At 60.0% G+C, this 56,993-nt stretch carries 52 protein-coding genes (2 of these 52 only partly in view); 30 read left to right on the top strand and 22 right to left on the bottom strand.

The window, feature by feature from the left end; genetic code table 11:
• From ABZS45_RS07375 to gabT (ABZS45_RS07360), 4 genes are all read right to left on the bottom strand, one after another.
• A protein-coding gene (locus ABZS45_RS07375; protein WP_412099267.1) for a hypothetical protein crosses the window boundary here: on the bottom strand, positions 1–443 show its 5' portion. 868 nt of this gene lie to the left of the window's left edge; only the first 443 of its 1,311 coding nucleotides appear in the window; its start codon is at positions 441–443; the stop codon falls past the left edge of the window.
• A gap of 98 nt (positions 444–541) precedes the next feature.
• Positions 542–1,522, bottom strand: coding sequence for an alpha/beta hydrolase (locus ABZS45_RS07370; protein ID WP_412099266.1), 981 nt, complete (start codon positions 1,520–1,522; stop codon positions 542–544).
• 13 nt (positions 1,523–1,535) lie between these two features.
• On the bottom strand, positions 1,536–2,984 hold the full coding sequence (locus ABZS45_RS07365) for a flavin-containing monooxygenase (protein ID WP_412099265.1): 1,449 nt from the start codon (positions 2,982–2,984) through the stop codon (positions 1,536–1,538).
• Between the two features lie 38 nt (positions 2,985–3,022).
• Entirely contained in the window at positions 3,023–4,348 is a 1,326-nt protein-coding gene (gene gabT / locus ABZS45_RS07360) for a 4-aminobutyrate--2-oxoglutarate transaminase (protein ID WP_412099264.1), read from the bottom strand.
• A 228-nt stretch (positions 4,349–4,576) separates the two neighbouring features.
• Between gabT (ABZS45_RS07360) and ABZS45_RS07355 the strand changes: the two genes are divergently transcribed.
• Positions 4,577–5,986, top strand: coding sequence for a PucR family transcriptional regulator ligand-binding domain-containing protein (locus ABZS45_RS07355; RefSeq protein ID WP_412099263.1), 1,410 nt, complete (start codon positions 4,577–4,579; stop codon positions 5,984–5,986).
• A gap of 15 nt (positions 5,987–6,001) precedes the next feature.
• Here the strand turns inward: ABZS45_RS07355 and ABZS45_RS07350 are convergent, their stop codons facing one another.
• A complete protein-coding gene (locus ABZS45_RS07350) occupies positions 6,002–7,447 on the bottom strand; it encodes a PucR family transcriptional regulator (protein ID WP_412099262.1) in 1,446 nt (481 codons plus the stop codon).
• Between the two features lie 116 nt (positions 7,448–7,563).
• Here ABZS45_RS07350 and gabT (ABZS45_RS07345) point away from each other — a divergent pair, with 116 nt between their 5' ends.
• Positions 7,564–8,892: a 4-aminobutyrate--2-oxoglutarate transaminase gene (gene gabT, locus ABZS45_RS07345; RefSeq protein WP_412099261.1), complete on the top strand. Its 1,329-nt coding sequence runs from the start codon at positions 7,564–7,566 to the stop codon at positions 8,890–8,892.
• Between the two features lie 73 nt (positions 8,893–8,965).
• Complete coding sequence (locus ABZS45_RS07340; RefSeq protein ID WP_412099259.1) at positions 8,966–10,195, top strand: aromatic amino acid transport family protein; 1,230 nt, start codon at positions 8,966–8,968, stop codon at positions 10,193–10,195.
• Between the two features lie 194 nt (positions 10,196–10,389).
• Here the strand turns inward: ABZS45_RS07340 and ABZS45_RS07335 are convergent, their stop codons facing one another.
• The 6 genes from ABZS45_RS07335 to ABZS45_RS07310 form a co-directional block, all read right to left on the bottom strand.
• The gene (locus ABZS45_RS07335; protein ID WP_070446229.1) at positions 10,390–11,895 is read right to left on the bottom strand and encodes an APC family permease; all 1,506 of its coding nucleotides are present in this window, start codon (positions 11,893–11,895) and stop codon (positions 10,390–10,392) included.
• Entirely contained in the window at positions 11,892–13,076 is a 1,185-nt protein-coding gene (locus tag ABZS45_RS07330) for a class II histone deacetylase (protein WP_070446227.1), read from the bottom strand. The genes ABZS45_RS07335 and ABZS45_RS07330 overlap by 4 nt, the downstream gene beginning before the upstream one ends.
• A 555-nt stretch (positions 13,077–13,631) precedes the next feature.
• Positions 13,632–15,008, bottom strand: coding sequence for an NAD-dependent succinate-semialdehyde dehydrogenase (locus ABZS45_RS07325; RefSeq protein WP_412099258.1), 1,377 nt, complete (start codon positions 15,006–15,008; stop codon positions 13,632–13,634).
• A 25-nt stretch (positions 15,009–15,033) separates the two neighbouring features.
• Positions 15,034–16,587 carry an APC family permease gene (locus tag ABZS45_RS07320; protein ID WP_412099257.1) on the bottom strand — a complete coding sequence of 518 codons (1,554 nt, stop codon included), beginning with the start codon at positions 16,585–16,587 and terminating at the stop codon, positions 15,034–15,036.
• Positions 16,584–17,528, bottom strand: coding sequence for a universal stress protein (locus tag ABZS45_RS07315; protein WP_412099256.1), 945 nt, complete (start codon positions 17,526–17,528; stop codon positions 16,584–16,586). The genes ABZS45_RS07320 and ABZS45_RS07315 overlap by 4 nt, the downstream gene beginning before the upstream one ends.
• A 2-nt stretch (positions 17,529–17,530) precedes the next feature.
• Entirely contained in the window at positions 17,531–19,042 is a 1,512-nt protein-coding gene (locus ABZS45_RS07310) for a flavin monoamine oxidase family protein (RefSeq protein ID WP_412099255.1), read from the bottom strand.
• Between the two features lie 48 nt (positions 19,043–19,090).
• On the opposite strand from ABZS45_RS07310, the gene ABZS45_RS07305 reads away from it, so the two are divergent.
• Positions 19,091–19,858, top strand: coding sequence for a TetR/AcrR family transcriptional regulator (locus ABZS45_RS07305; protein WP_412099254.1), 768 nt, complete (start codon positions 19,091–19,093; stop codon positions 19,856–19,858).
• On the opposite strand, the gene ABZS45_RS07300 is transcribed toward ABZS45_RS07305, so the two are convergent.
• Genes ABZS45_RS07300 through ABZS45_RS07290 form a run of 3 tightly spaced genes read right to left on the bottom strand, consistent with a single transcriptional unit; the run spans position 19,855 to position 23,905 of the window.
• On the bottom strand, positions 19,855–20,895 hold the full coding sequence (locus ABZS45_RS07300) for a histidinol-phosphate transaminase (RefSeq protein ID WP_412099253.1): 1,041 nt from the start codon (positions 20,893–20,895) through the stop codon (positions 19,855–19,857). The two genes, ABZS45_RS07305 and ABZS45_RS07300, sit on opposite strands and share 4 nt — an antisense overlap.
• A 13-nt stretch (positions 20,896–20,908) precedes the next feature.
• Positions 20,909–22,246 carry an aromatic amino acid transport family protein gene (locus tag ABZS45_RS07295; RefSeq protein ID WP_412099252.1) on the bottom strand — a complete coding sequence of 446 codons (1,338 nt, stop codon included), beginning with the start codon at positions 22,244–22,246 and terminating at the stop codon, positions 20,909–20,911.
• Positions 22,247–22,258: 12 nt separating this feature from the next.
• Positions 22,259–23,905 carry a thiamine pyrophosphate-dependent enzyme gene (locus ABZS45_RS07290; protein ID WP_412099251.1) on the bottom strand — a complete coding sequence of 549 codons (1,647 nt, stop codon included), beginning with the start codon at positions 23,903–23,905 and terminating at the stop codon, positions 22,259–22,261.
• A gap of 129 nt (positions 23,906–24,034) precedes the next feature.
• Here ABZS45_RS07290 and ABZS45_RS07285 point away from each other — a divergent pair, with 129 nt between their 5' ends.
• Both ABZS45_RS07285 and ABZS45_RS07280 read left to right on the top strand, forming a co-directional pair.
• Positions 24,035–24,916 (top strand): LysR family transcriptional regulator, encoded by an 882-nt coding sequence (locus tag ABZS45_RS07285; protein WP_412099249.1) that lies wholly within the window; start codon positions 24,035–24,037, stop codon positions 24,914–24,916.
• 182 nt (positions 24,917–25,098) lie between these two features.
• Complete coding sequence (locus ABZS45_RS07280; protein ID WP_412099248.1) at positions 25,099–26,040, top strand: DUF559 domain-containing protein; 942 nt, start codon at positions 25,099–25,101, stop codon at positions 26,038–26,040.
• Between the two features lie 94 nt (positions 26,041–26,134).
• Here ABZS45_RS07280 and ABZS45_RS07275 read toward each other — a convergent pair whose 3' ends face one another.
• The 3 genes from ABZS45_RS07275 to ABZS45_RS07265 all read right to left on the bottom strand — a co-directional run bounded on the left by ABZS45_RS07275 (position 26,135) and on the right by ABZS45_RS07265 (position 29,323).
• The gene (locus ABZS45_RS07275; RefSeq protein WP_412099247.1) at positions 26,135–26,857 is read right to left on the bottom strand and encodes a sulfite exporter TauE/SafE family protein; all 723 of its coding nucleotides are present in this window, start codon (positions 26,855–26,857) and stop codon (positions 26,135–26,137) included.
• Between the two features lie 23 nt (positions 26,858–26,880).
• The gene (locus tag ABZS45_RS07270) at positions 26,881–27,579 is read right to left on the bottom strand and encodes a TIGR03089 family protein (protein ID WP_412099245.1); all 699 of its coding nucleotides are present in this window, start codon (positions 27,577–27,579) and stop codon (positions 26,881–26,883) included.
• Positions 27,580–27,670: 91 nt separating this feature from the next.
• Positions 27,671–29,323, bottom strand: a complete 1,653-nt coding sequence (locus tag ABZS45_RS07265; protein ID WP_412099244.1) for an LCP family protein — start codon at positions 29,321–29,323, stop codon at positions 27,671–27,673.
• 89 nt (positions 29,324–29,412) lie between these two features.
• Here ABZS45_RS07265 and ABZS45_RS07260 point away from each other — a divergent pair, with 89 nt between their 5' ends.
• From ABZS45_RS07260 to ABZS45_RS07250, 3 genes are all read left to right on the top strand, one after another.
• Positions 29,413–30,288, top strand: a complete 876-nt coding sequence (locus tag ABZS45_RS07260) for a glycosyltransferase family 2 protein (RefSeq protein WP_412099243.1) — start codon at positions 29,413–29,415, stop codon at positions 30,286–30,288.
• A gap of 56 nt (positions 30,289–30,344) precedes the next feature.
• Positions 30,345–31,439: a sugar phosphate nucleotidyltransferase gene (locus ABZS45_RS07255; RefSeq protein WP_070446197.1), complete on the top strand. Its 1,095-nt coding sequence runs from the start codon at positions 30,345–30,347 to the stop codon at positions 31,437–31,439.
• A 533-nt stretch (positions 31,440–31,972) separates the two neighbouring features.
• Positions 31,973–32,221 (top strand): WhiB family transcriptional regulator, encoded by a 249-nt coding sequence (locus ABZS45_RS07250; protein ID WP_005528147.1) that lies wholly within the window; start codon positions 31,973–31,975, stop codon positions 32,219–32,221.
• 83 nt (positions 32,222–32,304) lie between these two features.
• Here the strand turns inward: ABZS45_RS07250 and ABZS45_RS07245 are convergent, their stop codons facing one another.
• The gene (locus tag ABZS45_RS07245) at positions 32,305–32,775 is read right to left on the bottom strand and encodes a metallopeptidase family protein (protein ID WP_412099242.1); all 471 of its coding nucleotides are present in this window, start codon (positions 32,773–32,775) and stop codon (positions 32,305–32,307) included.
• Between the two features lie 93 nt (positions 32,776–32,868).
• Between ABZS45_RS07245 and ABZS45_RS07240 the strand changes: the two genes are divergently transcribed.
• Both ABZS45_RS07240 and ABZS45_RS07235 read left to right on the top strand, forming a co-directional pair.
• Entirely contained in the window at positions 32,869–33,312 is a 444-nt protein-coding gene (locus ABZS45_RS07240) for a DUF3499 domain-containing protein (RefSeq protein ID WP_012714896.1), read from the top strand.
• Positions 33,313–33,379: 67 nt separating this feature from the next.
• A complete protein-coding gene (locus tag ABZS45_RS07235) occupies positions 33,380–34,747 on the top strand; it encodes a phosphomannomutase/phosphoglucomutase (RefSeq protein WP_070644141.1) in 1,368 nt (455 codons plus the stop codon).
• A 139-nt stretch (positions 34,748–34,886) separates the two neighbouring features.
• Here ABZS45_RS07235 and ABZS45_RS07230 read toward each other — a convergent pair whose 3' ends face one another.
• Positions 34,887–36,239 carry an FAD-dependent oxidoreductase gene (locus tag ABZS45_RS07230; protein ID WP_412099241.1) on the bottom strand — a complete coding sequence of 451 codons (1,353 nt, stop codon included), beginning with the start codon at positions 36,237–36,239 and terminating at the stop codon, positions 34,887–34,889.
• 229 nt (positions 36,240–36,468) lie between these two features.
• Between ABZS45_RS07230 and ABZS45_RS07225 the strand changes: the two genes are divergently transcribed.
• From ABZS45_RS07225 to ABZS45_RS07210, 4 genes are read left to right on the top strand one after another with little or no spacing between them, the layout of a single operon-like run.
• Positions 36,469–38,139, top strand: coding sequence for a nitrite/sulfite reductase (locus tag ABZS45_RS07225; protein ID WP_412099240.1), 1,671 nt, complete (start codon positions 36,469–36,471; stop codon positions 38,137–38,139).
• The gene (locus tag ABZS45_RS07220; RefSeq protein ID WP_412099239.1) at positions 38,136–38,390 is read left to right on the top strand and encodes a hypothetical protein; all 255 of its coding nucleotides are present in this window, start codon (positions 38,136–38,138) and stop codon (positions 38,388–38,390) included. The genes ABZS45_RS07225 and ABZS45_RS07220 overlap by 4 nt, the downstream gene beginning before the upstream one ends.
• An 11-nt stretch (positions 38,391–38,401) precedes the next feature.
• Positions 38,402–39,094 carry a sirohydrochlorin chelatase gene (locus ABZS45_RS07215; protein WP_070711168.1) on the top strand — a complete coding sequence of 231 codons (693 nt, stop codon included), beginning with the start codon at positions 38,402–38,404 and terminating at the stop codon, positions 39,092–39,094.
• The gene (locus ABZS45_RS07210; RefSeq protein WP_412099237.1) at positions 39,087–40,082 is read left to right on the top strand and encodes a sulfite exporter TauE/SafE family protein; all 996 of its coding nucleotides are present in this window, start codon (positions 39,087–39,089) and stop codon (positions 40,080–40,082) included. The genes ABZS45_RS07215 and ABZS45_RS07210 overlap by 8 nt, the downstream gene beginning before the upstream one ends.
• A gap of 9 nt (positions 40,083–40,091) precedes the next feature.
• On the opposite strand, the gene cobA is transcribed toward ABZS45_RS07210, so the two are convergent.
• The gene (gene cobA, locus ABZS45_RS07205; protein ID WP_412099236.1) at positions 40,092–40,820 is read right to left on the bottom strand and encodes a uroporphyrinogen-III C-methyltransferase; all 729 of its coding nucleotides are present in this window, start codon (positions 40,818–40,820) and stop codon (positions 40,092–40,094) included.
• A gap of 29 nt (positions 40,821–40,849) precedes the next feature.
• On the opposite strand from cobA, the gene ABZS45_RS07200 reads away from it, so the two are divergent.
• Entirely contained in the window at positions 40,850–41,803 is a 954-nt protein-coding gene (locus tag ABZS45_RS07200) for an exopolyphosphatase (RefSeq protein WP_412099235.1), read from the top strand.
• Between the two features lie 9 nt (positions 41,804–41,812).
• A complete protein-coding gene (manA, locus tag ABZS45_RS07195) occupies positions 41,813–43,042 on the top strand; it encodes a mannose-6-phosphate isomerase, class I (RefSeq protein WP_070446176.1) in 1,230 nt (409 codons plus the stop codon).
• A 92-nt stretch (positions 43,043–43,134) separates the two neighbouring features.
• On the opposite strand, the gene ABZS45_RS07190 is transcribed toward manA, so the two are convergent.
• Positions 43,135–44,049: a DNA-directed RNA polymerase II gene (locus ABZS45_RS07190; RefSeq protein WP_412099234.1), complete on the bottom strand. Its 915-nt coding sequence runs from the start codon at positions 44,047–44,049 to the stop codon at positions 43,135–43,137.
• 372 nt (positions 44,050–44,421) lie between these two features.
• Here ABZS45_RS07190 and ABZS45_RS07185 point away from each other — a divergent pair, with 372 nt between their 5' ends.
• From ABZS45_RS07185 to ABZS45_RS07145, 9 genes are all read left to right on the top strand, one after another.
• Complete coding sequence (locus ABZS45_RS07185) at positions 44,422–44,775, top strand: DUF4259 domain-containing protein (RefSeq protein ID WP_070446169.1); 354 nt, start codon at positions 44,422–44,424, stop codon at positions 44,773–44,775.
• 44 nt (positions 44,776–44,819) lie between these two features.
• The gene (locus ABZS45_RS07180) at positions 44,820–45,440 is read left to right on the top strand and encodes a dTMP kinase (protein ID WP_070644122.1); all 621 of its coding nucleotides are present in this window, start codon (positions 44,820–44,822) and stop codon (positions 45,438–45,440) included.
• A gap of 1 nt (position 45,441) precedes the next feature.
• Positions 45,442–46,128 carry an MtrAB system response regulator MtrA gene (mtrA, locus tag ABZS45_RS07175; RefSeq protein ID WP_070446165.1) on the top strand — a complete coding sequence of 229 codons (687 nt, stop codon included), beginning with the start codon at positions 45,442–45,444 and terminating at the stop codon, positions 46,126–46,128.
• A 69-nt stretch (positions 46,129–46,197) separates the two neighbouring features.
• On the top strand, positions 46,198–47,871 hold the full coding sequence (gene mtrB, locus ABZS45_RS07170) for an MtrAB system histidine kinase MtrB (RefSeq protein WP_412101153.1): 1,674 nt from the start codon (positions 46,198–46,200) through the stop codon (positions 47,869–47,871).
• Positions 47,868–49,577 (top strand): MtrAB system accessory lipoprotein LpqB, encoded by a 1,710-nt coding sequence (lpqB, locus tag ABZS45_RS07165; protein WP_412099233.1) that lies wholly within the window; start codon positions 47,868–47,870, stop codon positions 49,575–49,577. Before mtrB ends, lpqB begins: the two co-directional genes overlap by 4 nt.
• Positions 49,578–49,610: 33 nt before the next feature.
• The gene (locus ABZS45_RS07160) at positions 49,611–50,291 is read left to right on the top strand and encodes a ComF family protein (protein ID WP_412099232.1); all 681 of its coding nucleotides are present in this window, start codon (positions 49,611–49,613) and stop codon (positions 50,289–50,291) included.
• Positions 50,292–50,461: 170 nt separating this feature from the next.
• Positions 50,462–51,106: a ribosome hibernation-promoting factor, HPF/YfiA family gene (hpf, locus tag ABZS45_RS07155; RefSeq protein ID WP_010189188.1), complete on the top strand. Its 645-nt coding sequence runs from the start codon at positions 50,462–50,464 to the stop codon at positions 51,104–51,106.
• Positions 51,107–51,377: 271 nt separating this feature from the next.
• Entirely contained in the window at positions 51,378–53,930 is a 2,553-nt protein-coding gene (secA, locus tag ABZS45_RS07150; RefSeq protein WP_412099231.1) for a preprotein translocase subunit SecA, read from the top strand.
• Between the two features lie 133 nt (positions 53,931–54,063).
• Positions 54,064–54,423, top strand: a complete 360-nt coding sequence (locus tag ABZS45_RS07145; RefSeq protein WP_412099230.1) for a hypothetical protein — start codon at positions 54,064–54,066, stop codon at positions 54,421–54,423.
• Between the two features lie 82 nt (positions 54,424–54,505).
• Here ABZS45_RS07145 and ABZS45_RS07140 read toward each other — a convergent pair whose 3' ends face one another.
• Complete coding sequence (locus ABZS45_RS07140; protein ID WP_412099229.1) at positions 54,506–54,910, bottom strand: hypothetical protein; 405 nt, start codon at positions 54,908–54,910, stop codon at positions 54,506–54,508.
• Positions 54,911–55,131: 221 nt separating this feature from the next.
• Between ABZS45_RS07140 and ABZS45_RS07135 the strand changes: the two genes are divergently transcribed.
• The 4 genes from ABZS45_RS07135 to ABZS45_RS07120 form a co-directional block, all read left to right on the top strand.
• Positions 55,132–55,542, top strand: coding sequence for an HAD-IA family hydrolase (locus ABZS45_RS07135; RefSeq protein ID WP_010189184.1), 411 nt, complete (start codon positions 55,132–55,134; stop codon positions 55,540–55,542).
• Positions 55,543–55,554: 12 nt separating this feature from the next.
• The gene (locus ABZS45_RS07130) at positions 55,555–56,061 is read left to right on the top strand and encodes a DUF6912 family protein (RefSeq protein WP_412101152.1); all 507 of its coding nucleotides are present in this window, start codon (positions 55,555–55,557) and stop codon (positions 56,059–56,061) included.
• Between the two features lie 85 nt (positions 56,062–56,146).
• Positions 56,147–56,452, top strand: coding sequence for a hypothetical protein (locus tag ABZS45_RS07125; protein WP_412099228.1), 306 nt, complete (start codon positions 56,147–56,149; stop codon positions 56,450–56,452).
• A 53-nt stretch (positions 56,453–56,505) separates the two neighbouring features.
• Positions 56,506–56,993, top strand: partial view of a hypothetical protein gene (locus ABZS45_RS07120; protein ID WP_412099227.1) — the 5' portion only. The gene runs 118 nt beyond the window's last position; the window shows 488 of its 606 coding nt (coding positions 1–488); the start codon lies at positions 56,506–56,508; the stop codon falls past the right edge of the window.

Below are 56,993 nucleotides of genomic sequence, written 5' to 3'. Positions count from 1 at the left end.
ATGAACGGGGTGATGACTCCAATGGCGATGGTCACCTTGTCCACATCGAGCAGGCCGGTTAGCAGGGTGAGCACGAGCATGAGGACCGCGCCGATCCATACCGGCCAGCCCCACTGCTGGTTAAGGTTGGCGCCGGCACCGGCAAACATGGCGAAGCCGATGCAGAAGAGACAGGTCAGCGTGGCGAAGTCGAGGATCTTCGACACGATGGGGGTGGACACCGCGTTGAACACGGAAGTGTGCTCCTTGGCACGGTGATAAGAACCTAGTTGGAGAATAGTGATACCGGAGATGGTCATGGCCAGTGCAGTAACGATGGCGCCGACGATGCCCATGTTTCCGAAGGCAACGAAGTATTGGAGGGCCTCGCGGCCGGACGCGAAGGAGGCACCCGCGAGCACGCCGATGAAGGCCATCGCGATGCCGAATGAGCGTTTAAGCATGGTGAACCTAACTTTAGGTGGATAGAAATCTCTACTTATGCAAACGGGGCAGGCTGCCTTTGAAGGTGCCTGCCCCGTGCGTGATGGAGCGGAAGCTTCTAGTTCGCTGCCGCCTTGATGAACTCGGCGATGCCAGCGAGCTCCTCCTCGCCACGGTCAATGACCGCAGCTGAGGTAAACAGCCCGTGGTGGTAGCCCAGAAGGTGCTTGTGCGTGACGTCGACGCCCGCCTTCGCCAGCTTGCCGGCGTACTCGATGCCCTCGTCCGCCAGCGGATCGTTATCCACCGTGATGACGAGCGACGGGGGCAGACCCTCCGGGAGCTCTTCTAGCAACAGCGGGGAGAGATCCGTCGCCGTGCGCTGCGATTCCTCCGTGACGAAGGTATCGATGAACCAGCGCATGGTGTCCGAAGCCAGCGGGAAGCCCTCCTCCAAGCGCTTGTAGGAGTCGCCGTTCTCGGTGCGCTCGCGGGAGCAATCCGTGATCGGGTAGAGCAGGATCTGGGAGCTGAGCTTGGCGACGTCTTCTTCGCCCACAAACTCGTTCGCCAGGGTGGCGGCGAGCTGGCCGCCGGCCGAGTCACCCGCTACCGCGATGGAGGTCACGGTCAGGCCGTGCTCGGCCTCAGAGCTGGACAGCCAGCGGTAGGCGGCGCGGCAATCGTCGATAGCCGCCGGGTAGGTGTGCTCCGGGGCAAGGCGGTAGTCCACCGCAACGACCGGGAGGCCGGTCAGCACAGCGATACGGCGTACCGAGGAGTGGTGGGTCTCCAGGTTGCCCATGAGCCATCCACCGCCGTGCATGTAGAGCACCGCTGGGGTCTCCTGGCCGCGCTCCGCCTCCGGGCGGGGGTCGTAGAGGCGAACTTGGAACTGGTCGACCTGGAAATCCGTGGTCGCGGGTTCCTTCTCCTCATGGAGCGGGTTGGCGTGGGCCGAGGCTACGTAGTTCTCACGCACCTGCGGGATGGGGAAGTTATGGAAGGACTTCGCCCCACCATCGCGGAAAGGTTTCAGCGCCTTCCACGCATCCTCAGCGACGGGACGCCCGGAAAATTCGTCGTGCAGAGTGTGCATTGTGAACTACCTCCTAGACCAGTTCGTAGTCGTTGAGCTCGAGCTTGTCAGTGAGCTCGTAGTACTCAGCAACGTTGCCGGACCAGTTGTTGATGACGCGGCCTTCCTCGTTCTTGTACCAGGAGGAGCAGTCAGCGGAGAAGGCGGAAGCCTCGAGCTCCTTCTGGATCTTGGTGTTGAACTCGTCGATGACGTCCTTCTTCACGTCGAGGGCTGCCTCTGGGTTCTCGCGCAGATAAGCAACGGCCTGGGAGATGTAGCGGTCCTGTGCCTCGAGCATGGCCACCACGGAGTGGTGGTTGAGGTTGGTGTTCGGGCCATAGAGCATGAAGAAGTTCGGGAAGCCGTCCACGGTCATGCCCAGGTAAGCCTCCGGGGAGTTACCCCAGCGCTCGCGCAGGTCGATGCCATCGCGGCCGGCAATCGGCAGATCACCCTGGAACTCCTGGGAGTGGAAGCCGGTGGCGTAGATGACCACGTCGAAGTCGTGCTCTGCTCCGTCATCGGTGCGGATGCCGGTCTCGGTGAACTTCTCGATACCAGCGGTGATGAGCTCTACGTTGTCACGGTTGAAGGTGGGGTAGAAGTCATCGGAGCGCAGAATGCGCTTGCAGCCGAAGGCGAAGGTCGGGGTGAGCTTCTCCACCAGCTCCGGGTCGTTGACCTGGGAGCGCAGGTGCTCCATGGCCTGCTCGACACCCTCGGCAGCGGAATCGGTGCCCTTGCGGGTGCGGTCGAAGCCCTCCTCGCGGACCTCGTGGATCTCCTGGCGGATGGCGCGGTAGGAATCCGGGTTCTCCTGGAACTCCTTAAGCTCCTCGTCGGTGAAGATGACCTGGTTGCGCGGCAGGATGTAGTTAGCGGAGCGCTGGAACACGGAGAGCTTCTCCGCCACCTTTGCTACCTCCGGAACCAGCTGAACAGCGGAAGCTGCGTTTCCGATGACGGCGACCTTCTTGCCAGCCAGGTCAACGTCGTGGTTCCACTCAGCGGAGTGGAACTGCACGCCCTGGAATGCCTCGCGGTTCGGGAAGTTCGGAACCTTCGGCTTGGAGAGCTGGCCCCACGCACCGACGAAGACGCGGCCGTAGTAGGTCTCACCGTTGGCCTCGATCTCCCATGCCTTGAGGTCTTCCTTCCACTCGGCGTTGGTGATGCGGTGGTTGAACTTGATGTGGTCGTAGAGGTTGAATTCCTCGGCAAGAGCCTTGAGGTAGCCCTGCATCTCGTCCTGACCGGCGAACATGCGGGAGACGCCGAGGTTGAGGAAGTAGGAGTAGCAGTAGATCAGAGCCTGGGTATCGCAGGCAGCGCCCGGGTAGGTGTTGTCGCGCCAGACACCGCCGACCTCGTCGGCGGCTTCGAGGATGAGGAAGTCCTTCTGCTCGTCGCGGACCAGCTGGGCGCCCATGCCCAGTCCGCCATAGCCGGTGCCGAGGATGATGCAATCGTAAATCTTCATAGTCTTGTGTCTCCTTTTTAAGACGTTGGTGGTTTGGATTAGTTCGCGCGGATGGCTTCTGCCAGGACCTGGAGGCCGTCGCGCAGGGTGGACTCGTTGATGACCAGTGGCGGCAGCAGGCGGATGACGTTGCCGTCGAGGCCGCAGGTGAGGATGAGCACGCCCTGCTCGCGGCAGGTCTTGGCCACCTTGGCGGTGAGGTCAGCGTTCGGCTCGTTGTTGTCGTCGACCAGCTCGATGGCGATCATGGCGCCGCGGCCGCGGACCTCGGCGACGGTAGTGAGCTCGAGCAGCGGCTCCAGCTCCTCGCGGATGATGGCCTCGATGTCGCGGGCGCGGGAAGCCAGATCCAGCTCCTCCATCTCCTCGAAAGCTGCCAGGGAAGCAGCACAGGCCACCGGGTTGCCGGCGTAGGTGCCGCCCAGGGAGCCCGGGTCCGGGGCATCCATAATCTCGGCGCGGCCGGTCACAGCGGACAGCGGCATGCCGCCACCCACGCCCTTGGCGGTGGTGATGAGGTCCGGAATGATGCCCTCATCGTCGCAGGCGAACCAGGAGCCGGTGCGGCAGATGCCGGCCTGAATTTCATCGGCGATGAAGACGACGCCGTTGTCGGTGCACCATTCCTGCAGTGCCGGGAGGAAGCCCTTGGCAGGCTCGACGAAGCCACCCTCGCCCTGGACCGGCTCGATGATGACGGCAGCCAGCTCCTCGGTGCCGACGTACTGCTCGATGTAGCGCAGGGTGCGCGCTGCTGCTTGCTTGCCGTCGAGGCCGTCACGCAGCGGGTAGGACATCGGCGCGCGGTAGATATCAGCGGCCAGGGTGCCAAAGCCCTGCTTGTACGGCTTGTTCTTGGCGGTCATGGTCATGGTCAGGTTGGTGCGGCCATGGAAAGCGCCGTCGAAGACCACAACGCGGTTCTTGCCGGTGTAGCGGCGGGAAATCTTAATGGCGTTCTCCACTGCCTCCGCGCCGGTGGAGAAGAGGCAGGTCTTCTTCTCGTGGGTACCCGGGGTCAGCTCGTTGAGCTTCTTGCAGACATCAACGAAGCCCTGGTACGGAGCGTTCAGGAAGCAGGTGTGGGTGAGGTGGCTGGCCGCCTCGGCGACAGCCTTGGCAACGCGCTGGTTGGAGGCGCCCACGGAAGTCACGGCGATACCGGAAGCGAAGTCGACGATGGTGTTGCCGTCGACGTCGACAAGCACGCCACCGTCACCGTCGGTGATATAGGAGGGGTAGCCCGGGATGACGCCAGCGGCGACGTCGGCTTCACGGGCGGCATTCAGCTCCTGGCTGCGGGGGCCAGGGATTGCGGTGGAGACATTCCGCTCCTGGGGGAGGCGGTGCTTGAGATCCTGCATGCTGTCTGCTCCTTAATACTCGGGATTTTTTATGACGTAGGTCATTCTGGCGGCTAAACTTCATAAGGGCCATAGACAACTGGGTGAAAGAATGGTGAGAATTTGTCCACATTGGATACGGGGGTAGCGGTCGGGCTGGAAGAGGGAAGCGTTTCCCTGAGATGGTTGGCTAATCAGCCTGATTTGGGGATAGAAATTCTGCACGATTGTGGGCGTACTTTTTCCGTGATGCACCCGTGTGAGCTGCGCGATCCCCGTGAGTTTGTGGGCTCTGGGGTGGTCATCTTGCTCACGGGCATGGCCTTTGAAGGAAAGCCGGAAGAGCTGACGGAGTACATCCACAGGGTGGCCGAGGGTGGGGTAACGGGGGTGGGCTTCGGCGTTGGCCTTGCCTTTGCTGAGGTTCCGCCCGCCATGGTGGAGGCCGCCCGGGAGTGCGATATTTCGCTCTTCACTGTGGCGCGGCGCGTTCCCTTCGTCTCGGTGCTCGCGCGTCTTCACGACGAGCTACAGCGTCAACGTGAGGAAGGGCTGGAGCTGTTCATTGCGCAGCAGGGTGCGCTTAACGACGCCGCTATCGCCGGCCTCGATGCCCTCGTGGATAAGACCGGACGCTTGCTAGGGGCGCACTGCTGCCTCGTGGATAGGGACGGACGGGTTTTCGCGCAGTCGAGTCACCCCGGCCTGCCCCCAGTGGAGTGGGGCCCGGTAATTGCCGATACTCGCGCTCAGAATTTCTACGCGGCACGCCGCGTGGGCGGCTGGAATGTCTTGGCCCAGCGCTTGGCCGATCACGGCGCGCGCTCCTTCGGGCTGCTGGCGGTGGCGCGTGAGAGCTTTGGTGTGAACGAGCGCGCGCTGCTCAAACAGGCCGCAGGTCTAGCGGAACTCACGGTGAAGCGCCCGCAGGAGCTGCGGCGCACCCAAAACGAACTCAATTCCATGGCCATGGCTATTCAGTTGGGTATGGACCAGCCGGAAGATCCCATGCGCCGCATCTTCCATATGGTGGGTGACGCACAGGGCCGGGTGCGTCCTGTGCTGGTGAAATCTGAGGGGGAGCGCGCCCACCAGCGCTTCATTCAGGCGTTGGATGCCCGGCTGCAGGAACACGGGCGCTTGCTTTTCGAGTACGCGCTGGATAAATCCTCCAGCCTCCTGCTCTTTAGGGGAAGCCGTTCGATGAAGAACTTGCAGGACTTGTTGCGTGATATTCGGGGAAGCAAGCGCATCGTCGTGGGGCAACCCATGCCAAGGGGCGAGCTGGGAGTGGGAGTTGTCCGTGAATTGGAATCCTTCGCCTTTGGGTTGCAGCCAGGAATGTTGGCGGGACCAGAATCGCGCACGCTGAGCTGGACCAGGGATCCTCGGGTCAAGGGTGCGGTGCACAATCGCGCCGAAGAAACCTGGGGCAAGGTGCGCGCCTTTGATGCGGAGCACGGCACCGAACTGGCGGAAACACTCGAGGTCTACCTGCGTGCGGGCGGGCATGTGAGCCGCACTGCTGAGGAGCTGCAGTCGCATCGGCATACCGTGCGCAAGCGCATCGCGGATTTGGAAGATCTCCTGGAAGTCGATCTCAAGGATCCCCTCGTGGCGGCGGAGCTGCTCATCCTCGGGGTCAGCGTTCCGGATTGAGGCCTTAAAAGTCAGCTAAGAGTCAATACTGAGTAAGAGAAGCTCCGCCCGGGTTACAGGGTTGGCCAAGTCCACGCCACAAAGTTGCTCCACTTTATCCAACCGAGCGCGCACGGTATGCCGGTGAACCCCAAGCTCCGCGGCAGCAGTGGCCAGGTTGGCGTTGCCCACGAGGAAGGCGCGCAAAGTAGCGAGCAACTCCGTGTTGTGCTGAACATCGTGTTCAGCCAGGCGGCTGACTGTCGCCGCGCGCCGGACAGCGAGGGCCTCGGGAACGCCCGGTTCTGACAGCCAGGTAGGGGCAGCCGAATCGAAGGTCGCTACAGCGCCGAGCGGCAGGCTGCGCGCGTGGCTCTGGAGAGCGGACAAGAGCGCCGGTGTCAACGCCTGCCATTGGATGCGCTGCAGGATCGATGTGCGAAGGTAGCGAGTGTGTTTGCCGCTTAAACCAGGGTGTGCGGTGCCCGGGGGAAGCGCGACAAGCGCCGCATCGTGTTCCGGACGGATGAGGTTGAGAGGCTCGGCTTTTCCGATCTCGCTCAAAGCCCACGCGAGGCGGGAGGGGGAAGCTGCCGTGAGAAACAGGACATCGACGAGGTCATGGCTATCGACCATATGAAAAGCCGCCTGCAGGGCGGGGGAGTCAACGCCGGCCAGTTGGGCATCAAGCGCCAACGCTCCGAGGATCGTGTGCGCAGTGGTGTCGGGATGATCTAAGAGCAGGCTGGCCAGGCCCGCGAGGTGCCGGATGAGCGCGCGGGAGTAGGAATCGAACTTCTCTGCGCGCGTTACCGCGATGGCCCAGCGCCGCCCCGCCGAGCCGAAGATGCTGGTGATGGTGGCGCCTGTGCTTGTCGACGTCCCCGTTCCCCGCCCCGTCTGCTCCGCGGCCTCCACCGCGGCGTCGGCCGCACTGATCCGGCCGCGATCGCTGCGGCTGACCACCGCTCCGGAGGAGCTGGCCACTGCTACCGCGGCGCCGAGTTCCTTGCCTGCCTGTGCGATGAGTGCGCCGATGCTCGTGGCCGCCGCCTGGTTGAGGCGCTCCTGCTGGCGGTGGAGTGCAAAGTGCGCGTTGTTGTCCAAGCGGGCCTGTTCTTGAGCCACGGCCGTGGTGATGGATACGAAGCGGGTGGAGCGTGGGACCTCAAAGAGGGTGAGGTTGTGCTGGGAGCAGGCGCGGATAAGTTCTGTGGGGACCTCGCCGAAGGCAAGCCCGGTGCCGAAACCAATGCCGTGTACCCCGGCTGCGGCGAGGGCGGCGGCATAGTGCTCGAAGCCTTCCGGGTCGTCGCGGAAAACGAGCCCCAGGGTGAGCATGAGCGCGCCGGGGGAGGTGAACTCGCTGGGGTCCGCGAGCTCGGAGGCGTGGATGGTGTTGAACGTAGCGCTACCGGTGACGATGTTTCGCAGGTTCAAAGAGCGCTGGTTGAGAAGCCAGCGAAAGGTTATCTCACGCATGGTGGACAGAGTACACAGCTATATACAGAAAATTTATACACCCTGTCCATAGTGGTGTCAGGGTGGTAGGGGCCACACTAAGTGGCAACCTATTCATCCGAACACAAAGGAAGACCATGCAGGAACTTCAGTACCACATTGAGCAGTCCCGTCACCTGGGCCAGCAGGTCCCGGGCCCGAAGAGCGCCGCTTTGGATGAGCGTCGCAAGAACGCCCTCCCCGCGGGCATGGCGCCCTCGCTTCCGGGCTACGTGGTGGATGCGGATGGCGGCATTCTTGCCGACGCCGACGGCAACCGCTTCATCGACCTTGCCTCCGGCATCGCCGTGACTTCTGCCGGCGCTTCTAACCCAGCCGTCGTCGCTGCGGTGCAGGAGGCCGTTGCGCACTTCACCCACACCTCCTTCACTATTTCCCCGTACGAGTCCTACGTGGCCGTGGCGGAAAAGCTCAACGAGGTCACCCCGGGTGATCACCCGAAGAAGACCGCGCTGTTTAACTCTGGTGCTGAAGCCGTCGAGAACGCAGTGAAGATTGCCCGCAACTACACCGGTAAGCGCGGAGTTGTGGTCATGGACCGTGCCTTCCACGGCCGCACCAACCTGACCATGGCGATGACCGCCAAGCAGTCGCCTTATAAGAACGGTTTCGGTCCCTTTGCACCGGAAATCTACCGCGCGCCGATGTCCTACCCGCTGCGCGATGGCCTGAGCGGCGCCGAGGCTGCCCAGAAGACCATCACCATGATTGAGCAGGAAGTTGGTGCAGCCAACCTGGCCTGCGTTGTTGCTGAGCCGATTCAGGGCGAGGGCGGCTTCGTTGTCCCTGCCGAGGGCTACCTCGCAGCAATCCAGAAATGGTGCAACGAGAACGATGTGGTCTTCATTATCGACGAGATCCAGGCAGGCATGATGCGCACCGGTACGTGGTTCGCCTCTGACCATGAGGGAATCGTGCCGGACATGGTGACCATTGCGAAGGGCATTGCTTCCGGCATGCCGCTGTCTGCGGTAACTGGCCGTGCAGAAATTATGGATGCCCCGCAGCCAGGTGGCCTGGGCGGCACCTACACCGGTAACCCGGTGGCCTGCGCGGCTGCGCTGGCAACCTTCAAGGAATTTGAGGAGAAGGACTTCGGCGCGCGCGCCCAGAACCTAGAAAAGATTGCCCGCGAGGAGCTGGAGCCGATCCTGGGTGATGAGCGCGTGGCCGAGTTCCGCGGCCGTGGCGCCATGCTTGCCCTCGAATTCGTCACCGCTGAGGGTGAGCCGGACTCCGAGCTGGTGCACAAGATTGCCGACGCCGCCAAGGCCGAGGGAGTCCTGCTGCTGACCTGCGGCCTCGACCACAACGTCATCCGTTTCCTACCTTCCCTGGCTATTCCGGAAGATCTGTGGCGTGAAGCGCTGCAGGTCGTCGTGAAGCAGTTCAACGAATACAAGTAGTTCATTTTGTCGCTCACCCGGATCTTTCCGGGTGAGCTCCTGTTTTATTAGTCCTTAGTCATCGGAGAAGTCTTTGTCCAACAACATTTCTGTGCCGCAGAAGGATGAATCCACGAAGGAATTCAAGCCCGCGCTGTCCTTCGTGCAGGGCATCGCCCTCATCTTCGGCACCAACATCGGCGCGGGAGTTCTCTCCATTCCTTATGCCGCTCGCAACGGTGGATTCCTCGCGCTCGTCATCGCCCTGCTCGTGGCTGGCACGCTCACGACCATTTCCATGCTGTATGTGGCGGAGTCAGCCATGCGCACCAAGGCGCCGCTGCAGGTGTCCGGATTGGCGGAGCATTACCTGGGGCAGTGGGGCCGCTGGTTGGTTTTCGTGGCCATCATCGTCAACGGCATCGGCGCGCTGATTGCCTACGCTGCCGGTTCCGGCGACCTGATCAATAATATCTTCGGTCTGCCACCGCTTCTTGGCACGCTGATCTTCTTTGGGTTCGGTTCCTGGGTGATGTACCGCGGGCTGCACACCACGGGTAAGACTGAAGGGGCCATCACCGCAGGCATGGCCATCATTATCGCTGTCCTCTGTGGGTGGACGATTTTGGGTCCAGGCATCAAGGTGGAAAACCTTGTGGTTCTTCATCCCTTCTTCATTGTTCCGATTCTGAACCTGGCGGTGTTTTCTTTCTTGGCGCAGTATGTGGTTCCGGAGCTGGTGCAAGGCATGGACCCGGCTAAGCCGCAGCAGACCGCCCGGGCAATCGTTATGGGCATGGTCATCACGGGCTTTACCTTGGCGTTGGTTCCTTTTGCTGCCCTTGGTCTGCTCGGCATGGAGGTCACCGAAGTGGTGACCATTGCCTGGGGTGAGGCCCTTGGCCCGGCGGCCTACTACATGGCCAATATCTTTGCGCTGGCGGCCATGCTGACTTCGTTCTTGGCGATTGGTTTTACCACCATGCGCAACGTCTTGGATATCTTCCACTGGGAAGGCGTGAAGGGGCAGCGCATCGTGGCAGTAGTACTGACGGTTGTTCCGCCACTGGTGATTTCCATTGCTGGTCTCGGTGGCTTCGTTGCGGCGTTGTCCTATGCCGGTGGTTTCGCAGGCGCCATCATGTCCGTCATTCCGGTGATGCTGCTGCACGCCTCCCGTAAGAAGGGCGACCGCGACCCAGGCTGGAACGTGGGCGGACTCGCGCACCCGGTCATTCAGGGCACGATCATTGTGGTCTACGTTCTGGCCTTCATCTATTCGATCATTTCGATTCTCGGTTTAGTGCCGGCGGGTTGGGCTTAGAGCGAGCGACGAGCGTTGAGCTAACGAACTGGAACCGAGACGGGGCTAGAAATCCTAGTGGGCGGTGATGACGATACTGTACGAATCGTCATCACCGCCTTCGTCGTCCCTGTCGAACCATTGCTGCGGACTGTGTGCATTTGTGACGTAATTGCCTTGCAGGATGTGTGCCGCACACGAGCCTCACTAGTGGCCTAGTCGTTTGCTGTTGCAGGCACGGGAGTGGTCCGCGAAGGAGAGGTTTCCTTGCCCTGTGCCGTATGTTCAGTGGGCGAGTGGCCTGAACCGATGTTGCTGTAAATCTGGGGGTGAGACCGCTTGAGCAGCTCGCCCCGGACAAAACCAGCTACACCACACAAGAGGATGATGGTTGGAATAACAAAGACCAAGTACCATAATTCGGCATCTCCAATGAGATTCTCGAAATTGGCCAAGATTAGGACGAACATTGTTCCGAATCCGATAATGGCAATGGTCGGAGCAATCTTTGTGACGAAGACGGGGTACAGGCCAGTGTGCTTTCTGAAATAGAAGTAGACCGATACTGAAGTGATCAAGAGCAAGAAAACGAGTCCGAAACCGCCAGCATTGCTCATCCAAGAGAACACGATTGCTGATGGGAAACTGTCGTCATAGCCCGAAAGTATCTGTGCGACTAGGGCTGCGGACAGAGCGATAAAACCGAAGCACGATTGGAAAAGGGACGCCGTAACAGGGGCGCCATTTTCGCTGACAGCGCCGAGATTCTTCCAAATAACCCATTCTCGTCCTAGAGCCATGAGGTAACGGGATATCGAATTATGGAAGGCAGTAACTGCTGCGAAGAGGGACGTAACCAAGAGAAGCTGAATTAGTGGAACGATGGATTGGTATCCTTGGCTCGCAATAAAATTGAAGAATAGGTCTGATCCTGATTCTTGCGCTGCCCTGACTACCTGAGACTCTCCAGTGCTTTGGGCGATTGACCATGATGAAAATCCATAGAAGGCAGAGATAACCAGGATCGATATGAGGGTTGCCTTTGGAATTGTTTTCTCTGGATTGACCGCTTCTTCGGCATACATAGCGCTGCTCTCAATGCCCATGAACCCAGCAATGGTGAAAGCAAGTAGCGTGCCTGTTCCAGCACCAATCAGTGCTGTTGGGGAGAGCGTGTCAACTGAAAGGCCGTCCACAGGGTTGCGAATTGCGAGAACGCAGAAGAATGCTATAGCGCAAGACTCTAGAAGAAGAAGAACTCCGAGAATCCTCGATGTCGCATCGGCAGATTTAATGCCTAGAAATGCCACCAGAGCTAATGCAATGAAGGACCATACTGCCCAGTGAATAGAGATGCCGAAAAGTGAATCTATAAGGCTGGATGCTGTGTATCCAAGAAGACAGTATAGAGCGATTTGCATGGCAGTGTACGAGACGACGGCCAGCGACGATGCTGCTAAACCGTGACTTTTCCCAAGGCCAGCTGATACATAGGAGAAGAACGCAGCTGTATTGGGAATTTGCTTAGCCATAGCGCAGAAGCCAACCGAAAAGAAAGCAACGAGTGCTCCGCACAGCAGATAGCCCAGTGGAACTCCTGCCATCCCTGACGTAGCGTAAGCCGCTGTCACGCCGGCGGACACAACGGTTAAAGGCGCGGCGGCAGCGATTACAAGGAAGACGATGTTGTGTGTCTTAAGTGTACGGATTTGGTCGCTCATACGGCACCATCGTTAGTTGTTGCAACGAGAGCGTTTAAAGCCGGGCTGCTGTCGTTAAAGTGCGATGTATAGGCCTTCTGAAGATAGGCGATTTGTTCCTGAGTGAAGGTCTTTCGGATTTGGCCATCCACAATGTCGGCATACTCATCCTTAAAACCAGAGCTTTCACCAGTTAGGCTTTCCAGGACGGCTAGACCACAGAAGGGAACGTAGTATTGGCAGTATCCTCCTTCTTGAACCACGACAAGGTTTCCTTCAGAAAGAGTGTCTGCCGTGGCTGCGAGCGCCTTTGTCATGTTGTAGTACCCAGAGGTTGTCACCATCATGCGGCCCAGCGGGTCCATCAGCGCAGCGTCGTAGCCGGTGCTTAGGATGATCAATTCTGGTTTGAAATCCTCAAGTGCTGGAATGACAATCTCAGCTAGCGCAGTTTCGTACACGAGATCTCCGCTTCCCGGAGGCAGAGGAATATTTAGGTTGAAATTCTCACCCTTTCCGGCGCCTTTTTCTTCGACGAAGCCACTGTCGACTGGGAAGTTTCTATCTTGGTGAATAGACACTGTAAGAACGCGGTTGTCTTCCCACCAGATGTCTTGGGTTCCATTGCCGTGGTGAACGTCCCAATCTACGATTGCAACTCGTTCAAGTCCGCGCTCTTCAAGCGCATACGAGGCTGCTGCTGAAGCGTTGTTGAAAAGGCAGAAACCTAAACCGCGATTCCTCTCGGCATGGTGACCTGGAGGATTGATGAGTGCATATCCGCGGTCGACTTCACCATCAAGTACAGCCCGTGTCATTTCAATTGCGCCGCCAGCTGACAGCATCGCAATGTCGGCGCCTCCTTGGCCGAACGGCGAGCCCCCGTCACCGCAGTCACCACCTTTAGGTAGCTGAGATTGCTCAAGCATGGAATCGATGTGCTGGCTGGAGTGAATGCGCTCGAGTTGTTCTCGCAAAGCGGGCTTCGCAGAAAGGGTGGTGAGGTGATTGCGGAGTTGGGAGACTTGCACCAACTCATGCAGACGCCGCTTAGGCTCTGGCGAGGAGAAATGGCGGTTTACCGGTTGCAGACCGAGGGCTGGGTTGGCTGGTGTATTTCCTCCCGTGCCGGTGTCATGCCACCCGTAGAGCGTATCCCAGAGGTACCCCACAGAGGTTTTATTGTGCTTTTTAGCGCTCATTTGCGATCCTTTCTTTCAGGCTGGTGTTGAAGGAAACAGTACCTGAAAAAATGTGATTTAGGAGACGTTTCTGAGTGCTATTACAGTAATAGGTAGCCTTCTTTCTGAAGATATATTTTGCATGTTTTGGAAAGTGAATGTTTTTTCGATCCGACCTGTGTCTAGAGGGTTTAATTACCGGTACGATAGACTTTGTCAATTGGTTGAAAATGGATGTGGCACCCCTTTTATTGGGTGTTTTGTCGCGGCGTGACAATATTTTGTTGAACGATATAATCGTGTGTTGCTTGAGGTGGCAGGGTCGACATGTTGCGATCGGATATTGTTTTTACATGCAAATACTATGATGGTCGATGTTGTGGGAATGGCTTTATGTGATGTCCGTTTCGTCTGATTTGTGATATCAGAGGATGACGTTGGGATAAGGTGGAGTGGGTGGTTTTCCTTTGTATGTAAAAGCAGAAAAGTTTCCGCCCGATGTTTCCGTGGCTAGACATTGAAAAAGGCGTTGGATTACCGAAAGGTAGTCCAACGCCTTTTAGTCTCTATTTCAGGCTACTTTTCTACGTAGTAGAGCTGCTTATTGACAAACTCATCCATGCCAAGGGGGCCCAGCTCACGGCCGAAGCCAGAGCGCTTCACGCCGCCGAAAGGCATTTCCTCGCCTTCGCCAGCAGGGGTGTTGACATTTGCCATGCCGCACTCCAAGCGGCGAGAGATGGCAGCGGCGCGTTCGGTGTCTTGGGAGAAGACAGTGCCACCGAGGCCATACTGGGTGTTGTTGGCCAAGTCGAGGGCCTCTTCATCACTGCTGACCTTGTAAACAGTGGCGACCGGGCCGAAGAACTCCTCGTAGTAGATGTCGGAGCCTACCGGGATATCGGTGATGACAGCAGGAGAGACGTAGGCACCTACCTCAGACAGCTCACCTCCGGCGCGCAAGTTGGCGCCAGCCGCTACAGCGCGGTCTAGCTGGTCACGCAACTTTTCTGCTGCTTCGCGGGACGAAAGAGCAGAGTATGCTCCTTCTGGTTGGTGGTCCGGCGTGGACTGAACGGCTGCGTTCGCAAGACGCTCAAGCTCAGCGACGAACTCGTCGTAGATATCGTCCATAACGATCATGCGCTTGTTCGAGTTGCATGCCTGACCAGTGTTGTACATGCGTGTTCCCCAGGCCAGCTCTGCAGCTGCCTTAACATCATCGGTATCGAGCAGGACGTATGGGTCAGAACCGCCGAGTTCGAGAACTGCCTTCTTCAGGTGTTCGCCAGCTTGAGCGCCGATGATAGAACCGGCACGCTCAGATCCTGTGAGGGATACGCCCTGGATACGGGAATCGGCGATGATCGTTGAAATCTGGTCGTGGGAAGCAAAGACGTTGTTGTACACGCCCTCAGGAACGCCAGCATCATCCATGATCTTTTGAACGGCGAGGGCCGAGCGGGGGCAGATTTCCGCATCCTTGAGAATGATGGTGTTGCCCAGCATCAGGTTGGGTGCCACGAAGCGGGCGATCTGATAGTAGGGGAAGTTCCACGGCATGATGCCGAGCAGCGGGCCGATAGGCAGGCGGCGGATGACTGCCGTGCCGTTGGAGGCAGTCGGGATCTCCTGGTCCTTGGTGAAGTCTGCGCCGTTATCGGCGTAGTACTTGATAATGGCGGAAGAGAACTCAGCCTCCTCGATTCCCTCTGAGTGGAACTTGCCCATCTCCTCGCCGGCAATCTGGGCTAGTTCTTCCTTGCGCTCCTCGAAGAGCTCGCTGACGCGGGTCATGATTTCTGCGCGCTCAGAGATGGGGCGTGCAGACCAGTCTTTATAAGCCGCGGCGGACTTTGCCAGTGCTGCTTCGACTTCAGCGTCTGTAGCGGTATCGAAGGTTTCGACTACCTCATTGGTCACGGGGTTCTGTACGCGATAGGTGTTGGACATTGATTACTCCTTTTCTCGTGTGTAGTTAGACCAGCGGTTGCTGGTCGTCGTCGCGCGAGGAAATTCGCGTGAGGGTTTCGCCCTTGAAGAATCCTGGATGGGCAAAGCGAGTGAACAGCATGATGAATACGCCGAGCCCTAAGACAGCGACGCTCAATATGAAGACCATGCCGATACCACCGATTTCAGACCCGGATCCGTAGGACGGATCCATGGAATCGAATGCAGTGATGAAGAACATCATGAGCAAGAATCCGCCGCCCACAGTGGGAAAGAGGAACTTGAACACGATGTTATGCATCGAGCTAAACAATTCAGTTCGGAAGTACCAGATGCAGGCCACGGCCGTGATTCCATAGTAGAAACAGACCATGAGGCCCATCGTAGCGATGGTGTCCCATAGCGCGTTTTCCGAAATAAGCCGGGTTACCGCGTAGAACACGGCTGCCGCTGCAGCGGACGCAATGGTGGCCGTCGACGGTGTACGGAAGCGTGGGCTAATTTTGGCGAACACCGGCGGCAATGCGCGGTAGTAGCCCATAGCCAGCAAGGTGCGGGCGGGGCCCACCATCGTGGACTGCAGGGAGGCGAAAGAGGAGGACAAGACCGCGATATAGATTAGAATCGAGGCCTTGCCCAAGACAGGCTCTGAAAGTACCGCGAAAATTGATTCCTGGTTCTCTGGATTACCAGCGCCCAGGCCCGTGTCACCTGTGCCGGCCCAAGAGATAACTGCCAGCGCGGTGAGGATGTACAGCGCGATGATGATGAGTACCGTAATCGTAGCTGCACGACCGGGAGTCTTCTCGGGGTTTTTCGTTTCCTCGTTCATCGTGAGGGTTACGTCCCATCCCCAGAACATGAAGATAGACAGTGAAATGCCCGCCGCGATGAGGGAAAAGCTTCCTATGCCAACCGGGTTGAACCATTCGAGCGAAATCGGTGTGAAGTCGAATCCGCCGTTGTTATAGGCGTTGTGGATTGCAACGACGTCGAAAAGCACAATGGCGGCAATCTGAATCGCAACGAGTACATACTGCAGCTTTTGCGTTGAGTCGAGTCCGCGGTAAGAGATGTAGCCCGCGATAGCGATAAAGACGAAGGTAGTGGGGATATTGACCCACAGGTTCCGAGTCAGATCACTAATAGCCGGGTTGTTGAAGAGCTGGCCAAGAAGCAGGTAGAAGAAATCTACAGCCACTGCCGCCAGGTTTGATAGCACCAGAATCGTGGCGGTGATAAGTCCCCATCCTCCCATCCAGCCTGCCCACGGGCCGAAGGCTTTCGTAGCCCACGTGAAGGAAGTACCGGAATCAGGGACTGCGTTGTTGAGCTCGCGGTAGGCAAACGCTACAAGCAGCATGGGGATAAAGCCCAGCAACAGTACTGCCGGGACGTATTGACCCACTGCTGAAATCGTTGGGCCAATACCGGAGGTCAGCGTATAGGTAGGGGCGATGCAACTGATGCCAATAACTACTGCACCAAGCAATCCGACGCGGCCCGTAGCTAGTCCTTTGTCTGATGCTGTCTCTTTAACAGAGTGGGTGGTTGGCGTCGAAGGGGTCGTGGTGGTCATGAGCTGTCACCACCTTTCGATAGAAGATTGTTCTCTTCGCCGGCCTGCATATAGCCGGCGGGCACAACAATCATGGGGACTGGGATCAAGCGGAGCATTCGAGACGCAGTCGAGCCTAAGAAGAGACGCCCAGGAACGGCCATGCGGGAGGAACCGACAACGGCGATTTCCCCGTCTTGCCAGCTCAGCTTATCCAAGGCTGTGCTGACGTCCTTGCCAGACGCCACCTCGGTGGTGGCGTGCCCGGCGTCAAGCATGTGCTGAGCGGAGTCAGCCAGTTTACGGTTGGCATAAGCATTGAGCGCACTGGGCACGTCGGTTCCGAGCCCATGCATGTCAGACTCACCGCTTAGGACGAGTGAGACGAGGCGCAAGGGAATCTCACGGCGACGTGCACGATCAAGGCCGATCGCAATGACGTCGGAGGTGCCACGGCGAGGGCCAAAGAAGGTCGTGACTCGAGTGATAGGGCCTGGGTAGGAGTAACCGCGCGGCGCGAGCGCGACAGGAACGGGAGCAGAGTGCAAGAGCGCATTGACCGCGGAACCCATCTGGAAACGTCCGAAGAGGCCACCCTTCCGGGCACCAACGACGAGCAAGTCAGCACCAAGGGTCTCTGCAGTTTCGCAGAGCGCGGCAGCTTCGGAATCCCCCGTCACGATGCGTGCGGTTGCAGTGATTTCTTCAGGAACCTCCGCGAGAGCCTCCTCCAGCCATCCAGCGATTTGTTCCTCCACAATGGAGTCATAGCCACGGTCGTGCGGGTAAACACCCGAGAAGGAGCTATGAGCGGGGGCTACCATAACGAGTTCGAGGCGCACGTTGCGCTCTTTTGCGAGAGCAATTCCTAAGCGCAACGCGTCTTTGCCGAAATCGGTAGCGACGTAGCCCACGAGGATGCAACCACTGGTGTTGCGGCGAGGGAAACTTGCGGGAGCCATGTTTAAGCCTTCGCCGCTTGCTCTGCGATAGCCAGTGCGGCGATCTCGCCCTGGCGTACTGCGCCGTCGACGTGCTGGTAACCTTCCGCAGCGATGTCGGAGCATGCGTAGTAAATAGGACCAGTCGGCTGATTCTGAAGGTGTCCCCAACGCGAGAGTCCACCAAGGTCGTAGGAGGTAGCGTAGGCGCCACGGGTCCATTCCTCGGCTGCCATATCGGACAGGTAGAAAGCGATGGGCTCCTTGGTCTTGGGCCCAAGGTAATCTGCCATGGCGTCGAGAATGCGTTCTTTGCGCTCTTCAGCCGGCAGGTGCCACATCTCCTCTGCATAAACGTCGGAGACAAAGCCCACGAGGGTGCCGTAGGTGTCTTCTTTGTCTGCGGTCGATTCGGCAAAATTCTTGCCGTAATTGGTGTTGTCGTAAACCTCCTGAACGAGGCGGCCGCCACCGAAGCCGGTGCCGGAGAGTCCTTCTTCGCGCCAGAACGGGGTGTCGTAGATGGCATGGACCTTGATAACCAGTCCCATGGAGATGTGCTGGTGCGCAATCTGCTGGTCGCGCGGCATCGGCGGGACGAAGGAGATGCGGTTGTACAGGTTTGGCGGAACAGCCAGTACAGCGAAACGAGCTTTTACAGTGACCTTCTCCGAAATGGCGGTAACGTTTCCGGCTTCGCCATTTCCCGCGACACCGTTGCGAACATCTGCCTTGATGTTGTTGAGTTCGTCCGCGGTAGATGCATCCGGCTCAGCCCAGTGGAGTTCGCGCACGGGAGTACCGAGGCGGACATCGTCGCCCAAGCCCTTGGCAAGGGTGAGGGAAACGGACTGCATGCCACCGACGACGCGCTTATCCAAGATGAAGTCTTCGTCCACAAGGTTGCTGAAAGATCCTGCGGAACAAGCCATGAGCACTGCTTGAAGAGTGGAGAACGTGTAGGAAGGCTTGGTCAGCATGCCGGACGCCACATAAATCGAAACGTTGTCGATGGCCTCGGTATCGTCGGAAAGCTCCTCAAGCCAAGAGCGGAAAGAGATGGAGTCGAGCTCTTTCGCGCGAGGGTGTGACCAGGGGTTTGCTGGGTCCATCTCTTCCGCAAGTTCATCCATGATCTTGATGAGGCGATCCATCTCAGCAATGGTCTTCTCATCAGCGGGGAATACGGTGCCTTCGTACTCGTGGCGGGTGCCATCCGGGGAAACATAGATTGATTTACCTTCGCGGTACCGAGAGAAGGTCTCAAGGCCGAGTTCGTCGACGAGCTCGATGAGGCGGGTCTGGTCAGGGGAGATCCATTGGCCGCCTAACTCAACGAAGTGTTCGACTCCCTGCGCATCCTTAACCTTACCGTTCCAGGTTCGGCCGCCGACGCGCTCGCGAGCCTCGAGGACAGCTACGCTCAGGCCCTTCTTTTTGAGGGTATGTGCGGCCATGAGGCCAGCGGGGCCGGCGCCGATGACGACGACATCGCGTTCGATAACGGGATTGTCTGGATTGACGAGTGAAGTCATGAAGGTGTCTCCGTTCCTATGGGACGATGATGAGGTAGGTGTGACAAAATGAACATCATTCATTTTGTGTCTCGTATCACTGTACAGAAGGAACGTAACGTGAGACAAGGTTTCGAAGCTGTGAATTCGCATCGGCCTAAAGGTCGCCCCCATAAAGCGCTGGTTACGCGCGAAAAAATCGCTCAGGCTGCGCTAACCATTGTGGGGGAAGAGGGGTATGAAAAACTCACAATGGCGCGGATCGCCCGCCGTCTAAACGTGGGAACCAGCGCGTTGTACAACCACCTTTCGGGGAAAGATGACTTGCTCGCGCTGATCGAAGACGCAGTCATGGAACAGGTGGAATGTAGTTCCTTGTATGCCGCATTGGAGGCCACCCCGGCTCTCTCACCCCGCGATGCGTTAAAACGTTGGGCAATGTCCTACCGCGATGTCTGCGCACGGCATGTTCCGCTCGTGCGGATTATTGCGTTGACACCTATTTCTGGAGCACCTCGTACGGTTGAAATGTACGAGGTGCTAGCCCGAGTTTTGAAGTTGACCGGTCTTCCAAGCTCCGCCATTATGCCACGCATCGTGGCGTTGGAATCCTTCATTTATGGCAGTGCTTACGACGTCCACGCCCCCGAGGACATCTTTGACCTTCCGGTGGATAGTGAGGCACACGCACCGGCACTGGCCGATGCGCGCGGCGCTTTCTTGCCGGCCGTCTCCATCGAGGACAGGGCGGAGAAAAAGAATCCCTATGCCGACGAACCGTTCCGCTTAGGCCTCGAAGCCCTCCTATCGGATCTCCCCGACGAGAAGAATAGCTAGCCCCTCCAGGGCTCAATGCCCGCGCGTCGCCAGGCCTCCAAGAATTGAGTGGTCTCGGGCTCATCGGTGATGGACACGCGCACGCCTTCGTCGAGGTAGCGGCGGATGACCACGCCTTCATCGAGCAACTTCGTCTCCACTTCTGCGGCATCCGCGCGCGGCAGCCAGACGAAGTTGCCGTAGGATTTCTCAGCGCCCAGCTCCGCGCAGACGCGGTCGCGTTGTGCTTTGGTGATCTCGACGGCGTCGGCAAGCTCGTCGTGGCGCTTGAGCACCTCCACGGCGGCGGTTTCCGCCATGGCAGTCACCGTCAGCGGCAGGGAGAGCAGACGCAGCGCGTTGATGATCTCTTCGCCTGCCACCGCGTAGCCCACGCGCATGCCGGCCAAACCCCACGCCTTGGAGAAGGTGCGCACGCCGAGCAGGTTGGGGTAGCGCTGGTATTCCTCCACTGAATCCGGGGTATCGGGGGCGTCGTTGTACTCCCAATATGCTTCATCCAACAGCACGACGACATCCTTGGGCACCCTGTCCATGAAGGCGTGGAATTCACCGCGCGTAATGACCGTGCCCGTCGGGTTATTGGGATTGCACAGGATGATGAGTTTGGTCTTCTCCGTCAGTGCGTCGAGTACTGCTTCCAGATCGACGCGGTAATCTTCCGTGAGCGGGACCAGAACCGGCTCCGCGCCGGCCATGCGCACGTAGAGGGGATAGGCCTCAAAGCTGCGCCAGGGCACGATGACCTCATTGCCGGTGTGGCAGGAGGCCAAGATCGTGGCTTGCAGAATGGGTGTGGAGCCAGCGGAGACAAAGATATTATCCGCTGGAACTCCTAGGTAATTGCACAAGGCATTGGTGAGTTCCAAGCTGCCGGGCTGTTGGTAGCGGTTGGTGGTGCGGGCGGCGTCGGCAACCGCGGCAATGATGTCCTCGGCGGGAGGGAAGGGGACCTCGTTGGAGGAGAGCTTGAGCGCGTTGGGGAAGTCCTTGCCCACCTTGTATTCGGGGAAGCTCGAGAGATCATTGCGAAGCATAATCACGTCCTTTCTAAATCATGTCCCAGATGGTCACGGCCATAATCAGCAGGCCCATGCCGAAGACGAAGTAGTTCCACGGGTCATTGCGGAATTGCTTGTATACGTCCAACTTCTTGAACATGTACACCGGAACCAGGTAGACGATGAACGCCACGAAGACACCGGAGACAACCGAAATCATGGAGATGATGGAGGGGTTAAAGATCGCCACCAGCGTGGTGCACACGAAGACGATGACGTAGATGATGTTGAGCAGCGTGCGGTGCGAGACCTTCTCTGCCAGCTGTGGCGCGGCATTTTTCAGCAGGTATTCCGTGCCTTCTTCGGTGCCGAGCATGTGTCCAAAGTAAGAGGAGACGATGGCGCAGATGACCACGATGGGAGCCATGTAGGCCATGAACGGAGTGCCCGTGACGTTAGCGAAGTAGGAGAGCACCGGAATGTTTTGCTCGAGTGCCTCATTCATGCCGTCGGCGCCGAGTGCGAGGACGCAGGACCACACGAAGAACATGGTGAAGACGACGAGCAGGATGGCGGTGTAGAACTCCGTGCGGGAGACGCGCTTCTCGGTCTTCTCGCCGTACTGCGGCTGCATGTCGATGGCAAACTGCGAAAGCGCCGCCATGTGAGAGAAGGAGAAGACCAGCACCGGAAGGATGAGGAAGATGCCCTTGAGCATCTGTCCCCAGCCATCGGCACCATCGTCGAAATGGATGAAGCTGTGCAGGTCCCAGCGCGGAATGAGATAGATGGAGGTAATGGCCAGGGCGATAATCAGCGGGTAGACCAGCACTTGGGCCAGCCAAATCATGGGTTTGCGGCCGATGGAGAAACCACCGGTCATGATTCCGACGCAGATGGTGGCGAGCAGCCAGCGGTCGATGGAGGGCCCGCCAAGCTGGTTGACGATGAAACTATCCACCGCGTTGGTGATGGAGACACCGTAGATCAGGACGGTGGAAAAGACCGTGATCCAGTACAGCACCGCGAAGCCAATTCCTTGGCCCTTGCCCAGGTACTGCGAAACCAGCTCGAGGATGTCCTTGCCGTGGTCTTCCTTGGGCGCGCCCGCAACGATGCGTGCATAGGTGCGGTGTGAAAAATACACCAGCGGAAGGATGAAGACCGTAGCGAAGACGAGCGGCCAGAAACCGAAACCGCCCGCATTGAGCGGTAGGAAGAGGATGCCGGCACCTACGGCGGTGCCGAAGAGCGTAATGATCCACGATGCGGTGGAGGCGGCGGGGCGTTGCTTGGCAGCGTCCCCCTCGCCCACACTGTGCACGTCCTCCTGCGGAGCAGTGGTGGGCGGCGTGGATGGAGTTGGTGGAGTATTGGTAGAGCTCATGGTGAGCCTCCTCTATTCGATGGGCAGGGAATGGTCCTGGTCGGTGATGACGTTGATGAGAGCCGGTACGCCATCCTCGGTGATGGCGCGCAGGGCCCGGGCTACCGCCTCTTGTGCCTGCGAGTCATCGGTGACGAGCTCGCCGTGCGCGCCGAAGCCGCGGGCTACCGCCGCGAAATCTGGGTTCACCAGCTGTGTGCCGGAGACGCGATCAGGGAAGTGCTTCTTCTGGTGATCGCGGATGGTTCCGAACTCGCCATTGGACATCACGATGATGAGGAAAGGCGCGCCGTACTGCAGCGCGGTGGCCAGCTCTTGGCCGTTCATGAGGTATTCGCCGTCGCCAGCAATGGTGACCACAGTGCGCTCCGGGAACTGCAGTTTGGTGGACACGGCCGCCGGGATGGAATATCCCATCGAGCCGTTGCGCACGCTGAACTGGGAGGGGTAGACAGAGGAGCGCAGGAACTGCTGGGCCCAGATGCAGTGGTTGCCGGCGCCGAAGGTGTAGATGGGATCCTGCGGCAGCTGTTCATGGAGTGCTGCGAGGATGGCCTCCATGTGGGCGGTGCCGTCTTTTCCGGGGCGGTAGTTCGCTGGCTCGGGGAGGGTGGCGAAGTCGAGGTGGTTCGCGTGCGCGGTATCAAACCACTCGCCGCGCTTATCCTTGCCCTCGACGTTTAGGCGGTCCAGCGTGTTAGCGAAGGCCACGGGGCTTGCCACGATGTGTTCTAGCAGCGCCACCGAGTGCCCGCGCAGGCTGGTATCAGGATTGATCGCGATGTTGCGTGCCTGCGGGGACTGGCGCAAGGTGTAACCGTCGGTGGGGACATCACCGAGAACGGCACCGACTTCGATGACGAGGGAGGCGGCTTCCAGAAGTTGCGCCGCGCGTGGATCGCGCCCATAGCCGAGCCAGCCGGCGTTGGCGGGGGAGTCGAAAGGCACGCGGTCAGCGGCGCGGAAGTCGTGAATGACGGGGATGTAGTGCTCTTCGGCGAAGCGAGTGATCTTCTCTGCGGCTTCCGGTGTCCAGCGCGGGCCGCCGGCAAAAATGAGTGGACGCTCTGCGTGGCTCAGCTCGCGGGAGAGGAGGTCCAGGTGATCGTCGGAAAGCGCGCCTTCCGACACCGGGATGGGTGGGTGAATGCTGCCGGTGTACTCCTGGTGGAGAACATCCTCCGGCAGGCCCACGATGACGGGTCCGGGGCGGCCCTGCTGGGCTTGGAAGAAAGCCTCGGCGACGACGCGGGAGGCACGCTCCGGATCGTCGAGGACGAAAACCTGCTTGGCCTGGGTGCCGAACCAGGCCTTAGGGTCGAATTCCTGGAAGGACTCGCGGTCGCGGTCGGCGGTGGGAATGAGGCCCACGAAGAGGACGAGCGGGGTGGCATCCTGCCAGGCGGTGTGGATACCCACGTAGGCGTTGGCCGCCCCGGGGCCGCGGGTGACCAAGGCGACGCCCGGCTGGCCGGTGGCTTTGCCGTGGGCTTCAGCCATGTAGGTGGCGCCGCCTTCGTGGCGGGTCACGATGGCTTCGACGGGGGAATCGTAGAGTCCGTCCAGCACGGGAAGGAAGCTTTCGCCGGGCACGAGGAATGCACGGGCGACGTGGTGTGCGGCGAGGGATTCGGCAATAGCAGCGCCGACGTGTGACATAGAAACCTCCCTGAAGTAGTTGTGGTGACGGTCTCATTATTCTTTGGTGATGTCATGTTGTCTAATGTCTAAAAAGATGGAAAGGCATACCCTCAGGGCATGGTTGGTGGTAAAAGTAGGGAAATGGACATGGTGAAGGCCAAATATTTCCTTGCGATTGTGGATTCCGGCACGGTGACTGCTGCTGCGGAACGCCTTGGAATAACTCAGCCGGCGTTAAGCCGGCAGCTTAGGCGCTTTGAGAAAGAACTGGACCTGGAGCTCTTCGTGCGGGCTGGTTCCTCGCTAGCGCTCAGCGATGCAGCACACGCCCTCATCCCGACTTGCCGCCGCCTCCTCGCGGAATCCGCGCGCGCCGGGCAGGCGGTGGAGGCACTTCGGGCGGGCAGTGTCCCGGCGTTGCGTGTGGCGGCTACGCCGACGACGATTTCGACGCTACTTGCCCCTTTTATTGAAGCAGCTGGCTCAACTATCCCTCTGCTCACCACGACCCCGGTCACGCACTATGACGTTTTCGACGCACTGGAAGGCGCCGCCGACGTGGTGATTGCCACCATTCCGCCGGGCAATGACGTGGCCTCCCTGGCGCTGGGCACGATTCCGGTGCGTGCCTGGGTGCCGCCGACGCACCCCTTGGCACTGGAGTGTGCGGGTTCGACCAGCGTGGAGGTTAAACGGTTATTGCAAGAAAAGGTGGCGCTGCCCTCGCGGCGCAGTGTGTCCCGCGGGGTGGTGGATGCCTTTGTGGGTAGGGCTGGCTGTGCGTTGGGCTCGCACGTGGAGTGTGATGACACCGCAACGTTATGCGCCTTGGCGCGTGCTGGGCGAGCCGTAGCGCTCATGACGGAGCTGCAACCAGTGAGGCTAGTGGGCTTTGACGTGGTCGATGGCGGAAAGACTCTGGGTGGGGTGCCGCTGGTTGCAGCCTGGTCTCCGGGGCACTACGCGGGGGAGGAAATTGCGCAGATTGCCCAGCGTTTCCGCAGTTTTATTGAAGGGTCACTTCGCTAAGGCGTGTTTCTTGGCGCTGGGCGCTTCGCACGCCTAGTTTCGCAGTGGACAAAACCGCCCCAGTTGCCAAAGTTCTGGCCAGATCTTGAGTCAGAAGCGATAACTTTGGCAGGTAGGGCAGTTGCGCAGCACTCAGCGGTGAGCCGTGTTACCTTGGGGCTTAGTTTTCCGGGGGGAATGACATGAAACATGGCATTGTGTGCGGCCTATCTAAAGGTGCGCTTGCAACTCGGGTGCGCCGAGGAGAGATTACGCGACTTGCCAAGGGGCTCTATGTCTGGGGCAGGCCCGAGCCAATAGAGCTATTGAAGCAGTTGCAGGAGCACCGGCCATTCCTTAAGGCAACAGGTACAACGGCTGCCCAGGTACTCCTTGGCGAGCCTGTTACTTTTCCACTGAGGCTCGCCAGCGTGGAGAGGATGCCGAAATCAACCTTCTATGTGCATTCGCGGGTGAGCGTCACTAGCTTTGTGACTTTGGCGGGGATCCGTATCCTTAATCCACTTGTCGCCATGAAGTCCGTTAATCCTGAGCTGGGGATTCGCGTCTTCGAATCCATCTATTCTTCGAAGGCGGGGCGTGCTCGCTTGGATAGCCACCGCGAAGCACTCAATGTCACCCCTGTGGCAAGCCAACGCATGCTGGAGCAAGCCGCGCTGTTTACGGATTCTGGCGCGGAGGTCAAGGTGGCCAAGGGATTGAAAAGGCGTGGGCTCAAGGTTGAGTGCAACGTTGTTATCGGCCATTACACCTGGGACATCGTGCTCCCAGAACTCAAAGTTGCGGTAGAAATTAACGGGATGAAATTTCATTCCCAGCAAGAGGCATGGTTGCGGGACCACTGGAAAAACAACGAAGGTGCACTGATTGGGTGGCTAACGCTGCGCTACACAGGTCATTGCGTGGCACATCATCTGGACTATGTCATCGACCAGATAGCCAATGCCAGGAATCCGGACTTTGGGAAGCGCTACTTCAAGTTCATCGGTTTCTGGCATGAGGGCGTGCTTCCTCCTAAACCACAACCATGGGAGTACAGCGAGCACTTGGGGTATCTGCCGCCTGAGCCACCCGACTCCCCAGAACCGCCCGACTTTCCGGAGCCACCGAACTGCCCTAGTTGACGAAGTTAACGCCAGATCTTGAGTCAGAGGTTATAACTTTGGCAAGTAGGGCAGTGGGTGGGGCGCGAGCTTGGCAGTGGGGCTCGAAATCAGGTTAGGCAGCAACCAGCCCCTCAACAATGAGTGCCACAGCCGCGCTGATAGCCACAACGAGGACAATGCGGTTAAGCATCTTGGCGTTGATGAAACGGTTGAGGTAGCTGGCGGCGATGAGGCCCACGATGGCTACCGGCAGGTAGGCCGCGGCCGCGGTGAGCTGCAGGCTGGTGACTTGCCCGCTCAATCCCAAGATTGCCAGTGAGATGGTGCAGCCGATAATGAAGGTGCCCGACAGGGTTCCGCGTATGCGGGCGGGATCATAGCCCTTGAGCACCAGCGCCATGGGCGGACCACCGATGGACGTGGACGTACCCAGGAACCCGGAAGCAGCACCCGCGACTGCAATGTTGGCGGTGGTGCGCTTGGGGGACCAACCGAGGCTGGACAAGGTCATGGCGAAGATGACGGCGCAACCGATGAAAATGGACAGCCCGCGGTGGGAGAGGGAGGCAATCGCCCACGCGCCGAGTAGCGAGCCGGGGATGCGCGCGATGGAGGAGACGGCCACGATGTCCCAGGACACCGCCGAGCGCGACTTGAGCATTGTCGTGGTGGAAATGATAAAAGCCAGTAGGAGGATAAGCGTGGGAACGAGCTCCGGCTTAATCAGCGCCAAGATCGGGGTGGCGATGGTACCCAACCCGAATCCGATGGTTCCCTGGCAGATTGTGCCCACGAGGATGAGCACGCCGATGAAGATGTAGAGCCAGCTGAACATTGCTCTACTATCTCACGGCGAGCCTAAGCGCGGACGGTGACCTTCTCGTTCGCCGCGATTTCCTCCAATCGGTCGGCTGAGCACAGGCCCGCCACGATGACGGCCGAGCCACCCGCAGCCAGTGGCTCTAACACAGCACGTTGGAAGGAGGCGGTGTCGCTCCACCCTGGAGACAGCACGCGCTCAGCGCCCATGTCAGTGGGGAAGAGCTCCGGAAGTGGAGTGGTGGAACCATAGAAGTGATCGCCATAAAAGCGCACCGTGGGGCCGAAGTCGATGGTGCCGAGCGGCAACTCGCCGCCGCTTTCGACAACGCCGCGGCCAAAAGGATCCTGCGTGACTAGCACCGTGTCGACCAGTGGGGCAGAAGCTGAGCCGGCGTTGGCCTCGAGGTAGGCCTCCGGTGAGGTGAAAACCACGGCGATATCGTCGGGAGTAGGCTCTGCAGCAGCCGCACCATCCGTAATGTCAAAGGGGATGCCGGCGGCTAGCGCCCCAAGCGCAATGACGGCAGCCTGCCAGGACACAGGAAGGTCGATGAGGATGCGGGAGTCCGTGTCTGGTTCGAGGTCGAGCTCTTCTAGCAGCATGTTGGCAATCTTGGAGGTCCAGTTCTCCAGCGTTTGCGCCGAGAAGTCCATGCGGGTGCCGTCAGCTTCGTTGTAGACGCTGAGGCGGGGAGCGGAGGCATCGGCGGACAGGAGATGCTGTAGGAGTTCCATGTCCGCCCATCGTAGGTGGCAGGCGCTCAGCCCGCCACGAACGACCGGTGACTAGGCCCTTGAGTCTACTGCGAGTTCACCTCGCAGCAGACTAGTTCACGCAGCGCGGGCCATCGCCGCCAGCGTCGATCTCAGGCGAAACCTCCGCGGTACCGAAGTCATCGCCCGGCGTACCCACTTGCTGGGTGTCACCGCCCTCGCTCGTCTCGGCGGAAGCCTCCTCTTCTTGCGCGGAGTCATCCTTCGGGCCGGAGTAATCATCAGTAGCCACCACGATGAAGGTATCCGGCTCGAGCTCTTCGTTGGCCGTGACCGGCAGTCCGCCGAGCTGCTCAGCCAGGGCCAGGGCGCGCTCATCGTTAGCATCCGCGGCCACAATCTGGGACTCGGTATACAGGCCCGACTGCGCATTGGCCGTGCGCTCCACGGTGTAGCCCACGTTCTTCAGCCACGCGCCGATTCCGCCGGCCATTCCGTCGACGTTGCCGGCGTTCAGGACGTGCAGGTTGAGGTTTTCAGCCACGGGCTTCTCGCCGTTGTCGCCGCCCTCGTCCGAGGCGGCATCCTCAGACTTTTCTTCTTCCTCGGCTTTTTCTTGGGACTTAGCCAAATCTTCCATGAAGCGGTGGACCTCTGCGGTATCGATGGTCACGACCGATTCGCCATAGTCACCCACGCCGGTAATTGAGGTCACCGGGATCGTCGTAAAGGTCACGTTGCCGCCGGCCAGCCCGGCCAGCTGGGTGACGAAGCCCATGATGTCCCAACCGTCATCGATGACCACGGAGCGCTCCACGGCATCGGCAATCTTGTTGAGTTTGCCAGGGGAGGTCAGCGTGCCCGAGTCCAGTACCTTCGAGGTCAGCGATGCCATGTAGGCCTGCTGGCGCACGATGCGGTCAAGGTCACCGCGCGGGAGATCATAGCGCTGGCGCACGAAGGAGAGGCCCTCGGATCCCTGCAAGGTTTGGCGCCCGGCCGGGAACTTGGCGCCCGACATCGGATCATCGACGGCGTCGTTGAGGCAGACGTCGACGCCCCCGACGGCGTCGGTAAGCAGCACGAAGCCCAGCAATCCCACCTCTGCGTAGTGATCAACGCTGACATCAGTGAGTTGGTGCACCATCGAAATGAGGCCAGAACGGCCGGCCTCCGTGCTTTCCTTCTCAATCTCCTTGTCCGTGTGAGGTGCTTTTTTGCCCGCTGCTTCAGCCTCCGCGTTGTCCTGCTGCAGCTCCTCCATCTTGGCTACCTTGTGTTGCGCAAAGACGGCGTTGATCTTCGTGTTTCCGAAGTCTTCGTCGTGGACATAGGTATCGCGCGGAATGGATACTGCCGTGGCGCGCGAGCCATCGTTGGGAATACGGATCACCATGATGGTGTCCGTGTTTTCTTCACCTTCGTCCACGCCGGCATGCAGGTCTGCCAGCTCCTGTTCGGAAAGCGGATTCCCCTTGGCATCGGTGCGGGAGTCCTTGCCCACGAGCAAGATATCGACCGCGCCATCGAGACTGCTGTCCTTGAAACCACCCTGGTTACCCAGCGCCAGGTTGGAGGCGGAGGAAATATCATTTCCCAGCTTTCCCACGGTGAAGTAGCCCACGCCGGAGAGCACCAGGACGACAGCAGACAGGAACGCGACGACGGCTTTCACCGGCGTCGATCCTCGTTGGGCGGTGGGCGCGGACTGCGAGGGCGCGGCCTGGATATGGCGGGCGGCGCGCGGGGAGTTCGGGGAAGTCACGGGACTAGTTTAGGTGAGCTCGCTGCAAAAACGTGAAGCAGTGTCGCGGGCGCGTGCGCGCACTGGCGTTGGGTACGCTCAAATTTATCGTGAAGAATATACAGAAACCCCTGGCCGTGGTCACCGTGACCTTTTCTCCTGGCCGTTACCTCAGCGATTTCTTGTCCTCGCTGCGCTTGGCGACGTCCCGTCCAACCCTCACCATCCTCGCCGATAACGGCTCGACCGATGGGGTGCCGGAAGCTGCCGCGCGGGAGCACGCGGACGTGGAATTCCTCGATACCGGGGGAAACCTCGGTTATGGCGCCGGAATGAATGCCGGCGCGCGTTTCGCTCGGGCGAAGGGCGTCGATGAAGAGTTCTTTCTCATTGCTAACCCGGACGTGACGTTTAGCGAAGGTTCTCTGGATGAGCTGATCGCGTGTGCGCGCCGCCACCCAGATGCCGCGGCGGTGGGGCCGCGCATCGTGGAGCCGGATGGTAGCAACTATCCCTCTGCTCGCGCGGTGCCGACGTTGCTGACGGGGGTTGGCCATGCGCTCTTTGGCGCAATCTGGCCTTCCAATCCGTGGTCGCGCGCCTACCGCGATGATGCCGACATGGACAGCGAGCGCCCAGCCGGCTGGCTATCCGGCTCCTGCCTGTTGGTGCGCTGGGAGGCTTTTGAGCAGATTGGCGGCTTTGATGAGCGTTACTTCATGTATTTGGAGGACGTGGACTTAGGGGACCGCTTTGTCCGCGCCGGCTGGCGCAATATCTTCTGCCCCACGGCGGTGATTACCCACGCCAAGGGCCATTCGACGCAGGCCCATCGCGGCGCGATGCTGCGTGCCCACCATGACTCCGCCTATCGCTTCCAAGCGGATAGGCACCCGTACTGGTACCAAGCGCCACTGCGCGCGGCTTTGTGGCTGGGGTTGCGGGTGCGCGGGCTGGTTTTAAGCGCGTGCCGCGACGGCTCCTAGGGCTGGGGCGCTTATACACTAACGGTGGCTTATCTGAAAAGAGATTAAGGAACGATATGACTGAATCAGCGCCCCAGTGGGGATCGACGGCCGATGCCGTCATTCTGGTGGGAGGTCGCGGCACCCGTCTGCGCCCGCTGACGATTGGCACGCCGAAGCCGATGTTGCCCACGGCCAACTACCCATTCCTTCAGCACTTGCTTGCTCGTATCAAGGAAGCAGGAATCGAGCACGTGGTGCTTTCTACTTCCTATAAGGCGGAGGTCTTTGAGGAGTACTTCGGGGACGGCTCCGAGTTGGGCTTGGAGATTGAGTACGTGGTGGAGGAGACCGCTCTGGGCACTGGTGGCGGTATCCGCAATGTCTATGACAAGTTGCGCCAGGATACGGTCATGGTGTTCAACGGTGACGTTTTGTCCGGAATGGATCTGAACGGCATCCTCGATACGCATCACTCCAAGGATGCGGATGTGACGATGCACCTGCTCAACGTTGCTGATCCTCGCGCTTTTGGTTGTGTTCCGACGGATTCTGAGGGCCGGGTGACGGCCTTTTTGGAGAAGACTGAGGATCCGCCGACGAACCAGATTAATGCTGGCTGCTACGTGTTCAAGAAGGATGTTATCGAGACCATCCCGGCAGGCCGCGTGGTTTCTGTCGAGCGTGAGACCTTCCCGCAGCTGCTAGAGTCGGGCCGCCTTGTGGTCGGACATGTGGACAACTCCTACTGGCGCGATATGGGCCGTCCGGATGATTTCGTCCGCGGTTCCTCTGATCTGGTGCGCGGTATTGCGCATTCGCCGTTGTTGGTGGGCCGCACGGGTGAGTCCGTGGTGGATGAGTCCGCGGGTATTGCCGGTGGCGTGCTCCTTCTGTCTGGTACGGCGGTGGGCCGCGGTTCCGTCATTGGGGCGGGTTCGCGTTTGGATGGCACGGTGGTCTTTGATGGCGTGACCATTGAGCCGGGTGCCATCATCAATAACTCCATCATCGCCTCGGGTGCGCACATCGGCGCCAACGCGCATATCGATGGCTGCGTTATCGGTGAAGGCGCCACTATTGGCGCGCGCTGCGAACTGCAGGGCGGCATGCGCGTCTTCCCAGGTGTGAGCATTCCGGACGCGGGCGTGCGTTTTAGTTCCGACGCCTAAGTGCTGCCGCGCAGTGGAATAAAGCGATAGGAAAGCGCGGAGAGCAGGGGGTGTCTCTCGGCGCTTTCCTTTTTTGTGTATGAGTAACGGCACCGAAGGCTAAGCGATACACGTGGCCGTGACTCGTGGTTTTCGTGGTGCGAATGAGATCCATGTGTTTTGCCGGACTGGGTGGCGACACGCCGAAGAAACCTTGGAATTGTTCACAGGATAGGGGGAGGGTACTACATGTAGTACCCCCGACGATTACCCCCCGACCAGGAGATCTGTGACTGATGTGAAAGTTGGGGACTCTGTACAGCGTTTTCGCTGGAGCTGCGCAAAAATCTTCCGCGACAGGTTGACGATATTTAGTGATTCGGTGTGAAATGACATCAGTGTAATAAACGGCACGGCGGGCGCGGCACCGAAAAATCTTTTCGGTGTAGGGTCGGTGCCACCGAATTAAGAGAGAAACGACCTCGGAGAAAGGAAGCAGCGTGGACAATACAACGAATAACGGCGCTATTCTCCGTGGCGGTGCTGCTGCAGAGATGTCGCTCGATGAACTCTTTGGTGCCGTCGAGCAGGAGTGGCAAGACCAGGCGCTGTGCGCCCAAACGGATCCGGAAGCATTCTTTCCCGAAAAGGGAGGATCTACCCGCGAGGCTAAGCGTATCTGCCAGGCCTGTGCGGTGCGTGATGAATGCCTCGAGTATGCCCTGGAGCATGATGAGCGCTTCGGAATCTGGGGTGGACTGTCAGACCGTGAGCGTCGCCGCCTCAAGCGTGAAATTGGTTAGAGCGTAGCGCAACCGCGAGCGAACAACCTTACTTCCCCTTTGTTGTTGGGCTTAGAGTTCAACAGTAAGGGGGAATAGTGGTTTTACCAGGTAAAGCGCGGATCAATATCTCCTGGATCGACATTGAGATAGTTTGCCACCAGCGCGGTGAGCACTGTGGACAGTAGTTCTTCGCGCTCCTGGGCAGAATGCACACGCTCCTCCACGGGCATGCGGAAGATGACCAACCGTGCGCGTGTGGGCTGCCCATCGGAATCGACCCCCGCGGGGACAATGCGTCCGAGCGGAACCGGGCCATCGGCGATGATTTCATCCGGCATCACGGTCATATCCACGGATAGGCGCATTCGGGGCACGGTATCGACCGCGAGATCGAGCCCGGTGAGCTGTTCCGCGAAAGCATTGTGGATGGGTGCGTAGGCCTCCAGCACGGCCATGTCGAAGCGCTCAGCGCTGCTGCGATAGCGCGGTGTGTTGTGGGGGAGCAGGGGTCCGCGTGCACCGCGGCCATGGCGGTGGCGGGCCGGGCGAATATGCGGGCGGGGCGTGCTCATGCGGCTTAGTTTAAGCCGCCCGGAACAGGGCTTGCGGCGAGACGCGCCGCGCTGGACTATCTAAATCTCAAGTTAGGGTTTAGACTTGGGCCCGTGAATAGCTCTCGCCATTGCTCCCGCCCCGGCTGCGGCCGTCCCGCCGTGGCGACGTTGACCTATGCCTACGCGCAGCAAACCGCCGTCGTGGGCCCACTGTCTGAAGAAACCGATCCCCACGCCTGGGACCTGTGCGAAAAGCACAGCGCCCGCATCACCGCCCCGCAAGGTTGGGAGATGGTGCGCGTTGACCGCATCGAACTCGATGAGGATGATGACCTCACCGCGCTCGCGGAAGCTGTCCGCGAGGCCGGGCGCGTGACCACGGGCTTGGTGGATGATTCCACTGCTGGTTCCGGTGCCGATCCCATTGACTATTCCGCCACCTTCGACGGCGCCGATCCGCGTAACTCCAACCACCCTGTGTTCCGCACCCGCCGAGTGCACGATGCCCGCCAGCGCCGCCGCGCTCACCTGACTGTGGTGCCGGACGCAGAGTAGCCATTCGGGCGCTTTCTAGCCCGTCGGACGCAGATCACCGCGTCCGACGGGGGTATGCTTGTGGGCTATGCGAACTCGTGAACAGCTCAATGCAGTGATCAAGGCCTATGACGTCCGTGGTGTCGTGGGCGAGGACATCGATGAGAACCTCGTGCGTGATACTGGTGCGGCCTTTGCCGCGATTCTCCGTGGGGAAGGGGAGAGCACCGTGGCGGTGGGCCATGACATGCGTCCTTCCTCCCCGCAGCTGGCCGCTGCTTTCGCGGAGGGCGCTGCTGCGCAGGGCCTCGATGTTATCCATCTCGGTCTGACGTCTACCGATGAGCTGTACTTTGCCGCCGGCCACCTGAACTGCGCGGGCGCTATGTTTACCGCCTCCCACAACCCGGCGAAGTACAACGGCATCAAGCTGTGCCGCGCGGGTGCTGTTCCGGTGGGCCAGGAGACAGGTCTGGAGCAGATCAAGGACATGCTGATCGACGGCATCCCGGCCTTCGACGGCGAGCCGGGCACCGTCACTGAGCGTGAGGTTCTGCCGGACTACGCGGCATTCCTTCGCGGCTTGGTGCCGCTGGAGAACTCCCGCCCACTGGTCGTGGCTGTCGACGCCGCGAACGGCATGGGTGGACACACCGTCCCGGCGGTCTTTGAGGGGCTGCCTTTCGACGTGCGTGACCTCTACTTCGAGCTGGACGGCACCTTCCCCAACCACGAGGCGAACCCGCTAGATCCGAAGAACCTGGTGGACCTGCAGAAGTTCACCGTTGAGCAGAAGGCGGATATCGGCCTGGCTTTTGATGGCGATGCGGATCGCTGCTTCGTGGTGGATGAGAAGGGCCAGCCGGTGCCGCCGTCTGCTATTTGTGCACTGGTGGCGGAGCGCTACTTGGACAAGTTCCCAGGCTCCACGGTCATCCACAACCTGATTACGTCGAAGACGGTTCCGGAGCTCATCGCGGAGAAGGGCGGCAAGGCCGTGCGCACCCGCGTGGGCCACTCCTTCATTAAGGCCCAGATGGCCAAGGAGAAGGCGGTCTTTGGTGGTGAGCACTCCGCTCACTACTACTTCCAGGAATTCTGGAATGCGGACTCCGGCATGCTCGCGGCCATGCACGTGCTGGCAGCCCTGGGTGAGCAGGACAAGCCGCTGAGCGAGCTGATGGCCCAGTATTCGCGCTACGAAGCCTCGGGAGAGATTAACTCCACCGTGGAGGATCAGAAGGCAACGACCCAGCGCGTGCTGGATGAGCTGGCGGACAAGATTGAGTCCGTCGACGAGCTCGATGGCGTGACCGTACAGTTGAAGGGCACCGAGGCCTGGTTCAACGTCCGCGCCTCCAACACCGAGCCGCTGCTGCGCCTCAACGTTGAGGCTAAGACTGAAGACGAGGTGCAGGCCATCGTCGACGAGGTCCTCGGCATCATCCGCGCCTAGCGTGTGAAGGCACGTGCCTTCACACGAAGGCCTCGAGCCTTGAGACGAAAACTGCCCTATCTGACGATTTTCCCCGCGTTCATTGCGGCGGGAGCGATAACTTCGTCAGATAGGGCAGTTTTAATTGGGACGAGCCGGCTTAGTCGCGCGAGTGGTTGACCATCTCTTCCCACTCGACAAACTTCTTGCGCTCGCGGCCCTCGGCCTCGCCCAAAGCGCGCTCGGCGGCGTCGAGTTTCTTCCAGCCCTCCCAGGTCAGGTGCTCCAGGCCCTTGGACTTGAAGAGCTCGACGATGTCCTCGTCACGGGAGTGGGAGAGGTTGCCCGCTTCGGCGTCGGCAAGCAGCATGCCGATGGTCTCCGTGGCATCGGACTTGGTGTTGCCGATAAGCCCCACCGGGCCGCGCTTGATCCAGCCGGTGGTGTACAGGCCCGGCACGACCTCACCGTCGAGGTCAACCACGTGGCCGCCGTCGTTGTTGATGACGTTCTTCTGCTTATTGAAGGGCACGCCCTCGATGGCATCAGAGCGGTAGCCCACAGCGAGGTAGACGGCCTGGACCGGCCACTCGGTGAACTTGCCGGTGCCGGAGACCGAGCCATCGCCGTTGAGGGCGGTGCGCTCAGTCTTCACGGCAGTAACCTTGCCGTTTTTACCGATGAACTCGACCGGCTGCTCGAAGAGGTGGATCTGTAGGGTGTGCGGGGCATCCTTCGGTTCACGGATGGCGTAGCCTTCCAGAGTCTGGCACACCAGGTCGCAGGACTTGGCCTCTTCGCGGGCCTTGAGGGAGGCTTCGTCGTAGTCGATATCCTCCGGGTCCACCACCACGTTGATGGTCGGGGAGTGGTCGAGCTCCTTGAGCTCCAGCGGGGTGAACTTGGCCTGCGCCGGGCCGCGGCGGCCGAAGACGCGGACGGTGATGGCCTGGTTCTTGGCCAGGGACTCATAGACGTTGTCGGGAATCTCGGTGGATTCCTTGAGCTCATCGCCGGTCTTGGCCAGGATGCGGGCGACGTCGAGGCCCACGTTGCCCACGCCGATCACGGCGACGTCGGTAGCGGAGAGATCCCAGGAGCGCTCGAAGCGTGGGTTGCCGTCGTAGAAGCCAACGAATTCGCCGGCGCCGTGGACGCCCTCGAGATCGGAGCCGGGGATCTGCATGCCCAAGTCGCCGACGGCGCCGGTGGCGAAGACGATGGCGTCGTAGTACTCCTCGAGTTCGGAGACGGTGACATCGCGGCCCACGTTGATGTTGGACAGAAGGCGGATCTGTTCGGTGTCGAGCACTCGGTGCAGGGAGTTAACGATTCCCTTAATGCGCGGGTGGTCCGGAGCCACGCCATAGCGGATGAGCCCGAAGGGGGCGGGCATCTGCTCGATGAGATCGATCTGAACGTTGCCGCCGGTTTTCTTCACCAGGATGTCGGAGGCGTAGATGCCGGCTGGGCCGGCGCCGATGACGGCTACTTTCAGGGGCTGCTGGGTCATGATGGCCTTTCGGAATGTTGTAGTAACTAACGAAAGCTTAGGTCTAAACAAGCGTGGGTTTCATTGAACCGGCTTGTCTGCTGTAGGGCAACTGGGCCTAATTACATTCGGAGAACATTGTGGCATAAACCCAGCGTGCTTTGCATATTCGGGAGAAAATAAAAAAGACCGCTTTGTCTGTTATTGCTAGACCGGTAGGTTTTCACTAACCGACGAAAGGCAGCAAATTATGACCACCGCCACACAGCGAAAGTCACGTGCGAAGAAACCGGAAGGCCAGTGGAAGATTGACGGCACCGCGCCGCTGAACTCCGACGAGGAAATCAAGCAGGCCGACGACGCCCTAGCAGTGCGTCAGCGCGTTATCGATATCTACTCCAAGCAAGGATTTTCCTCGATTCCCGCAGAGGACCTTGCCCCACGTTTCAAGTGGTTGGGTCTATATACCCAGCGCAACCAGAACCTAGGCGGGGAGATGACATCCAAGCTCAGCAACGCCGAGCTACAGGATGAATACTTCATGATGCGCGTGCGCTTCGACGGCGGCCGCGCGGATCCCGCCAAGCTGCGGGCGGTGGGAGAGATTTCGCGCGATTATGCGCGCTCCACCGCGGACTTTACGGACCGCCAGAACATCCAGCTGCATTGGATTCAGATTGAAGATGTCCCCGCCATTTGGGAGAAACTGCGCTCTGTGGGGCTGGATACCTTGTTGGGCTGCGGCGACGTGCCCCGCGTCATTCTTGGCTCACCGGTAGCGGGGGTGGCTGCCGACGAAATTATCGACGCCACCCCAGCCATCGAGGAGATTAAGAATGACTACCTCTTGCGCGCGGAGTTCCATAACCTTCCGCGTAAATTCAAGTCCGCCATCTCCGGCAACGTGCGTCAGGACGTGACCCACGAGATCCAGGACGTTGCCTTCGTGGGTACGCAGCATCCGGAGTACGGCCCGGGCTTCGATTGCTTCGTGGGCGGAGGACTGTCCACGAACCCGATGCTCTCGCAATCCCTCGGCGCGTGGATTCCGCTCGAGCGCGTGCCGGAGGTATGGGCCGGTGTGGCGCGCATCTTCCGCGACTATGGCTTCCGTCGCAACCGCAACCGCGCGCGTCTGAAGTTCCTGGTGGCGCAGTGGGGCATTGAGAAATTCCGAAAGGTACTGGAAGAGGAATACCTCGACGCGCCGCTTCTTGACGGCCTCCCGCTTCCCGTCGCCCCCGGCAACCGCGATCACGTGGGCGTGCACCGACAGCAGGACGGCAAGTTCTACGTAGGTGTTAAACCCACCGTCGGGCATGCCACCGGCGAGCAGCTCATTGCCATCGCAGATGTGGCTGAGAAGTTCGGTATCAGCCGCATCCGCACCACGCCAATGAAGGAGCTGCTTTTCCTCGACGTGGAAGAAGAGGACATTCCTGCGCTGTCGCGTGCCTTGGATGAGACGGGCCTATACTCCCAGCCCTCGGAGTTCCGCCGCGGCGTCATCTCCTGCACCGGCCTGGAGTTTTGTAAGCTCGCGCACGTGACCACCAAGGCCCGCGCCATCGAGCTCGTCGACATCCTAGAAGATACTCTCGGTGACCTCGACGTCCCGCTGTCCATTGCGCTCAACGGCTGCCCAAATGCCTGCGCGCGCTCGCAGGTAGCGGATATCGGGCTCAAGGGACAGATTGTGACCGATGCCGATGGAAACCGTGTCGAAGGCTTCCAGGTCCACCTCGGCGGCGCCCTCGGCCTATCCCCGGACTGGGGCCGCAAGTTGCGCGGACACAAGGTGGTGGCGGATGAGGTTCCGGACTATGTCATTCGCTTGGTCAACAAGTACAAGGAGCAGCGCGAAGACGGCGAACAGTTCCGCCACTGGGTCCTGCGCGCGGACGAGGAGGACCTGCAGTGAATTTTCGTCGTCAGCCTAACCCCAACCGCAATCACCCAGCCTTTTGCCCCTACTGCGCCGGAACACACCTATTTCCAGATGAGGAAGATGATTTTGCCTGGAAGTGCGAAGAGTGCCTCCGCATCTTTTCTGTACGCTTCCACGGCCAAGACGATGCCCCCGTAGCGCCCGCGCCGGCGGTCTCCTCCGCGGAGGCGCTGCAGCGCTCTCTCGCTCGCCGCGGCCATTCCACCGCGAAAACTCAGAATTAAGGAAACCCACCATGACCGCCCCGACCGCTACCACGGCATTACTAACCTTGTCACACGGCTCACGCCACCCTGAGGCTGCAGCGAACGTTATGGCCCTGACCCACGCCGCTGGCGAATTGGCCGGTGTGCCGGCCACCGCCGCACACTTAGAATTCAATAACCCGCCACTTGATGAGGCGGCGCGCTGCCTAGCAGCGCAAGGAATACGCGAGGCGGTCGTTGTGCCATTGCTCTTTACCGAGGGCTACCACCAGCGCATCGACGTTCCTGAAGCTGTGGCCCAGGCTTCTGCGGCATCTGGAGTGCGCCTTCACCAAGCCCGTGGACTCGGTACCGGTGAGGACATGGCGCGTCTGCTGGCAGAGCGAGTTCCAGAGGGAACAGATACCGTTGTGCTCTATTCTGTCGGCTCCTCCGATGAGCGTGCCAACGCCGCCGTTGCTGGTCTAGCGCGTCGTGTCGGTGAGCTTGCCGGTTGCACAGCGAAGGTTGCCTATGCCACGCGCGGTGCGCGCCAGCCCGTTGACTCGGGCGGAGAACAGGAGGTCGTCGTGCCACTCTTTGTGAGCCCTGGCCTGCTTTTAGATCGCCTCGACGAGGATGCAGGGCGCAGCGATGGGGAGACTCGGCAGATTCTCCCTCCGCTGGGTGAGGCACTCGCCGGCATTGTTTCCCACCGTTATGCGGAGGTGGCCCATGCGTAGCCTCATTCTCATCGCGGTTGCGGGTGCCGCCGCGCAGCTTGTCGACGGTGGCATCGGCATGGGCTTCGGCGTCACCTCCACCACCATCCTGCTGCTAGCTGGCTTGGGACCCGCGACGGCCTCCGCCGTGGTGCACGCCTCGGAGCTGGGTACCACCTTGGTCTCCGGAATTAGCCACTGGCGTTTTGGCAACGTGCACTGGCCTACGGTGCTCAAGCTCGGTGTGCCGGGAGGCCTGTCAGCCTTCATCGGAGCGACGGTTCTGTCTAACCTTTCTCTCGAAGCTGCCGCGCCCGTAACGTCTGCGATTCTCGTGGTCCTAGGCATCAACCTCGTCTGGCGCTTCTCGCGCCCACGGAGCCGCACATCGCAGGAAACTCGACAGCACTCCACTCCTCTTCTCGCGGGGCTCGGCGTGGTGGGAGGCTTTGTCGATGCTTCAGGCGGCGGTGGCTGGGGCCCGATTTCCACCTCGACGCTCATGGCGGTCGGCCGTGAGCAGCCGCGGCGCATCGTCGGCACGGTCAACACTGCAGAATTCCTCGTTACTTTTGGTGCCACGGCGGGCTTCATCGTTGGCCTCTGGGAGGAGATCGTGGCTAACGCTGCCGCGGTTGTAGCGTTGCTTATCGGCGGGGTGATTACCGCACCGATTGCAGCCTGGCTCATCTCGCGCATCAACCCCACGCTCCTTGGGGGATTCGTGGGCACGGCTATCGTGACGCTCAACATTCCTAGGGCCCTAGGGTGGGCGCTGGCGCATCAGCAGATCCTTCTTTTGCAGGTCGCTGCGCTGGTCCTCGGAGTTGCTCTCACGGTCTGGGCGAATCAACGCCGGGCTCGATCCGCGCAGGGCGCGGAGGGGGATAGCACTTCGCAGCAGCGCACCGGCAGCCGCGTCGTTGAAACAGCGGAGCCGACCGGCCGCGAGGGCGCCCATGCAGGAAGCTCCGCGGATTCGGAGGACGAGCGCGTCGGAGTTGAGTAGAACTTGGCGCTAGAGCCCGGCAACCTCACCGATGACGATGACCGCCGGGGGAGCCACCGAGTTCTCTTCCATCGTGGCCCCTAGCTCAGCCAACTCGCACTGGAATGCTCGCTCGCCATCGAGGGAGCCTTCCTGAATGATGCGCACGGGGGTGTGGGGCGACAGGGAGGCGTCGATCAGCGCAGCAGCGATGGCAGCCGCGTTCTTGACACCCATGATGACGGACAACGTAGCCCCAGATTGCGCCAGGGCTGCCCAATCCACCAAAGACTTGGGATGGCCTGGCGGCAGGTGCCCGGAGACCACCGTGAAGGCATGAACGACGCCACGGTGCGTCACCGGCGTCCCCGCCAGTGCGGGCACCGCGACCGCCGAGGTCACCCCGGGGATCACTTCCGCCGGGATGCCCGCTTCCGCAAGCGCAGTGAGTTCTTCGAAACCACGTCCAAACACATAAGGATCCCCACCCTTGAGGCGGACCACGCGGCGCCCCTGGCGAGCGTTGTCAACCAGAATCTCGTTGATGCGCTCCTGGGCCACCTGGGCGCGGTAGGGGATCTTGGAGACGTCGATAAGCTCCTTGGCGCCTATATCGCACAGCTTATCCAGCTGGGCGGTAGGACCGAGGTGATCTGCCACGATGACCTCGGCCTCCTGCAGCGCCCGCATGCCACGCACGGTGATGAGATCCCACGCGCCAGGGCCGCCGCCGATAAGGACTACCGGATGAATGCTCATGGCCACTAATCCTAGCTATGCTCGGGCCTATGACTTCCTATGACCCCGAAACCGTGGGCTTCTTTGACATTGCCCACGAAGGCGCCCAGGCGCGCGTGGTGGCTGCATCCGTGCCGGAGCTTGCTCGCGTGCTGGGCGGACTCCGCCCGCGCAGCGTCGTCATCCTTGCCGCCGACCAAGTTTCTCGCGCTGCCGCTCACGTTGCTGTGGGCCTAGCTGAGCCCGCTGAAGTCCCCATCATGGTCAGCGAGTCACTACCGCGCTTTACCGGTGCCCTCGATGTCGTGGTGGTGGCGGGGGATAGCCCGTGGGCGGAGCGCGCGCTGCATACTGCTGCGCGCCGGGGTGCTACGACAGTCCTTCTCAATGAGATCGACGACGCCCCCGAGGACACCATCGTCATTGACAACCTACCCACCGCCGAAGGGATCTCCCCGGTGCGCGTGATTACAGCTGTGCACGCGGTGTACGCGGTGCTGAGCGAAGACCCAGTTCTCGTTTCCCGCCGTGTGGAGGACGTCGCCGATGCAGTGGACCGTGAGCTGGAAGCACTATCCCCGCAACGTGACTCCACGACGAACCCTGGGCGCGCGTTGCGTGAATTCGTAGAGGGCGGGCGAGTCATCCACAGCTGTGGGCCCGATCCTTATGCGTTGTCGGAGGAGCGCACGCGCGTGCACCTCGACGCGCTTGTTGCCCGCATGGCCGGTGCGCTGTGGGCAGCCCACGGACTGGGAGGGACCGTTGTTGATGCGGAAGGCTTAGGGCCGATTCTGCAGACAGACCCGACTGACATCTTCTACGACCCGTTTGAAGCGGACGAGCCTTTGGTACCCTTGAAAATTGTTTTATGGGGACAGGAAGAGGCGAACCTTCCCCACTCTTTTGCAGCAGCGAGCGCCGACACCTCCTGTGGGGAATTGGCCCGCGCGCTGCAGCTGATTACGCGCAGTTATGCCGCGACCGCCTACGACGTGAAATAAAGGATTTCAATGAAGTTGCTCACCAGCGCTGCCCGCAATTATTCGTGGGGTTCGCGTACGCTTATCCCGACGCTGCTCGGCGAGCCGGAAGCCCACAGCCCGGTAGCAGAGCTGTGGTTCGGTGCGCATCCGGCTGACCCTTCAACGATTGGGGAGGAGAAGCTGGATGAGATCATCGCGGCCGACCCCCAAGGACAGCTGGGACAGCGGGTGGCTGACAAGTATGGTGCCGGCCTGCCCTTCTTGCTGAAGATTCTGGCAGCCGCCGAACCGCTATCGCTGCAGGCGCATCCTTCGAAACAGCAGGCCGAGGAAGGCTTTGCCCGCGAGAACGCGGCGGGAATCGATCTCACGGCAGCTAATCGCAACTACAAGGATGACAACCACAAGCCGGAACTCATCGTGGCGCTCACCGAGTTTTACGCCATGGCGGGATTCCGCCCCCTTGCGCAGACCCGCAGCCTCTTCGCGGCTTTGGAATGCGAAGAACTAGCGCACTATGAAGGCATGCTTGATGCGGATCCAGCCGCCGAAGGCGATAGTCTCCGCGCGCTGTTTACCACCTGGATTACGATCCCTGGCCCCAAGCGCAAGGAACTGATCAATGCGGTGGTGGCTGCTGGTGAGCGACTGCGCAGCACCCAGGCAAGTGAGCCGTGGATGACCACCGTGATGGGTACCGTGGCCAAGCTCAATGAACAGTACCCAGGTGATATCGGCGTTCTGGGAGCGCTTCTGCTCAACCACATTGTCCTGCAGCCGGGTGAGGCGATTTACCTCGACGCCGGGCAGCTGCATGCCTATGTCTCCGGCTTAGGCGTAGAGATCATGGCCAACTCCGATAACGTGCTACGCGGCGGATTGACCCCGAAGTTCGTTGACGTTCCTGAACTGGTCAAGGTCCTCACCTACGAGGCGGCTGAAGACCCGCGAGTGGAGTTAGTGGATGCCTCCGAAACCGGAAACGTGAAGGGCGCGAAGGCATGGTCCTATCCGGTACCGATTGAGGAATTCCTGCTGGACCGTGTAGAGCTTTCCGGCGAGGAGAGCGTCGATGTCGACAGCGATGGCCCGATGATTCTGCTGTGTACCTCCGGCGCAGCTGCGTTGAGCAACGCGGAGGCAGAGAGCCTCAACTTAAGCGCGGGCCACGCTGCGTGGCTCCCTGCCAACGACCCTGTTGCTACCGTCCGCGCTGCCGGTGCCGAGGGTGCTGAGGTATTCATCGCCCGCGTCTAAGCCCATGGCGTGCGGCTAGCCTTAAAACTGCGCAGCTGCCCAGGCTTTGTGTGCGCCTGGGCAGCTGTGAGGGGATTTGAGTGTGAGAGAATTTAAGCCGACTCTGTGATCGCCGGTCCGGGAGTTGGCTCGGGGGAGCTTTCAGCTGGAGCAGTGGCGGTGGGGGTTGCTGCAGAAGGTTCCTCGGCGACGGGGGTATCATCCGTCGGTGCCGCTGGGGTGGGAGCCTCGTTGCTTCGATGAGTCTCGGCGTCACGCCCCGGAGCTTTCGCGCCATCGCCGACTAGTGGGGCGGTTCCTTCCCACGGTTTCTTGCCTGCTTCGCGGGGTTCTGCGGGGGTCTCAGCATCAGGTGCGGGAGCTTCGTGGGTGAACCCAGCTGGCCGCGGATTGAAGGACTCAGGGGAGTCAGAAGGTTCTTCAGGCTGTGGCTGCCCGGAGGGCTGCGGGCCAGCGTGGTGGTCCTCCGTTGGGCTCTCTTGTGGAACGATCGTCGGTGACTCCGGTGTGGTCGGCGGCTGCGTCGGTTCTGAGCTCGGCTGAGGAGATCCCGGTACTGGCGACCCAGGGGCCGTCGTAGCGGAACCTTCAGATGGCGGCGCAGTGGGAGCCGTGCTGAGTGGCGCCTGCGGGTACTGCGTGTTCGGCGTTACCTGCGGCTGCTGGTTCTGCAGCGAGGAGACATTATCAGGGCGGTAGACAGCCGTGGGCGCAGCCGGTTCCGTGCGGTTCACCACGGCATTCGGTGCCAAGTACGGATCCTCCGCGGGTGCGGCAACCTGAGTCTGGGACTGCTTGGAGCGCGTCGAGGTCGGGGAGGCCGTGGTGGTGTAGGAGTGCGTTGCCGAAGATGACGTGGCCGGAGCGCTTGAGGCAGCGGTGGCGGCGGAGGGCTTGGATACCACGGAATCCGGCGCGCTCATGCGCCAAACTGCGATGCCAACGGCGACGGCGCACAGGAGGCCTGCCACGACGAAAGCCACAATGCGGCGAGGGGTGCTCGTCATGCGGGGCGCTCTCCTTCCTACTTAAATTGCTGCGCAAAAGCCTGCTCAAATGTCACAAGACGGTAACAACGATAACACGAAACTGAGGATAGTAAATGGGCTGGGCAATAATCCCCACGCGCTTCTTATGCGAGCCGGTCTTCGGTGCGCTGTAGAAGGAGAGAGAAATGTGAAAGAGGAAGGAAAGGTAGATAGCTAGTGCCGTAATAAAACGGGCCCGCGGGAGCAAGCCTTGCATACGTGCGCCTAAAGAATGGTAGAACTTGGATTAGATAGCGGCTGCGCGGCGTGCCCCGCCTGCGAATCCGCACCGGCCCACCGTGGATATAAGAACACAGACCCCTAATTCACCAGAGCATAAAGGAGAAAACAATGAGCTCATGGGATGAAGACATCTTCGCTGACGAGGCCAACGTCGACTTCTTGGATGAACTGGCTGATCTAGAGGATGAAGAGATCGTTGCTGCGGTCGATGATGCCTGCGCGCTTGCGGCTTCAGGTGAGGCGCAGACTGAAGAGGAGCAGCGCAACGCCCTAGCGGCGGCCACGATTGCTGCCATCTGGGCAGGTGCTCCGTTCAGTGCCGGGGAGGTCGTTGAGGACTACCCCTTCATCCGGGATCTCGCCGGCTCCGGCAGCGAGAACCTGAACGAAAACGCGCTCGAGCTGATCGAAGGTGTGGAAGAGGACTATGACCTTGAGCCCTTCATTGAGGCTCTGTCGTAGAGCCAGCTTTCCTAGAAACAGCTCGAGCACCAGATACACCAAGCATGCTGATCAGTATTGAAGGAATTGACGGCGCGGGTAAGAACACCATCACCCAGCGCTTGCGGGAAGAACTAGCCTGCGATGTCGAAGTCTTAAGCTTCCCGCGCTACGAAGACTCCATCCATGCCCAGCTCGCGCAGGAGGCGCTCTACGGGCGTATGGGTGACCTCACCGATTCGATCTACGGGATGGCCACGCTCTTTGCGCTGGATCGGCGGGGCGCCAAGGAACAGCTCCTCACCGCCGCTGCGTCCTCGGACTCTCTGCTCATTCTGGACCGCTATGTGGCCTCCAACGCCGCGTACTCTTCCGCGCGGGTGGGAGGGGAGCTCATTGTTGATTGGATTTATGAGCTCGAATTCGAGCGCTTCGGCCTGCCGGTGCCGCAACTGCAGGTCTTTTTGGATACCGACGTAGCCCTTGCCGGCCAGCGTGCCGTGGCCCGTGCAGCAGAGGATGAGGGACGCAACCGCGACCGCTATGAACGCGATGCCGCTCTGCAGTCACGCACGGCGGCTGCCTACCGTCGGTTGGCGGAGCAGCAGTGGGCAGGGCGGTGGATCGCCACCGCGGATGCCGATATGATTATCCAAGCTGTCAAGGAGCTTGTAGGAGAACAATAACGTGGCACCGAAAATCTTGGTCGTGGATGATGATCCGGCGATTGCCGAAATGCTTACCATCGTGCTCGAGGCGGAAGGGCTGGAACCTATTGCCGTCAACGATGGTAATGAGGCCATCCCGGCCTTCCGCGAGCATGACCCCGATCTGATCCTGTTGGATCTCATGCTTCCGGGCATGAACGGCGTTGATATCTGCCGTGCCATCCGTACCGAGTCCTCGGTGCCTATCGTGATGCTCACCGCAAAGACCGATACCGTCGATGTGGTCCTTGGCCTCGAATCGGGGGCGGATGACTACATCACCAAACCCTTCAAACCGAAAGAGCTCATCGCCCGTATCCGTGCGCGCCTGCGCCGGATTGACGGGGGTACGAGCGAAATAATTGAGGTAGGGGACCTGCTTATCGACGTCCCCGAGCACACCGTCACCCGTAAGGGCGGCGAGGAGATCTCGCTGACCCCGCTAGAGTTCGACCTCCTGCTGGAGATGGCTCGAAAGCCCGGACAGGTGCACACCCGCGAGGCGTTGCTCGAATCCGTCTGGGGTTACCGCCACGCTTCCGATACTCGCCTGGTCAACGTGCATGTTCAGCGCCTGCGCGCAAAGATCGAGCACGACCCAGAAGATCCACACATCGTGCTCACGGTGCGCGGTGTGGGATACAAGACTGGCAAAATCGCCGAGTAAAGGACTACCGCTATTTTTGGTTGGTTAAGGCGAGCCCGGGATGGCGTCGTCGAGCGCTGGCGCACGTCCCTGCAGACACGTGTCTTGGGCATGATGCTGGTCGCCTCCACGGTGGTCATGATCATCCTGGCGTATGCGCTGGTATCGGTGTTGACACAACAGCTCGTGAGCCAGAAGGAAGACACCGCACTGCAGGAGCTCGACCGCGCTCGTGTGGCCGTGGAGCAGCAGATCGATGCCACCGGCACAGCAAATTCAACGCAGGTGCGCATCAACTCTGCGCGCGCCGCCTTGGGCCAAATGTCGGCGCAACAGCCCGATGCCCAGGCCGTGTATGAGCCGGTCATCGTCGTGGAAAACTCAGACGGCACGGCCACGACCTCGCCGGAGGGCTACCGTATTCCCGATGGCATGCGCGAGCTCGTCAGCCGCGGTCAGGTTGTCCAGCAATATGCCACGGTGGACCAGCAGTCGGGGGCGACCTATAACGCGTTGATGGTGGGCACACCCATTGAAAGTGATATCCCGAATACCCAGGTCTACCTCGTATTGTCCATGGAGTCCGAGGAATCCACGATGGCGCTTATGCGTGGTCTGCTCTCGGCCGCCGGAGTGGTGGTCGTGGTCCTCCTCGTAGGTATTGCCTGGCTGGCCACCCAGCAGGTGATCGTCCCGATTCGCTCCGCATCCCGCATTGCACAACGATTTGCCGCCGGCCACCTGCGCGAGCGCATGGTGGTCAACTCGGATGATGAGATGGGCCGCCTTGCTTCCTCTTTCAATGACATGGCAGACAAGCTGTCAAAGCAGATTACCCAGCTGGAGGAATATGGCGACCTCCAGCGGCAGTTCACTTCCGATGTCTCTCACGAGTTGCGCACGCCGCTGACGACGGTGCGCATGGCGGCGGATGTCATCGCGGAAGACGCAGAAGAGTTCAACCCCTACACCAAACGTTCGGCGGAGTTGCTCATCAAGGAGCTGGACCGTTTCGAGGACTTGCTCGCGGACCTTTTGGAGATCTCTCGCCACGATGCAGGCGTGGCTGATTTGTCCACGGCCTCCCTTGATATTCGCTCCTGCTTGGACTCCGCACTGAGCCAGGTGGAACACCTCGCCGCCGAGTTGGGGGTGGAGGTTATCGTTCATGCCCCAGAGGAACCCGTGGCTGTGGAATGCGATTCGCGCCGCGTCGAGCGCATCTTGCGTAACCTGCTCGCGAACGCCATTGATCACTCTGAAGGCAACCCCGTTACCGTGGATATCGACGCGACTGAGGATGCTGTTGGCATCGCCGTCACCGATTCTGGCGTGGGACTCAAGGAAGGTCAGGAGGAGCTGGTGTTCAACCGCTTCTGGCGCGCGGATTCCTCGCGCAAGCGCCACTCAGGCGGAACCGGCTTAGGCTTGGCCATCGCTCGCGAGGATGCCGTGCTCCATGGAGGCACTCTGGATGCCATCGGCTACTTCGGCATCGGCTCGCGCTTCCGTCTAGTCCTGCCACGCACCCCGGGGGAAGCGGTGGAATCTGAGCCCATTGCCCTCGAGGTCCCGGGCGCTCCGAAGCCCGTCGAAGCGGAGGAACAGTCCGCGCTCGACGTGAGCACTGAACTAGGAGCCCCTGCAGTAAAGGCAGAGCCGGATAACGGGATAGTGTGGCCCTCGGAGCGCGAAGCGCGTGGCGCGGAAGCGCCGTTCAATCAAGACATCGTCCCCGATTTCGACGAGGAGGCCCAGCGATGATTCCGGCCCGCCGCTCACTCGCATTGCTCAGCTGCGTCGCGCTTACTACCCTCGTCGGGTGCTCGACCTTGCCGCATAACACTGATCCCCAGGTGATCGGCACCTTTGAACCTCATGAGCGGGCAGACGATGCCGTCGTGGAGCCCCGCACCGATAGCGAACCGGACCTCTTAGTCCGTGACTTCTATTCGGCCGTGGCGATTCCCACTGGTAACTACGCTGCTGCCCGCACCTTCCTTTCCTCCGAAATTGCTAATTCCTGGGATCCCACGGATACCGTGCTCGTCGTGGACTCCATCGACCTTGTGACCTCAAACATGGAAGACGGTGACCTCGAGTATTCGGTGCGCGGCAACATCATCGGCCGTCTGGCGAATGGCGGGGCCTATGTCCCGGATAATTCACGTCTTGAGGCGACTGTCCGCCTGCGCCAGTTTAATGGGCAATGGCGCATTACCGACCTGCCTACTGGCGCGGTGATCGAGCGCACGGAACTGCGCAACCGCTACCGCCCGCAGTCGCTGTACTTCTTCGGTACAACCCAGCGCCTACTGGTGGCGGACCGTCGGTGGCTCTACTCGGGAAAGGACTCGATCGCTTCAGAGTTGGTCACCCTCCTGTTACAGGGTCCGTCTTCCGATATCGCTCCGGCGACCTCCACCTTGATCCCGAAGGATGCCACTTTCTTAGGCATCAACGATGGTGTGTATGAATTCAGTGGGATGTCAGCAATGAGCCAGGAGGAGCGCCTTAAATTTGCGTCCCAGTTGGTCTGGACTCTCAACAATGCGGAGATCACTAATTCGGTTCGCGCCACCATCGATGGCAGCCCCTTGGTTGACAACATGGAGGAGATGACCATCGATGATTTCGCCGAGTTTAACCCGGAGGTAGCTGCCCAATCCGTGCCCAAGCTCTACGCCGTCAACGACGGTTCCCTACTGGAAGTCAAGGGCGAAGGTAGCACCGAGGTACAGGGCATGGCCGGCCAGATCCATGACATCCAGTCCGCCGATATCTCGGATGAGGGGATGGTGGCCGCGGTGCGTAAGCGTTCTGAGAAGGAATCGCAGCTGGCGATGGGCGAGCTCGGCCACGGACTCAAGGATTCGGTCAAGGGCGAAACCCTAGCCCGCCCCACCTTCGAGGTGGGCGGCCAGGTGGCGTGGACCGTTGTTGACGGCAAACATGTAGTCCGTGTGACGCGTTCGCCGGCGACTGGCGAACTGAGCACCGCGGAGGTGGACACCTCTGCACTGGAGAACGTGGAGGGAGAGATCTCGGTCATTCGACTGTCCCTCACGGGAGCCCGTATCGCCATGATCATCGACGGCAGCATTTACACCGGCGTGGTGGCCCGCGCGACCTCGGGCGAGCGGCGTATCGTCAACATCCACCAAGTTGGTCCAGAGCTAACCGGCTCGGCCTTGTCCGTGGAGTGGCAGACGGACGGTTCTTTGCTCGTGGGTACCTCGGCGTCGAATTCGCCCGTCTGGCGTATTGAGCAAGACGGTTCCTCTGCTACCACCTTGCCCACCGGAAATATCACCGCGCCGGTGGTGGCGGTGGCTTCCTCACCGTCGACGCACTACGTCACCGATGCGCATGCTCTACTGCAGCTACCCGCAGGCGGATCTGAACGCTCGTATTGGCGTGAAGTCGAAGGCCTGCAGGGAGTGCGATCCTCACCCATCATCGCGCGCTAGAGCGCGCGCTAGAGTCGCGCTAAAGTGGGGCGCATGTCGAAGAATCGGGGGATAGGGGAGGCCACGGCCGCTCTCGTGGAGCTTTTCTTGCCACGTCCCTGCGCCGGGTGCGGGGGCGAAACAACTGCGGGCGGGGTGTTGTGCACGTTCTGCCAGGAACACTTGCGGCAGGTTCCGCGCCGGGTGGAACGGCCGCGGCCCCTGGGATTTCCGGCATGGGCTCTTGGTCCCTATTCCGATACTCGCCGTGGTGTCATCATCGCCATGAAGGAACACGGGCACCACGCAGTGCGTGCTCACCTCGGGGCGGTGTTCGCCGCCGGCATCGATTACTTGCGCGCCCGCGGTGATATCCCGGAGACTGGGTTGCTCGTGCCGGCGCCGACGCGCGTGTCCTCGGCTCGTCGCCGCGGTGGCGATCCTGTTGCCGCCCTGTGCCAGGCAGCGGCTGCCAGGCTTCCGGACTGGGCTGTGGTTAATGCCTTGCGTACGGCTGAAAGCAGTGCGGATCAATCAGAGCTCAACGCCGTGGAGCGCGCCGATAACATGCGGACAGCCGTGCTGTTGCGTCCCGCCGCCCGCGAACTGGTGGGGAAGAACGTGATGCTTGTCGACGACGTCATCACCACCGGCGCAACTCTGCGTGCTAGCGCCGCGCGTGTATGGGCTATCGGGGGTGACGTCGCGGGCGCGATTGTGCTGGCAGATGCGTAGGGCGGGCCATCATCATGCGTGAGTGTAGGGGTCAGTCACCGTGTAGGTTATGACCAGTGGTAACATGAGGGGTGTCACAGGGAAGCGGGCTTTCGGCCCCTCATCACAGGCTTGTAGAAGTCCGCAGAATGTGCAGTCATTCAGTCCCCACGAGTATAGGGAGGCATTTCATGTCCCAGCAGACCAACGCTCAGGTCACCATTACCGGCCGTAACGTGGAGGTTCCGGAGCACTTCCAGGAACGTGTCACTGAAAAACTAGCCAAGATCGAGCGCCTTGATCCGACCCTGACCTTCTTCCACGTGGAGCTGCAGCACGAGCCGAACCCGCGCCGCGAGTCTGAGGCAGAGCGTCTGCAGATCACCGCTACCGGTAAGGGGCACATCGCTCGCGCCGAGGCGAAGGAAGATTCTTTCTATGCGGCACTCGAGACCGCCCTGGGCAAGATGGAGCGCTCCCTGCGCAAGGTTAAGGTGCGCCGTGAGAACGTGAAGTCCGGCCACCGCGCCCAGAAGGGTACTGGTCAGATCGCCGCTGAGCTGGTCGCTGAAGCTGAGGCAGCTAAGCCCGCTAAGGAAGAGCGCTACATCGATCCCTACGCCGAGACTGTCGAGGATGTTCGCCCGGGCCAGGTTGTCCGCTTCAAGGAGCACCCGGCAACCCCAATGTCTGTCGATGATGCGCTCAGCGAGATGGAGCTGGTCGGCCACGACTTCTACCTCTTCATCAACGAGGAGAACAACAAGCCTTCTGTGGTTTACCGCCGCCACGCATTCGACTACGGTCTCATTTCCCTGACGGATGCTGATGCTTAAGGCCTGAGCCTTAAAGGCCTTAGGGCCTAATACACAGGCTCCCTGCCCCGCAGCGTACACGCGCAGCGAGACAGGGAGCCTTCTTATGTCTCTATTGGGCATTGTTAATCTTCGATCTCCTCTTTTTCGTGACGGCCGAGGGGCGTCCTGCACACGTCGGGGTGGGACCAGAATTGTGCTTTGGGTTGGGTGGCGAATCGTGAGAGAAAAGCTAGTGAGTACAATGGCGACGAGTTAACTTATTTGTCGCGACAAGAAGGACTATCTAGACGTGTTTGGACTTTCCAAGCTGCTCCGTGCCGGTGAGGGACGCACCGTCAAGCGCCTGGCCAAAATTGCAGATGATGTTATTGCCCTAGAAGATAAATTCGCGGCGCTGTCGGACGACGAGCTCAAGGCTAAGACTGACGAGTTTAAGAAGCGTCTGGCGGATGGCGAAAAGATGAATGACATCCTTCTCGAAGCTTTCGCCACCGTGCGTGAGGCTGCCTGGCGCGTGCTTGACCAGAAGCATTACAAGGTGCAGGTTATGGGCGGTGCCGCCCTGCACTTCGGCAACGTCGCTGAGATGCGCACCGGTGAGGGCAAGACCCTGACCTCGCTGCTGCCGGCCTACCTCAATGCGCTGGAGGGCAAGGGCGTACATATCGTGACGGTCAACGATTACTTGGCCAAGCGTGACGCCGAGATGATGGGCCGTGTCCACCGCTGGCTGGGCCTTACCGTTGGCGTCATCCTCTCCGAAATGCGCCCTGCGGAGCGCAAGGAAGCTTATGCTTGCGACATCACGTACGGCACCAACAATGAGCTGGGCTTTGACTACCTGCGCGACAACATGGTCCGCTCGCTCAATGACACGGTCCAGCGTGGCCACAATTACTGCATTGTGGATGAGGTTGACTCCATCCTGATCGACGAGGCCCGTACCCCGCTCATTATTTCCGGACCGGTCGACGGCTCCTCCCAGTTCTATGGCGTTTTCTCCAAGCTGGCACCGAAGATGCGCGAGGGCATCCACTACGAGGTGGACCACAAGAAGCGCACCATTGGTGTGCTGGAGGAGGGCGTCGAATTCGTTGAGGATCAGCTGGGCATTGAAAACCTCTACGCCCCAGAGCACTCCCAGTTGGTGTCCTACCTCAACAATGCGTTGAAGGCGAAGGAGCTCTTCACCCGCGATAAGGACTACATTGTCCGCAATGGCGAAGTGCTGATCGTGGATAGCTTCACCGGCCGTGTTCTGGCTGGCCGCCGCTACAACGAAGGTATGCACCAGGCTATTGAGGCAAAGGAAGAGGTGGAGATCAAGAACGAGAACCAGACTCTCGCCACCGTTACGCTCCAGAACTACTTCCGCCTCTACGACAAGATTTCCGGCATGACCGGTACCGCAGAAACCGAGGCTGCTGAGTTGCACTCCATCTATGGGTTAGATGTGGTGCCGATTCCAACTAATAAGCCGAATCAGCGTACCGATCACTCCGACCGCATCTACAAGACCCAGGAAGCCAAGTTCGCTGCGGTGGTGGATGACATTGAGGAACACGTTGCCGACCGCCAGCCGGTGTTGGTGGGTACCACCTCCGTCGAGCGCTCCGAGTACCTCTCGCAACTGTTGAGCAAGCGCGGAATCAAGCACTCGGTACTCAATGCGAAGCACCATGAGGAAGAGGGACAGATCGTCGCCCGTGCCGGCCGCCCAGGCGCCGTAACCGTCGCCACCAACATGGCCGGCCGCGGTACCGATATCGTGCTCGGCGGTAACCCCGAGGTCATTCTGGATGAGAAGCTGCGCGAGCGCGGCCTCGATCCCTTTGAGGATGAAGAGAAGTACCAGGAGGCCTGGGACGCCGAGATCGATCAGGAGAGGGAACGCTCCAAGCGCCTGGGCGACGAGGTCCGCGAGGCCGGCGGCCTGTACGTATTGGGCACCGAGCGCCACGAGTCGCGCCGTATTGATAACCAGCTGCGCGGCCGTTCCGGCCGTCAGGGTGACCCGGGTGAGACCCGTTTCTACCTGTCCATGCGTGATGAGCTCATGGTGCGCTTCGTGGGCCAGTCCATGGAGAATATGATGAACCGCCTCAACGTGCCAGATGATGTGCCGATTGAGGCCAAGATGGTCTCTAACTCCATCAAGGGTGCACAGGCACAGGTGGAAAACCAGAACTTTGAGATGCGTAAGAATGTGCTCAAGTACGATGAGGTACTCAATGAGCAGCGCAAGGTGGTATACGCCACCCGCCACGACATCCTCGAGGCCAGCGACATCAAGGACAACATCCGCGAGATGATCAACGACACCGTGTCTGCCTACGTGGCGGGGGCGACGGCTACCGGCTACGTGGAGGACTGGAACCTAGACGAGCTGTGGAATGCGCTGGAGTCCCTCTACGGGCCGACTATGACGCACGAGGAGCTTGTCGACGGTACCGAGTACGGCTCCGCCGGCGAGATTTCTGCGGAGCAGCTGCGCGATGCACTGTTGGCTGATGCGAATTCCGAGTATGACCAACTCGAAGAAGCTGTGAGCGCTATCGGTGGTGAGAGCCAGATGCGCAATACCGAGCGCATGATCATCCTGCCGGTTATTGACCAGAAGTGGCGCGAGCACCTCTATGAGATGGATTACCTCAAAGAAGGTATCGGTCTGCGTGCCATGGCGCAGCGCGATCCTCTGGTGGAGTACCAGAAGGAAGGCGGCGACATGTTCAATGCTATGAACGACGCGGTCAAGGAAGAAACCGTGCGCCAGCTGTTTATGCTGCGCAAGCAGTTCAAGGCGCAGGAAGAGGCAAACGCCGTGGGTGAAGCGGAAGCCTAGAGCAACGCTGAAACGCCAGCGTTAGCCAACGCAGGACGCCGTGGGAATCATTCCCCACGGCGTCTTTTTATTGGAAGTAGTTAGGTATATACTGTCAGAACATTAATTATTGTTCTTCGGAGGTTGAGTCAGTATGCGCCGCTTGTCTCTGCGAGTAGGTCTATCCGTGTTCGCATCTGCCACCCTGCTGGGTGGCGGCGCAGCTGCTTCGGCTGTGGAACTAGCCCCTGAAGAGCAGTGCCAGCTGGCCTCCGTATTGGGCTCTCAGAGCGATGAACCCTTGAAGGACGCTACACGCAGCTCAGAGGCTTTTGATTCCACTCAGTGTGGCGCGGTGTCTGAATCGGAAAGTCTTGATGAATCTACTGCGAAGCTTCCCGTGGTGGGGGCCACCATGTTTGGCGGCATCAGCCTAGCTTTGGTGAGCGCTTCTGCGGCCTTCGCCGGAATCGATTGGACACCGATCCTGATCAAGCTGGGCTCGCTGTTTTAAGACCAGCGTTAAGCCGTAGGTGTGATTTCTAGGCCTCCTCAAGACCTCAGACTCATATTTTTCAGAACCTCTGTCTCTTGCGTCAGTGGGTTTGCAGGCCGCCCGAAAGTAAGCGGAATGACCGCAGGTGTCGGCCGGTTGCAGCGCCGGTAAAAGCACGCCGTGTTGAGCCTAAGAGCACCGAACCGAAGAACTCACCATTTGAGCGTGCGTGCAAGCTGCGCAGCGTTATTCCTCCGTGCGATTCTGCTGCTGCCTGGGCTTTCCGCCAGGCGCGCACATGCTTAGTGATTTCCGGGGCAAAACGCGGGTTATTGAGGTGACTCAAAGGCCGCAAGGAGGCAGCGACTTCGAGGACTATGACAACGAGACCATGGATCTCTTCCCGCGTGGCCAGGTCGCGAGCTGTGGGCTCGCGCTCATAGCGGATACGTTGCGGGGCGACATACAGTTGTAGGTGGCTCATGCCGGGGATGGGGGTGTACATGTGAATTGCGTCCTCTTCCGCAGTGCGCGGTATGGAGGAAAGCGCTGAAGCAAGGATCGGGGGATGGGCAGAGAGAAGGAAGCTGGATGTACGTTCATTGTGCCATGGCAGCGCCGCCTACGGCTAGAAATTTGCAGCGCATCGGCCGGTGAGAGCAGGCGGGCGGTATGTTCGCTATACTTTCGGACGATAAACACAGTTCAATGCGAAGGGTAGATAATATGCGTGGACTCATCGTCGATTTTGTAGGCGTGCTTGACGGCACCGAAGAGGACGTCAAGCGCTGGCGGGAATTATTCGCCGCCGCGAAATCCAACGGAGTTGCCACCGCTATCCTTTCCAACGATCCGGGCGGCCCAGGCGCGGAGCACATCCGTGAATGGGAATACCGCGGCATTGTAGATGCCGTGGTGCTTTCCGGCGAGGTTGGTGCTGAGAAACCGGACCGTGCAGCCTTCCAGGCCGCGGCAGATGCTATTGACCTGCCGATTAATGATTGCGTCATGGTGGATGATTCCATCGTTAACGTGCGCGCTGCTGTGGAGAACGGCATGGTGGGCATGCTCTACACGGTCTTCGACCGCACAAGCGTTGAGGTCCAGGCAGTCTTCGACATTGAAGGTGAGTTCTAAGTGTCGAAGGATGTGCGCGTCTTCCTGCCGGCTACCTTCGGCATGCTGGCTGAGCTCGAGGAGACCGGCCAGCTCGCCGCACGCAGTGGTTGGGGTTTTGCGCTAACACCCGCGTTGCGTGAGTTCTATACCGGAGGCGACGAGGAAGAAATTGAGTACTCTGCCTTCCTTGAAGCTTCCATGGCTTCATTGCGCCTGCTGGCTATCGGAGATGAAGAAAAGTTTCCCCACCGACGCGTGGTCATCTCCGTAGACGTGGATGAGTCCGTAGTGACTCCGAAGCCAGACATGGGCGAGCCCGTCGTGGCCCTCAATCCTGCCACGATCACGAAGGCTAACCTGCAGGCCATCCACGTGGATATCGAGGAATCAGAAGCCGCTACGGCCAAGGCTATTGACGCTATCGACAACGCTGACCTCGGAGACGAGGACGCTGAGCTCGCAGTCGGTGATGCTTTGGATAATTTCATGGCTTATTATGACCCCACCGAACTACCCATCCTCGTGGAACTTCTCTAAGGATCTTCTTGCCAACAATCACCGGTGCCTTACGCGTGGTGCTAGTCTAAGCCTCTAACGCCATCGCTTAAGAAGGAGCACCACCATGAAGAGATCCCGTCTTGCTAGCCTTGTCACCGCCGCTGCCCTGAGCAACGCTGCGCTTGTCGCCGCACCAGTTGCCGGCGCAGAGGAGCCTGCAGCGCCGATCGTGCAGGATCACGCGGACCGCAGCAACCCGGACCCCAAAAATCCGGATCCTGATATGGGTGTAACGACCCCATGGCTGCGAATCCTCGAGGGCTCCTCACAGGGGCCAGTGGCCGTCGTTATCGCCATCCTCTTTGGCATCATCAGCATTGGCTTCGCCGCCTACAAGGAGTTTGGTGATTACCTGCCCAAGTTGGGCTAATTGCTGATATTCTGCGGGGGTAAAATTCAGCTCTATCGAAAGGTTCCTTCAGTATGTCTTCCTCCCGTCTTCGCCGTGTGGTGGCTACCTCGACCTTGTCCGTTGCGCTTGTGGCTGGCGGTGTCGTTGCCCCGACTGCCGGTGCAGTGACCACCTCCATCAAGAACGATAAGTGCACCATCACCTTGAACGAGGAGGAAGCCAGCGACCTGAAGAATGCGGAGTCGAAAGACAATGATGTCGACAGCAGCTTGCTGAAGAATGGCCTTAAGATTTCGCCCAAGGACGCGGAGAAGCGTGCTCGCGACGTAGAGAACCAATCGGATGAGCTCTACCGTGCTCTGGCTGGCTATGAGGCAGAGGTCGAGCTCGGTGATGAGGACGCCGTCAAGCGCGCAAAGAACAACATTGCGGTGGTAAAGGCCTTCCGTGGGATTGCGCCGGACTACGTCAAGGCCCTCAACGCCTGTGCGAAGAAAGAAGAGTTCAATAAGGAAGAGGAGACCGGTGGCAACACCTCCTCCAATATCGATACCGGCGG

Source organism: Corynebacterium aurimucosum, assembly GCF_046895345.1.
In the GTDB taxonomy this organism is placed as follows: domain Bacteria; phylum Actinomycetota; class Actinomycetes; order Mycobacteriales; family Mycobacteriaceae; genus Corynebacterium; species Corynebacterium aurimucosum_G.
This window is presented reverse-complemented; position numbering and strand designations above follow the sequence as displayed.

Coding starts and splice junctions, on each gene's coding strand:
- manA (WP_070446176.1), top strand. CDS start 41,813: ATGAAGTTGCTCACCAGCGCTGCCCGCAATTATTCGTGGGGTTCGCGT.
- ABZS45_RS07320 (WP_412099257.1), bottom strand. CDS start 16,587: ATGACCACCACGACCCCTTCGACGCCAACCACCCACTCTGTTAAAGAG.
- ABZS45_RS07190 (WP_412099234.1), bottom strand. CDS start 44,049: ATGACGAGCACCCCTCGCCGCATTGTGGCTTTCGTCGTGGCAGGCCTC.
- ABZS45_RS07125 (WP_412099228.1), top strand. CDS start 56,147: ATGAAGAGATCCCGTCTTGCTAGCCTTGTCACCGCCGCTGCCCTGAGC.
- ABZS45_RS07200 (WP_412099235.1), top strand. CDS start 40,850: ATGACTTCCTATGACCCCGAAACCGTGGGCTTCTTTGACATTGCCCAC.
- ABZS45_RS07365 (WP_412099265.1), bottom strand. CDS start 2,984: ATGAAGATTTACGATTGCATCATCCTCGGCACCGGCTATGGCGGACTG.
- ABZS45_RS07330 (WP_070446227.1), bottom strand. CDS start 13,076: ATGAGCGCTAAAAAGCACAATAAAACCTCTGTGGGGTACCTCTGGGAT.
- ABZS45_RS07250 (WP_005528147.1), top strand. CDS start 31,973: ATGTCGCTCGATGAACTCTTTGGTGCCGTCGAGCAGGAGTGGCAAGAC.
- ABZS45_RS07295 (WP_412099252.1), bottom strand. CDS start 22,246: ATGAGCTCTACCAATACTCCACCAACTCCATCCACGCCGCCCACCACT.
- cobA (WP_412099236.1), bottom strand. CDS start 40,820: ATGAGCATTCATCCGGTAGTCCTTATCGGCGGCGGCCCTGGCGCGTGG.
- ABZS45_RS07210 (WP_412099237.1), top strand. CDS start 39,087: ATGCGTAGCCTCATTCTCATCGCGGTTGCGGGTGCCGCCGCGCAGCTT.
- ABZS45_RS07235 (WP_070644141.1), top strand. CDS start 33,380: ATGCGAACTCGTGAACAGCTCAATGCAGTGATCAAGGCCTATGACGTC.
- ABZS45_RS07310 (WP_412099255.1), bottom strand. CDS start 19,042: ATGACTTCACTCGTCAATCCAGACAATCCCGTTATCGAACGCGATGTC.
- ABZS45_RS07280 (WP_412099248.1), top strand. CDS start 25,099: ATGAAACATGGCATTGTGTGCGGCCTATCTAAAGGTGCGCTTGCAACT.
- ABZS45_RS07325 (WP_412099258.1), bottom strand. CDS start 15,008: ATGTCCAACACCTATCGCGTACAGAACCCCGTGACCAATGAGGTAGTC.
- ABZS45_RS07225 (WP_412099240.1), top strand. CDS start 36,469: ATGACCACCGCCACACAGCGAAAGTCACGTGCGAAGAAACCGGAAGGC.
- ABZS45_RS07285 (WP_412099249.1), top strand. CDS start 24,035: ATGGTGAAGGCCAAATATTTCCTTGCGATTGTGGATTCCGGCACGGTG.
- ABZS45_RS07355 (WP_412099263.1), top strand. CDS start 4,577: ATGCACCCGTGTGAGCTGCGCGATCCCCGTGAGTTTGTGGGCTCTGGG.
- ABZS45_RS07315 (WP_412099256.1), bottom strand. CDS start 17,528: ATGGCTCCCGCAAGTTTCCCTCGCCGCAACACCAGTGGTTGCATCCTC.
- gabT (WP_412099261.1), top strand. CDS start 7,564: ATGCAGGAACTTCAGTACCACATTGAGCAGTCCCGTCACCTGGGCCAG.
- ABZS45_RS07370 (WP_412099266.1), bottom strand. CDS start 1,522: ATGCACACTCTGCACGACGAATTTTCCGGGCGTCCCGTCGCTGAGGAT.
- ABZS45_RS07350 (WP_412099262.1), bottom strand. CDS start 7,447: ATGCGTGAGATAACCTTTCGCTGGCTTCTCAACCAGCGCTCTTTGAAC.
- ABZS45_RS07145 (WP_412099230.1), top strand. CDS start 54,064: ATGCGCCGCTTGTCTCTGCGAGTAGGTCTATCCGTGTTCGCATCTGCC.
- ABZS45_RS07255 (WP_070446197.1), top strand. CDS start 30,345: ATGACTGAATCAGCGCCCCAGTGGGGATCGACGGCCGATGCCGTCATT.
- ABZS45_RS07270 (WP_412099245.1), bottom strand. CDS start 27,579: ATGGAACTCCTACAGCATCTCCTGTCCGCCGATGCCTCCGCTCCCCGC.
- hpf (WP_010189188.1), top strand. CDS start 50,462: ATGTCCCAGCAGACCAACGCTCAGGTCACCATTACCGGCCGTAACGTG.
- gabT (WP_412099264.1), bottom strand. CDS start 4,348: ATGCAGGATCTCAAGCACCGCCTCCCCCAGGAGCGGAATGTCTCCACC.
- ABZS45_RS07230 (WP_412099241.1), bottom strand. CDS start 36,239: ATGACCCAGCAGCCCCTGAAAGTAGCCGTCATCGGCGCCGGCCCAGCC.
- ABZS45_RS07275 (WP_412099247.1), bottom strand. CDS start 26,857: ATGTTCAGCTGGCTCTACATCTTCATCGGCGTGCTCATCCTCGTGGGC.
- ABZS45_RS07140 (WP_412099229.1), bottom strand. CDS start 54,910: ATGTACACCCCCATCCCCGGCATGAGCCACCTACAACTGTATGTCGCC.
- ABZS45_RS07300 (WP_412099253.1), bottom strand. CDS start 20,895: ATGCTTCGCAATGATCTCTCGAGCTTCCCCGAATACAAGGTGGGCAAG.
- ABZS45_RS07160 (WP_412099232.1), top strand. CDS start 49,611: ATGTCGAAGAATCGGGGGATAGGGGAGGCCACGGCCGCTCTCGTGGAG.
- ABZS45_RS07135 (WP_010189184.1), top strand. CDS start 55,132: ATGCGTGGACTCATCGTCGATTTTGTAGGCGTGCTTGACGGCACCGAA.
- ABZS45_RS07180 (WP_070644122.1), top strand. CDS start 44,820: ATGCTGATCAGTATTGAAGGAATTGACGGCGCGGGTAAGAACACCATC.
- ABZS45_RS07335 (WP_070446229.1), bottom strand. CDS start 11,895: ATGAGCGACCAAATCCGTACACTTAAGACACACAACATCGTCTTCCTT.
- ABZS45_RS07185 (WP_070446169.1), top strand. CDS start 44,422: ATGAGCTCATGGGATGAAGACATCTTCGCTGACGAGGCCAACGTCGAC.
- lpqB (WP_412099233.1), top strand. CDS start 47,868: ATGATTCCGGCCCGCCGCTCACTCGCATTGCTCAGCTGCGTCGCGCTT.
- ABZS45_RS07305 (WP_412099254.1), top strand. CDS start 19,091: ATGAACATCATTCATTTTGTGTCTCGTATCACTGTACAGAAGGAACGT.
- ABZS45_RS07245 (WP_412099242.1), bottom strand. CDS start 32,775: ATGAGCACGCCCCGCCCGCATATTCGCCCGGCCCGCCACCGCCATGGC.
- ABZS45_RS07215 (WP_070711168.1), top strand. CDS start 38,402: ATGACCGCCCCGACCGCTACCACGGCATTACTAACCTTGTCACACGGC.
- ABZS45_RS07290 (WP_412099251.1), bottom strand. CDS start 23,905: ATGTCACACGTCGGCGCTGCTATTGCCGAATCCCTCGCCGCACACCAC.